Below are 55,416 nucleotides of genomic sequence, written 5' to 3'. Positions count from 1 at the left end.
CCATTGCGGTGGTGTATCTGGCGGCTTAGTGTGATCCGGTCGTTGCCAAATCAGCGACCGGGCCTGCAAGCCCGATCAGACGCTCAGTACCGCTATCCGAGTTGCATGAAGGCAGCTTCGGTTAATGGTGGCTGCGTGCGGGAGATCTTCGGATCTGCCGGTTCTCGTCTGTCCGGTCTTGCAGACCCGCACGTAGCCGCCACCCATCAAATGCAAGTGATGTCGTGGTGGTCCCTTCTGATACAGACGAGATTACACCATGCTCAAAATTGTCCCCGACCCACCCCACAATATTCATTCCCTCGAAGACACTCTGATCCAGGCCACGGAGTACGCCCTATGCGCGACGACTGTGGTGCATCAGGCATTGCTGCTGCAGCCTAACCGGCATCGATCCTGATGATGGCCTCGATGCATGAGATTGAAGCGCTGCGGGCTTTGCTCGAATCAGCGTTGATCCAGGTGCAGATGCCCACAGGGCCTCGCACCTTGCACTAAGCCTCAGTTGATGTACCGGCTGCTCGGCGCTCATGGTGGGCACGCCCGGTTCCACAGCTACAGCGCAGGCCTTCGGTCTGAGGCGATCTCTGTGGGGGCGGCCTTGCCCGCGAAGAGGCCAGATCAGGCAAGAGAGATTTAAGGGATATTGAACAGTGACTACAGACACCGCCCCATGCACTCCCGGCAAGACCATCTTTTACCAAGGTGAGAACCAGACCCACCCATTGTTCCGTATAGAGCCCGGCATCCCGTGCCGCGATGCCCGCGAGCAAGCCTCGGAACTGATGGGCTATGTGCGCGAGCTGACCATCCTTGGTCTGATGGAAGACAAACCGATGATGATCTGGGCCTCGCACTACCTGAGTGCGATGGCAAAGGCGCTGATGGATGATGCGGAACTGGGGATGAGGGACTGAGCGTCGGGCATTAAAAAGCCGGCTTGTGGCCGGCTTTGATGATGTGCACTAGCATTGCCAACCTCCGCTATCTCCTTAGCTTACGGAGCATTGGCGGTAGTATCTGTCCATATGCGTTCGTTGGGATTTGGGTGAATCCAGCGACATGGCTCAAGGGAGTTATGCGATGTCGAAGTTGACAGCGGCAGGGGTCAAGAACGCTTCCGCGTTCACCCATGGCTGATAGATAGAATCTTATGGGAGGTCAGCATATTACGAAGAAGCTTCGACACTGGTGGTCAGGTCAAGCACTTTTGCTGCGTCTACCACCAACGAACAAACGATTGTCTTGGTTTTCCAGGGGGCCTTCTGTAGCTTCCTCCAGAATAATCTCAAGAAAGCTTTCTCCCTCACGCTGTGCACGTTCTACGAAGTGAGCAACGATTGCAGCGGCCATAGTATCCACCCGATATCCGCCCCTGGTGGCAACGGTAGTGAACGCAGAGTTGTAGAGACCGAGCATCAACTCGGGTCCCACAACCGTTTGTGTCAAACAGTTGAACGATGCTTTTCCTACCAGCACCACTACGCCGGGTGCGGCACGTTCCACCCCAGCCTTGGATCTATGTCCGCGTAGAGTATTCCCGATCAGCGCATGGTAGAAAATTTCACCTCCATACAAAGTTCTCAAGCGATCAAGTTGCTCGCCAAGCCTTCGGCCGTCTCCGCCCTTTGCCGAACCCGTTTTACTTTTTATCTGATGGAATTTGAACGATTCGCCTTCCTGGAAAGGAGGCTGTAGAACGTCGGCGCCGGGGAAGGGGTTAAGCTCCGGGCTCAACGTCTCCTGGTCGACACCTCTCGGTTCAGGAACCCTTACATTGCCACGCATGTGGCCAATTACATCCTCATGAAGGTGTCCCATCAAGCCTTCAATCATCATAAGTGCTTTATGGGCAACCGTCGCCTCTACGGTTTTTTCTATATCGCCGCCAAACATTAAAGTTTGAGTGGCAGCAAGAATAAAGGGGTCTAGTACATCTCCAGGGTTTCGCCCGCAGAGTATGTCGCTAGCCTGCCTTGGAAAGTTATCTACAATTTCTCCAATCTTCTGAACCACACTTTCGACTACATGGTCTGGTGTATCAAATGCTGTGAGTAGCCGGATTCGCTCTACGATTCCTGGGACATTATGATTTACCATCTGCTCAGGTACCCCACCATGAAGCAGATATGATCGTACAAAGTCTATTAGATCGCGCGACCGAAAGTTGATGATATGGCTCGCGGGGAGATCAATAAACTCACGGGGAGGTAGGATATTCAGTCGTGCATCTGCAAGCACTTGAGCAAGGAACTCATAGGCATTTGCAAATCGGAGATGAATCAGATTGTTTTGCGCCGCCTCGATCTGACGCTGCAAAACTTGGCTGATCCTATGAGCAGGATGATCTGTTGCAATAAACTGAATCATGCGTCCTCGAAGAGTGATAGCGTCTTGTTGGTTTTTGTAACTTTGTTTCGTGCGCTAGCTTTCAAACGATCCTGAGCTAACGTCAACTGAGACGTTGCGCATGGGACTGAAAAAAAGTGAGATTCATCAAGGGTGGACTGATCAACTTTCAAGATCGATTCACCCAGAGCTCTACCCAAATGGACCGGTACCGCATTACCAATCTGCTTGTATCGAGCTGCCATCGAACCAGTCAACTCCCAATCGTCCGGAAAGCCCTGGATTCGAGCGCACTCTCGGGTCGACAGAGGCCGAGTTTGTGATGGATGACAGAGTGCTGATGCTTTCCGATTCGCAGCGCCTGTAATTGTTGGAGCAGGCGATTCCCAGCCTAACCTTCGATAAAATCCGGTTTTACCGCCCCCGGCTTCAAATGAAGATCCCATTGCTTCCTTCTGTAGGAGCAAGGGAAGGCTGCGCCAGTTTTTTCCCTCAGGAACAAGCCTAAAATACTTCGCTACATCCTCTGTGTAGACCGAATGATCTCCAGGGTCACTTTCAAGGTCGGCAATCGCATCGCGTAACGTTCGAAAAGGCTTCAGCGGGCTTGGACCATATTTCGGCGCTGGGATTGTCGGTGGAATAAAATTATCACGAGCTCCCAGCATCACGAAGCGCAGCCGTCTTTGTGGCGCTCCATAGTCTGCAGCATCTACAACCGCAAAATGGATGTGGTATCCAATAGCCAGATAGTCGTTAAGAATCTGCCTAATCGCTGAACCGGCCATTTCGTCTTTATCTAGCGGGCGGGCACCATCAACATTTCTTTCATTATTCGACTGATAGGAACTGAGGTTCCACTTTTTCCCAGGCCGTTCAGAGATAGGTCTATGCCTAAGTGCAGCCGTCACTATATTTGCGACGTTCTCGAAGACAAAATATCTGGGGCGCACCTCGTTGATCAGGCGCATGTACTCATATATCAAATTGCCCCGTGGATCGGTCAGCCCGGAACGATTTCCTCCAGACGAAAAGCTTTGACAGGGAGGGCCACCGACCATTAAGAACACCTCCCCAGTATAGCCGCCGCGGGCTAAACGCAGATCTTCTGCGGTTAGCTCTGATACCGACCTCTCAATGACAGTCAAACTAGGACGATTTTTACGAATCGTATTACAGCAATTTTTATCGTTTTCAACAGCGAGTGTAGTATGCAACCCTGACAATTCGAGGCCTAGGTCAAGCCCCATAGCTCCACTAAAAAATGACCAGATTTCCCGGGTGTCGGGAGCGCTAGCTAATTCGTTCGATTGAAGTTTCATTAGTGATTGTCATTCATAAGTGGTGGTAGACGCCCCTCGTCCTCGTGGTTATTGGCCGTCATCGTTAGCGGTACATGCGGGCAAAAGCATGGCTACTGATCGGACGTTTGTCGGCGTTATTGGGCATTTCCACTTTGCTTGAAGAGGTCGCGAGTGTACCAGAATGGGGCTTCTCGTTGTGGCCATGGCGCGTCCGCTCGTCCCTGGCGTTGTTTAGTGGCACACCATGGGCATGCCGACAAAAGAGTCCAGTTGGTAGGGCAAGGTAAAGGGGAATTTTGCTCCTCAATCTCAGCATCTGGACAGTCGCTCGATACCGGACGGTGTGGCCCTACCTATGGACCTTGCGATACGGCCCATACAGGCAGCCAAGGCCAAGATAATCATCTCGGGTGGCTTTTGCTCGGATTAACGATTATGGGTCTAATGGTGGGTCCATTCGTGTAGCGGGGGGCTAGCATTCTTGAGAGATTGAGGCATTAAAAAGCCGGCTTGTGGCCGGCTTCTCGGGGACGCTTCCGACTAATTTATGGTAAGCCGCAACCGCCTTAACTGGATGGCCATCAAGGGCCTGAAAGAGAGGGCAAACGATCGTGTGGAGCGTTGCCAAGCCCTCTGGAACACGGCTTGCACCGGCCGGGGCTGAATGTGCCGCGTAGCATACAAGGGCCGGCGCGGTATGCCCAGCAAAAATTGGCCCAGTGGCGGTCATTCGGGGCGGCGTTGGCGGTAATGGGACCAATGGAAAACCCAGCCCAGGACTGCGAGCTTCTGCGCTTCACGCTCCAGCGGTGTGTAACGTTCCACCGCGTCACGGGGGTTATGGCTATGCAGGCACAAGCTGTTACGTACGCCGACGCTAAGGCAATTCACTCTGAGCCTGCCATTGTGCAGCAGGGCATAGATCTCGCCATCCACCACCTGTTTGTAGCTCAGGTCGATCGCGAGAATGGCGTCGCGTGGTATCCATGGCGCCATGTTGGCGGCTGGCATGGTCATGCAGATGGCGTTATCCACAGGTACCGCCAATGCGAGCAGGGCTGATGCAGGCATTGCCAGGTAGTGATTGTCCAACGCTGCCAATTGGCCACCGCGCAGCTCATGAAGTGGCAGTTGCACCAATGGGGCCGATGGTTCCGGCATCAGGCCGGGTGTGGTGGTTGGGGTTGTCTGGGGGGAGTAAAGGCGTAGCAGCGAAGGCGGATGCTTGGGGCCTTCGCCAGTCTGCAACCAGCGGCGTTGTACGCAGAACAGTTCGGCGATTTCATCGAGGCGGGCAATGGGGATGCCGCGGATGAACCAGTTATTGATGTGCTGCGACGTCACGCGGCGTTGAGCAGCGAAATCTGCGGGAGTCAGGCCACATTCTCTGAGAAGGGCTTTCAGGCGGTCACCGGATCTGTTCATGGCTCAGAGTGTAGCGGCCTGTTGCCAGTAGCGAAATGAACGCGATGTTGACGCGATAAGTCGGAAAAATCTCCGATGCAGGCCAAAAGCGTAGGATCGTGTAGGATTTTTTACCCACTTGCCAACGGGCAAAAAAAACCTCGCCTGAGCGAGGTTTTTTCAGCACTACGGTATCAGCCTTTGTAGGCGGCGACCGATTTGGTGATCGCAGCGCGGGCGGCGTCGGCGCCTTCCCAGCCTTCGATCTTGACCCACTTGCCCTTCTCCAGGTCTTTGTAGTTCGCGAAGAAGTGCTCGATCTGCTGGATCAGCAGGGCCGGCAGGTCGGTGTATTCCTTGACGTCTACGTACAGCTGGCTCAGCTTGTCGTGAGGCACAGCGATGACCTTGGCGTCGCCGCCGCCGTCGTCGGTCATGTTCAGCACGCCGACCGGGCGGGCGCGGATGACCGAGCCTGGGGCTACTGGGTAAGGAGTGACGACCAGCACGTCCAGCGGATCACCGTCATCGGCCAGGGTGTTCGGAATGAACCCGTAGTTGGCTGGGTAGAACATCGGGGTGGCCATGAAACGGTCGACGAACAGGGTATCGCTGTCCTTGTCGATTTCGTATTTGATCGGCGCGTGGTTGGCCGGGATTTCGATGGCGACGTAGATGTCGTTCGGCAGGTCTTTACCAGCCGGAATCTTGCTGTAGCTCATTGGGCAGTGCCCCCGTGTTTGCTCAAAAAGTGGCGGCGATTATAGGCATATTCCACACCGCCATGCCACGCCTGGCCTGATGTGCGGGCCCATCACCCGTGGTGTTCGCGGTACTCAGGGTGCTCGGCTTGCAACCGGGTCAGGCGGGCCAGTGGATCCTGCCGGTAGAATTGCGACAGTTGCCGATACACCTGTGGATAAGCCTGATGCAACAGGTCGGGTGCAGTGAAGAAGTATTCGCTGGTAACGGCAAAGAATTCTGCGGGGTTTTCTGCTGCATAAGGGTCGATGGCCGTTTGTGCATCGGGGTCAGCGTCCAGCTGGCGATTGAGGTCGTCATAGGCCTGCTGCATGGCGGCTGCCCAGTCCTGTACGTGCATATCAGGGTGCAGTGGCGGCAGGCCGTTGGCATCGCCATTGAGCATGTCGAGCTTGTGCGCCAGCTCGTGGATCACCAAGTTGTAGGCTTCCCAGCCACCACTGGCCAGCACACCGGCCCAGGCCAGGATGATTGGCCCCTGCTGCCAGGCTTCACCACTGTGCTCGGCATCCCACACATGCTCCACGCCACTGGCGTCCCGGTGGCGCTGCGGGCTTTTGAAGTCATAGAGGTACAGTACGATTTCGTGAAAGCCCTGATACCAGTTCAGCTCACCCAGATGCAGCAGCGGCAACTGGGCTTGGGCGGCAAGAAACAGGCGTTGTTCATCGTCGAGCTCGACCCCAGGCAGGGTGGTCAAATGCTTGTCGAGCAGGAACAGGATGCAGGCCTCGCGCAGCCACTGGTCTTCGGCCTCGCTGATGCCATCGAGGATCGGCAAGCGATCGCGGATCGCCTGCCATTGCCGTGGTTCGATCGGATAGCGTGCCAGGGTGCGCTTACGCCGCCAGGCGCTGAAAGACCACATGGTTGCTATCAGTGAGCCTTGGCGGTGCGACCCAGGCGGCCACGCAGCAACCCGAGGATCATCGGTACCAGCGAAAGCACGATGATGCCAACCACCATCAGCGACAGGTGCTGTTTGATGAACGGCACATTGCCGAAGAAGTAGCCCAGGGTTACCAGGCCGCCGACCCACAGTAGCGAGCCAGCCACGCTGAAGCCCAGGAAACGCGGGTAGTGCATATGCGCGATACCGGCCACGAACGGGGCGAAGGTGCGCAGGATGGGCAGGAAGCGCGCCATGGTCACGGTCTTGCCGCCGTGGCGTTCATAGAAGTCGTGGGTGCGCTGCAGGTAGTCGCGGCGGAAGATCTTCGAATTGGGGTTGCTGAACAGTTTTTCGCCCGTGGTACGGCCGATGATGTAATTGGTGCTGTCGCCCAGAATGGCTGCGGCCATCAGCAGCCCCGCCAGCAGTACCGGGTCCATGCCCCCGCCGGCGGCGACGGCGCCAGCGATGAACAGTAGCGAGTCGCCCGGCAGGAATGGCATCACTACCAGGCCAGTTTCGCAGAAGATGACGGCGAACAGGATGGCGTAGATCCAAGGGCCGTAGTTGGTGACCAGCAGATCGAGGTAGGCATCGAGATGCAGGATTAAGTCCAGCGGGTTGAATTCCATGTACAACACCTGTGTTCTTGACCCGCTTGACGGGCATGCGATGACGGACAATGCCCTGGGCGACGGCATGATGACCTGTCGGCAGGTAATATTTCATACACGACAGGTCGGGGCATTATACGGCGAAGTTGCAAATCTGCCTGTTGAGTTTGTAGCGGGGGGTTACTGCGCCAACCCGCTGCGGTCCTTTCGCGGGTGACCCCGCGAGCAGCTCGGTTACAGGTCAATCCTGACTGATCGGCAACACGTAGCTCTCGAACTCGGTGTCCTTGCGAAAGCCAATGGACTCATAGGTCTTGCGAGCCGCCTCGTTGTTGGCACTGGTCGAGACCCGCATGCGCACAGCCTGAGTATCTTTGGCCATTTTCTTGGCCTCGCGCATCAGGTGGTCGGCGACCAGCATGCGCCGAGAGTCCTCGGCAACGAAGATATCGTTGAGGATCCACACGCGTTTGAGCGACAGCGATGAGTAACTCGGGTACAGCTGGCAGAAGCCAAGCAACTTGTTGTCGTCGTCATCCGCCAGCGCAAGATAAATGACCGACTCGTCGCGTTTGATGCGTTTTTCCAGGAACGCACGTGAGCTATCAGGATACGGAAGCTGCCCATAGAACTCGCGGTACCTGACGAACAGTGGAGTCAGCAGATCGAGGTGTTGCAGGGTTGCCTTGATGATGCGCATGTGCGGCCCTCAGAGTCCATTTGGGGAAACAGCGGAATGCCCGCAGCGTTCATGGGGATGCTGCCCCATTGCTGGCCGTCAGTGCAATCGGCCTTGCGTGACAGATCCGTTAACGCTCACCGAGCAGGAAGTTACCCCGCGCCGTAGTTGCGTGTTCGCTGTCGATGCTATGGACCTCGGCTTCATCCTTCAGATTCACTCCGGAAAGCTGGCGCCGGCACGCTTCGCGCATCAGGTATAGCAAGCGGTGGGCTGCCATGCCGTAACTCAGGCCCTCCAGGCGGATATTGGAGATGCAGTTGCGGTAGGCATCTGTCAGGCCGACTTTAGGCCCATAGGTGAAGTAAAGCCCGAGGCTGTCAGGCGAACTGAGCCCTGGGCGCTCGCCAATGAGCATCACCGTCATGCGTGCGCCGAGCAATTGACCGACTTCGTCGGCCACCGCAACCCGCCCTTGCTGCACCAGCACCACAGGGGCGCTGCTCCAGCCATCGGCTGCGGCCTGCTCCTCGAAACGCGTTAGAAAGGGCAGGGTGTGGCGGTGTACGGCCAGCGCCGAGAGGCCATCGGCAACCACGATTGCCAAGTCGACGCCGCCTGAATGGGCCATGGCGTGTTGGCGCAGGCGTTCGGCCGATTCATCGTTCAGTCGCCGCCCCAGGTCTGGCCGTTGCAGGTACTGGTGGCGATCGGCGGCGGCGCTGTGCAGCACCAGGCTGTCGCGGCCTCGGTCTTTGAGCTGTTCGCTCAGGGCGGCGTGGTCGAACGGCAGGTGTACTGCGTCGCGGGCTTGAGCGTGGGCAAACTGGAAGTCCAGTTGTGCCCCTGTAGGCAGGCTGGTGCCGCTGCGGCCCAGGGCGATGCGTGCGGGCGTCAGCTCGCGCAGGGCCAGCCAGAGGCTTGGTGTGGTCGTGGATGGAGTCGGGTCTGCCATGGTTAAGCTCCTATGCCAGCTGTGCCAAGGCCTGGCGGAATGCCGGCGGCAGGTTGTCGCCAAACCGCACGCGGCCATCGGCCTGGGTGAAGATACCGGTGCGTTGCAGCCAGGCTTCGAATTCTGGCCCAGGCTTCAGGCCCAAGGTCTGGCGCGCGTACAGCGCGTCGTGAAATGAGGTGGTCTGGTAGTTGAGCATGATGTCGTCGGAGCCGGGGATGCCCATGATGAAGTTGATCCCAGCCACGCCCAGCAGGGTCAGCAGGGTATCCATGTCGTCCTGGTCGGCTTCGGCGTGGTTGGTGTAGCAGATGTCGCAGCCCATCGGCACGCCCAGCAGCTTGCCGCAGAAATGGTCTTCGAGCCCGGCGCGGATGATCTGCTTACCGTTGTAAAGGTATTCGGGCCCGATGAAGCCGACCACGGTGTTGACCAAAAACGGCTTGAAGTGGCGGGCCACGGCGTAGGCGCGGGTTTCGCAGGTCTGTTGGTCGACCCCGTGGTGAGCGTTGGCCGACAGGGCGCTGCCCTGGCCGGTTTCGAAGTACATGAGGTTCTGCCCCAGGGTGCCGCGTTTGAGCGACAACCCCGCTTCGTACCCTTCCTGCAATACGTTGAGGTTGATGCCAAAGCCGGCGTTGGCCGCCTCGGTGCCGGCAATCGACTGGAACACCAAATCCAGCGGCACCCCTCGGTTGATTGCCTCGATCGAAGTGGTGACGTGGGTGAGCACGCAGGCCTGGGTGGGGATGTCGTAGCGCTGGATGATGGCGTCGAGCATTTCCAACAGGGCGCAGATCGAGGCAATGCTGTCGGTAGCCGGGTTGATGCCGATCATGGCATCGCCGTTGCCGTAGAGCAGGCCGTCAAGGATGCTGGCGGCAATACCTGCCGGCTCGTCGGTCGGGTGGTTGGGCTGCAGGCGGGTCGACAGGCGCCCGCGCAGGCCCATGGTGCCGCGGAACTGGGTGACCACGCGGATTTTCTGCGCTACCAGCACCAGGTCCTGTACGCGCATGATCTTCGATACCGCTGCAGCCATTTCTGGGGTCAGGCCTGGCGCCAACGCACGTAGGCTTTGCTCGTTGGCTTCATCGCTGAGCAGCCAGTCACGTAGGCCGCCCACGGTGAGGTGGCTGACGGGGGCAAAAGCCTGGGCGTCGTGGGTGTCGAGTATCAGCCGGGTGATCTCGTCCTGTTCGTAGGGGATCAGCGCCTCGTTGAGAAAATGCGTCAGTGGAATGTTCGCCAAGGCCATTTGCGCGGCCACCCGCTCGCCGTCGTTGGTAGCGGCGACGCCAGCCAGAAAGTCGCCCGAGCGAGCCGGGCTGGCCTTGGCCATCACGTCCTTGAGGCTATCGAAGCGGTAGACCAGGTTGCCTACCGTGTGTACGAAACTTGCCATACAGAATCTCCAGAGCCGCGGGCTTGCCCGCGGCAGGTAGCAGCGATCAGTGCAGTGCCTCTTCGGCCTTTTGGATCGCTGCGAATTCCTCTTCCGGTGTGCCCGCAACCAGGTGGTGGCGGCTGTAGAACGCAAAATAGGCAATCAGTACTGCATAGATCACCGCCGCGCCAATCACCACCCGTGGGTCCACCAGGAAGCCCGCGACCACAGCGATGCAGGCCAGCACCAAGGCCAGGCCCGAGGTGAAGATGCCGCCGGGGGTGCGATAGGGACGTTCCATTTTCGGCCGGCGGATGCGCAGGGTGATGTGCGCAGCCATCATCAGTACATAGGACAGTGTGGCACCGAATACCGCCACCAGGATCAGCAGATCACCCTGGCCGGTTAGCGACAGCGCAAAGCCGATGATGCCCGGAATCACCAGCGCCAGTACCGGGGCCTTGCTCTTGTTGGTTTCCGACAGTTTGCGAGGCAGATAGCCGGCACGTGACAAAGCGAAGATCTGCCGAGAGTACGCATAGATGATCGAGAAGAAGCTGGCGATCAAGCCGGCCAGGCCGACCAGGTTGACGAAGCTGCCCATCCAGGTGGAGCCGCCATAGGCTTTGGCCAGCGCTTCGACCAGCGGGTTGCCGGAGGCCTTGAGGGCTTCGGAGCCTGCCGCGCCTGGGCCGATCACCAGGATCAGCAGGGCAAAGGCCAGCAACACCAGCATGGCGCCAATCAAGCCTCGAGGCAGGTCGCGCTTGGGGTTTTTGGTTTCTTCGGCAGCCAGTGGCACACCCTCGACGGCAAGGAAGAACCAGATGGCATAGGGGATGGCCGCCCATACGCCGACATAACCAAACGGCAGGAAGCTGCTGGCGCCCACAGCGCCCGTCTGGGCGATGTCGAACAGGTTGGCTGCATCAAAATGGGGCACCATGCTGATCAGGAACACTGCCAGTGCAATGGCGGCAACGGCGGTGATGATGAACATCAGCTTCAGAGCTTCGCCCACGCCGAAGATGTGGATGCCGATGAACACGATGTAAAACGCCAAGTAGATCATCCAACCGCCGATGCCGAACAGCGATTGGCAGTAAGCGCCGATGAACACGGCGATGGCAGCGGGTGCGATGGCGTATTCGATGAGGATCGCCGTGCCGGTCAGAAAGCCACCCCAAGGGCCGAATGCGCTGCGGGCAAAGCCATAGCCACCGCCTGCGGTGGGGATCATCGAGGACAGTTCGGCCAACGAGAAACACATGCACAGGTACATGGTGGCCATCAGCAATGTGGCGAGGAACATACCGCCCCAACCGCCCTGGGCGAGGCCGAAGTTCCAGCCGGCATAGTCGCCGGAAATCACATAGGCAACGCCCAGGCCTACCAGCAGTACCCAGCCGGCGGCGCCTTTTTTCAGTTCACGTTGCTGGAAATAGTCTGACCCGACCTTCTCGAAGTCGACGGAAGACCCTGCCGGCACACCGGCGGATTGATCGCTTGGCATAGTTTCACCTGTTTTTTTTCTTGGTGGCCCGAAGGTGTCCGAGCCAATGGTGATGGGTACTGCAGGAAGCGAGCCAGAGCGGTCGAGGCCGCCATTTCGGCGGCCCCTCTGCTCGATTTTAGAAGAAGCCCAGCGGGTTGATGTCGTAGCTCACCAGCAGGTTCTTGGTCTGCTGGTAGTGGTCGAGCATCATCTTGTGGGTTTCACGGCCGACACCGGATTTTTTGTAACCACCGAACGCGGCGTGCGCCGGGTACAGGTGATAGCAGTTGGTCCATACGCGGCCAGCCTTGATGCCGCGGCCCATGCGGTAGGCCCGGTTGATGTCGCGGGTCCATACGCCAGCACCGAGGCCGAATTCGGTGTCGTTGGCAATTGCCAGGGCTTCGGCTTCGTCTTTGAAGGTGGTGACGCTGACCACCGGGCCGAAGATTTCTTCCTGGAACACGCGCATCCGGTTGTTGCCTTTGAGCAAGGTCGGCTGGATGTAGTAACCGGTGGCCAGCGAGCCTTCGAGTTTTTCCACCTTGCCGCCAGTGAGCAGCTCGGCGCCTTCCTGCTGGGCGATGTCGAGGTACGAGAGGATTTTCTCGAACTGCTGCTGCGAAGCCTGGGCGCCGACCATGGTGTCGGTGTCCAGTGGGTCGCCGCGCTTGATCTGCAGCACCTTTTTCATCACCACTTCCATGAACTGCGGGTAGATCGACTCCTGCACCAGCGCCCGCGATGGGCAGGTGCACACCTCGCCTTGGTTGAAGAACGCCAGCACCATGCCCTCGGCGGCTTTGTCGATGAAGCTGGGTTCGGCCTGCATGATGTCTTCGAAATACACGTTGGGCGATTTGCCGCCCAGTTCGACGGTGGATGGGATGATGTTTTCGGCAGCGCATTTCATGATGTGCGAGCCGACCGGCGTGGAGCCTGTGAATGCGATCTTGGCAATGCGTTTGCTGGTGGCCAGCGCTTCACCGGCCTCGCGGCCATAGCCCTGCACCACATTGAGCACGCCCTTGGGCAGCAGGTCACCGATCAGCTCGACCAGTACGGTGATGCCCAGCGGCGTCTGCTCGGCCGGTTTGAGCACCACGCAGTTGCCGGCGGCCAGTGCCGGCGCAAGTTTCCAGGCGGCCATCAGGATCGGGAAGTTCCACGGGATGATCTGCCCGACCACGCCCAGTGGCTCGTGAATATGGTAGGCCACGGTGCTTTCGTTGATTTCGGCAGCGCCGCCTTCCTGGGCACGGATGCAGCCGGCGAAGTAGCGGAAGTGGTCCACCGCCAGCGGGATATCGGCATTGAGGGTTTCGCGGATGGGCTTGCCGTTGTCCCAGGTTTCGGTAATGGCCAGGGCTTCCAGGTTCTGTTCGATACGGTCGGCGATTTTCAGCAGAACATTGGAGCGGTCCTGCACCGACGTGCGGCCCCAGGCGTCGGCGGCGGCATGGGCGGCATCCAGCGCTTTATCGATGTCTTCGGCAGTGGAGCGAGGGAATTCTGCGATTGGCTGGCCATTGACCGGGGAAGTATTGGTGAAGTACTCACCCTTTACTGGAGGAACGAACTCACCACCGATGAAGTTGCCGTAGCGGCTCTTGAAGGAAATCTTCGCGCCTTCGGTACCGGGATGTGCGTAACGCATGGTGTGTCTCCTGGCTGTTATGTTTGTTGAGGAGTTGAAAAGCGTAGAGCAAAGGTTGGGCCATTGTGGTGCGTGTTTGTGTAATCAATGACTTGGATCATGCTCTGGCCCTGCGCCGCAGTACGCTGTACCAGGCTTGGCACGCCCTGGCGTGACACTTTGTGCCGTTTGCGACACGTTGTGGGCAGGCACGTTGCAAAGCCTGCGCGGGTGGAGGATGCTGGGGTGAGTCTCTATCTGCGGAGAACAACAACAAATGCAGAGCAATGCATTCAGCCTTCATGCCCAGCAGGTGCATACCGTTGCCCGTGGCGAAGCAGGCAGTGACCCCTCCATTGCGCGCTCATGGCTGCGTTGCCTGGAGGACTATCACCTCGACCCGTCGGTGATCGAGGCGCCGGTGGTGCTCGAACATGGCCGCCTGCTCGAGAGCCGCGAACGCATGCGTCAGGTACTGAGCATCGCCGGCAGCGAGATGAACAGCCTGCATCAGCAGCTCTCCGGCGCCGGCCACGCGGTGTTGTTGACCGATGCCCGCGGGGTGATCCTCAACTGTGTCACAGCGCCTGGCGAACGCCGCGATTTCGAACGCGCAGGGCTGTGGCTTGGCGCAGATTGGAGCGAGGCGCGCGAAGGCACCAACGGCATCGGCACCTGCCTGGTCGAGCGCCAGGCCTTGACCATTCACCAGAATGAACACTTTCGCGGCCGCCACACCGGGCTGACCTGTTCGGCGAGCCCGGTCTTCGACCCTCACGGCGAGTTGCTGGCGGTGCTCGATGTGTCTTCGGCGCGGCCGGATGTATCGCGCCAAAGCCAATTTCACACCATGGCGCTGGTCAACCTTTCGGCGAAGATGATCGAGAGCTGTTACTTCCTGCGCCATTTCGAGCAGCAGTGGTTGCTGCGTTTTCACCTGCAGGCCGAGTCGGTCGGCCAGTTCAGCGAAGGGCTGCTGGCATTGGACGGTGATGGTCGCATCTGCGCGGCCAATCAAAGTGCCTTGAATTTGCTGGGCAGCGTGCGCGGCGGTTTACTGGGCAAAGGGCTGGACAAGTTTTTCGCATGCAGCCACGACGAGCTGTTCAGCCGTGCCACACCCGGTGCCAGTACCGTCTGGCCGTTGCAGACCCGTGACGGGCGGCAGGTGTTCGCGAGCTTGCGCGGTCAACCCCGTGCGCCGCAGTGGACGGTGCCGGCCAGCCTGCCCGAGCCCAGGCCTGCCGCGCAGCCGGCTATCTGCCTGCTGGACCCGGCCTTGCAAAACGACTTTCAGCGCGCAGTACGGGTGTTCGAGCGCGATGTGCCGCTGCTGCTGCGCGGCGAAACCGGTTGCGGTAAGGAGGCTTTCGCCCAGGCGGTGCACCAGGCCAGTCAGCGTCGTAGCAAGCCGTTCGTGGCGGTTAACTGTGCGTCCATCCCTGAGAGCTTGATCGAGAGTGAGCTGTTCGGTTATCGCGGTGGCAGCTTCACTGGGGCGCGCAAGGAGGGTATGCGTGGCAAGTTGTTGCAGGCCGATGGCGGCACGTTGTTGCTGGACGAAATCGGCGACATGCCCCTTGCCTTGCAAACCCGCTTGTTACGGGTGCTGGAAGAACGCCAGGTGGTACCGATCGGCGGCGAGCCGCACGCTGTGGATGTGCGCATCATCAGCGCCACCCACCGTGATTTGCTGGAGCGGGTAGCGCAGGGCAGTTTTCGCGAAGACCTTTATTACCGGCTCAATGGGCTGGAATTAACCTTGCCTGCAGTGCGTGAGCGTACTGACAAGGAGGCGTTGCTGGATGTGCTGCTACGCCAGGAGGCGCACGGGCAGGTAGTGAACCTGGCAGCTGATGCGCGTCGGGCCCTGCTGGACTTCGCTTGGCCGGGGAATGTGCGGCAGTTGCGCAATGTACTGCGAACCTTGGTCGCGCTGTGTGACGGCAGCTGTGTCAGGTTTTCGGACCTGCCTGCCATCATTCGTGCCAATCAGGCCACTGAAAAAGCGGCCTTGACTTGCGAAACGCCACGGTCGGGCTATCGATCCGCAGGTAGTGGCACCGAGGTGCTGCAGGACGCTGAGCGTGAAGCCCTTATAGCTACCTTGGAGGCAAAGCACTGGCACCTGACCCGGGTCGCCGAGCACCTGGGCATCAGCCGCAACACCTTGTATCGAAAACTGCGCAAGCACGGTATCAACCGGGGCGCCTGAGCAAAACACCGGGTGCGAATTCTCGCGCCCTGGGCTACCCTGCCTCGATGTTTTGCGAGGTCGATCATGCATATTCACATTCTCGGTATTTGCGGCACTTTCATGGGTTCGCTGGCGGTGCTGGCCAAAGAGCTCGGCCACCGTGTCACCGGCTCTGACGCCAACGTCTATCCGCCCATGAGCACCCAGCTCCAGGCCCAGGGGATCGAGCTGACCCAGGGCTATGACCCCGCTCAGCTGGACCCGGCGCCAGATCTGGTGGTCATTGGCAACGCCATGTCCCGGGGCAACCCGGCAGTTGAGTATGTACTGAACAAGGGCTTGCCCTATGTGTCCGGCCCGCAGTGGCTGGCCGACCATGTGCTGCAGGGCCGCTGGGTGCTGGCTGTAGCGGGCACTCACGGCAAGACCACCACCAGCAGCATGCTGGCCTGGGTGTTGGAGCATGCCGGCATGAGCCCAGGCTTTTTGATCGGCGGTGTACCGCAAAACTTCTCGGTATCGGCGCGCCTGGGCGACACGCCATTTTTCGTGGTCGAAGCCGATGAATACGACAGTGCCTTCTTCGACAAGCGCTCGAAGTTCGTGCACTACCACCCGCGTACCGCAATCCTCAACAACCTTGAGTTCGATCACGCCGATATCTTCCCGGATCTTGCGTCCATCGAGCGACAGTTCCACCATCTGGTGCGTACCATTCCCAGCGAAGGTCTGGTCATTCACCCCACCACCGAGCAGGCCCTGGAGCGGGTGATCGGCATGGGCTGCTGGACGCCTGTGCAAACCACCGGGGAAGGGGGGCAATGGCAGGCTCGCCTGCTCAGTGCAGACGGTTCGCGTTTCGAGGTGCTGTTCGACGGTCAAGTCCAGGGTGTAGTGGACTGGGCGCTGACCGGCCAGCACAACGTCGCCAACGCCCTGGCCACGCTGGCCGCCGCTCGCCACGTAGGGGTCGCGCCAGCGCTGGGCATCGACGGGCTGAGTGCCTTCAAAAGCGTCAAGCGGCGCATGGAGATGGTTGCGCAAGTGCAGGGCGTGACCATCTACGACGATTTCGCCCATCACCCAACTGCCATTGCCACCACCCTCGACGGCCTGCGCAAGCGCGTTGGCGAGGCACCGGTTATCGCCATCATCGAGCCGCGCTCCAACTCCATGAAACTGGGCGCGCACCGTGACGGCCTGCCAGAGAGTGTCAACGATGCCGACCAGGTGATTTGGTACGCGCCGGCCAATCTGGGTTGGGACCTGGCCGGCACCGCAGCGCAGTGCAAGGTGCCAAGTGTGGTCGCCGACAGCCTCGAAGCGATCATCGAGCGGGTCAAGGGCCAGGCCCGCCCAGGCACCCATGTAGTAATCATGAGCAATGGCGGTTTCGGTGGTCTGCACGGCAAACTGGCCGAGGCGCTGAAGTGAGCGGGCCGGAACGCATCACCTTGGCCATGACCGGGGCCTCGGGGGCGCAGTATGGTCTGCGCCTGCTCGATTGCCTGGTGCGCGAAGACCGGGAGGTGCACTTTCTCATCTCCAAAGCCGCGCAACTGGTAATGGCCACCGAAACCGACGTTTTGCTGCCAGCCAAGCCACAGGCCATGCAGGCGTTTCTGACCGAGTACACGGGTGCTGCCGATGGGCAGATCCGCGTTTACGGCAAGGAGGACTGGATGGCGCCGGTGGCTTCGGGTTCGGGCGCGCCGGCAGCGATGGTGGTGGTGCCGTGCTCTACCGGCACGTTGTCGGCAATCGCCACCGGGGCCTGCAACAACCTGATCGAACGTGCCGCGGACGTTACGCTCAAGGAGCGTCGACAGTTGATCCTCGTGCCGCGCGAGGCGCCGTTCTCGACCATTCACTTGGAAAACATGCTCAAGTTGTCACAGATGGGCGCTGTTATTTTGCCGGCAGCGCCGGGTTTCTATCACCAGCCGCAGACCATCGATGACCTGGTCGACTTTGTGGTGGCGCGCATTCTCAACTTGCTGAGCATCCCGCAGGACATGCTGCCGCGCTGGGGTGAGCATCATTTCGGGGCTGATGATTGAGGCGCTTGGTAGTGGCGGCGTTGGCGATCGGTTTGCTTGGGGGCTGCGCCACGGTGCGCACGCTCAATGCCAACAAGCCTGGAGCTCCGTTGGTTTATGCCGGCACCCGGCTGGACCTGTATGTCATCAACGGCGGTTGCTGCCCCAAGGACCGCTTCGGGGCCGATGCTCCAGCTTATCCACAGCTCGATCTGCCCGGCAGCATGTTGCTGGACACACTGTTCCTGCCGCTGTCATTGCTGACAGCGGCAGGGGTGGGGGTTCAGGCTACAGGGGGGTTGTAGTCTATTGCTTGCCTAGCTTGCGCAGTTCGTCGGACTCCACAATCCGGATACCGTCTTCTTCTTCCAGCGCCAGGCGCCAGAGGGCTCGCGCCAACGTGCAGGCTTCGATGCCGCGATATTTACCTGGCATCAGCCTGGCGAAGGGTGACGCCAGTCGCTCGCCCAGCCGAGGTTGTATCCGTTCGCCCAACAACAGCGACGGCCGCGCGATGGTCAATTGGGGCCAGTCCTGCGCTTTGAGCGCTTCTTCCATTTCGCCCTTGACCCTGTTGTAGAACACAGAGGATTTAGGGTCGGCTCCAAGCGCACTGACCACCAGCAGATGCCGCGCGCCCATCTCACGGGCGCGCTTGCTGAACGCCACCACCATGTCCAGGTCCACCGCGCGAAATGCCTGTTCTGAGCCTGCCTGCTTCAGGGTGGTGCCCAGGCAGCAATAAGCAATATCGACACGGCCGCCCAGTTGTGGAAGGAAAACCGCTGGGTCACCTACTGGGTTTTCAAGGTGCGGGTGCTCGGCCAACGGCCGGCGGGTCGGGGCCAAAACGCGGCTGATGGTGGGCTCGTTGAGCAGGCGGTCGAGCAGATGCTCACCGGTGAGGCCGGTGGCTCCGGCAAGCAGGACATGCTGAGGCGTCAAATACATGATGTCTCTCCCTTGTTACACACAAGCTTAGCGCCTGGCAGGTTTTTTTCCTGTGGCGGCGCTTTGGCCTGTGCTGCATTACGCAACGCTTCCTCGGCCTGGTGCTGACGAAGTTGCTGCCAGTGCGCCAGTACTGCGGGCGGTGCCCATATCTGAGGTTCGGAGGCTTCGAAACCTTCTCGTCTTTCCCGTTCGGCAACACTGGTGCGCGCGAGTTCGAACGCTTGTTTGAGGTCGTCGGTCTGGTTCAGCGCCTGGGCGAACAAGGCATCGCCGAAGTAGGTGAAATCAGCCTCTTCCGAGCAGCCGAACGAAACCCGATCAGCACGAGCGGCGGTCATGATCAGGGTGCGCTCATCCTTCAACGGGGTGATATAGCCACCTGAATAGCAGGCGGAGATGACGATTATCTTGTCGCGGTCTTTAAGCGGAGCTAGGGCACTGGCCAATTCGTCAGCGGACAGGTCAGCCAGTTGCAGACGCGGCTGGTCGAGCACCAGCTGGTGGTCCTGGCTGCCGTGGCTGGTCAGGTAGATGAAGATCAGGTCTTGCGGGCTGCTGCGCTCGGCCAAGGTACGGGCAGCACGGGTCAGGTTCTCACGGGTCGCCATGGGGCGAGTAGCCATCTGGTCGCGATGATTGACCAGGGTGATCTGCCCGCGAGCACCGAAACGCACTTTGAGCAGGTTGCTGACATAGTCGGCTTCGCGCAGGAACACGCTTTGCTGGCCATCGCCAGCCAGCACCAGGCTGTACAACTGCACTGGGGGTGCCGAGCGCGGCACCTGGGCCATCGCTTCATTCAGTAGGCGGCCCTGGTTGAGCAGGGCCAAGTCCAGCGGGTCGGGCAGCAGGTTGCCGTTTTGATCACGTACACGCACGCCATTGACCCAGAAGCCGCTCTGGACCTGGCCATTGGGCAGGGTCAGCTTGCCATGGCCCTGGTAGGCGTCGCTGTCGAAACCCCCGACATACTGGCTGCCGTCGGGCATCTGCAGGCTGCCTTGGCCAGACAGGCGCCAGTCGACGAAGCTGCCTTTGTAGTGGCTGCCGTCGCTGCCGAGTAATTCGCCTTCGCCGACCAGGGATCCATCCTTGAAGTCACCAATCCATACGTCGCCGTCAGCGTTCTCGTAGCGGCCTCGACCTTCGAGGCGGTTGTCCTTGAATTCACCGATGTACTGCTCGCCTTCGACACTGTCGTAGGTGCCACTGCCTTGCAATTGGCCATCGACGAAGCGGCCGCTGAACCGGTTGCCGCTGGCATCGCTGCGCACGCCCGCGCCATTGGGCTTGCCTCGGGCGAACAGGCCTTGGTAGCGGCTGCCGTCGGCCAGTTCCAACTCGCCTGCGCCATCGTACTGGTCGTCCTTGAACTGGCCGCGGTAGCTCTGATCCACCTGTTTGAGAGTACCTTCACCGTCACGCCGACCGTGGCTGAAGGTACCCGCATAATGGCTGCCGGGGGTGGTGAGTTCACCCAAGCCGTGGAACAGCCCTTTGTCGAACTGGCCCCGGTAGACCTCACCATTGCTGCCGTGCCACTCGCCCTGGCCATGCCACTGGCCATCCTTGAAATTGCCCGCGTACCAACTGCCGTTGGGGTAGTCGATTCGCCCAGCCCCCTGGAGCAAGCCATCGATCACCTGGCCCCGATACCGCCCGCCATCGGGCAGGCGGGCGTCAGGCGGGGTCAACGACTCTCCATCGCCACAGGCAGTGAGCATCAAGGTCAGGGCGATGGGGAGCAAGGGACGCATGGCGTAATCCGGGCAAAAGATCTGCCGAGTATGCCGCAGATTTTGGGGCGCAGGTATCGGTGACTGGCCTTGGGTCAGACGAAACAGAGCGAGAGCGGTTCAGCGATGTAGGCGGGCTTGTCATCGCCTTCGATCTCCAGGGTAGCGGTGGCTTTGAGCAGCCATTGCCCTGGTTTTTTTTCGGTCACTTGCCCCAGGTCGACCTTCAGCCGCACCTTACTGTTGACCTTAACTGGCTGGATGAACCGCACGCTGTCGAGCCCGTAGTTGACCACCATCTTCAGCCCCTCAGGAAGCACCAAGATGTCTTCCATCAACTTGGGGATCAGCGACAACGTCAGGAAACCGTGGGCAATAGTTGTGCCGAACGGGGTGTTTGCGGCCTTCTGCGGATCGACATGGATGAACTGGAAATCACCAGTGGCCTCAGCGAAAAGATTGATGCGCTGCTGGTCGATGATCAACCAGTCGGAGCGTCCCAGCTCTTTTCCAACGTACTTTGCAAGTTCGGTTACCGGTACATAGGGCATCGCGACTCTCCAGGTTGTCATTTGGTACGCGCGTACAAGATGAGCACGGCGAATCGTTTCAGTCAAGGAACCCCAATTTGGCGAATGTCGGCTTACAGGCAGTGCGTGCTTATAATGGCCGGCATGCTTGAAGGAGATGGTTATGCTGTTGCGTGGTTTGACCTGGCTGGTGTTTTTTCAATTGCTGGGTACTGCACTCAATCATTTGTGCGTGCCGATTCTGCCTGGCCCGATCATCGGCCTGTTGCTGCTGCTGGTATTTCTCATGGCCCGCGGCGAGGTCGGCAAGCCCCTCAACGAAGCTGCCGGTAGCCTGCTGCGCTATTTGCCGCTGCTGCTGGTGCCGCCGGCGGTGGGGGTGATGGTGTATGCCAAGGACATCGCCGCAGACTTTTGGGCGATCGCCGGTGCGCTGTTGATTTCCTGCCTTGCGACGTTGGCGTTCGTCGGCCTGCTGATGCAGAAACTCATCAATCGCCAGCATGGCAGGCATAAGGAGCAGTCATGATGCTCGACTGGCAGGGCGCGGTTAACGCCGTCATCCACCATCCCTTGTTCGGTATCGGTATCACCCTGGGCGCCTATCAGATCGTGCTGGCGGCGTTCGAGAAAACCCGTTGGATCTTTCTGCAGCCGGTGCTGGTTTCAATGTTGCTGGTGATTGGCGTGCTGTTGAGCTGCGGCATCAGCTACGCCGAGTACCGCAAGAGCACCGAGATCATGAATATCCTGCTCGGGCCTGCGACAGTAGCTTTGGCGGTGCCGCTGTACCTGAACCTGAAACGCATCCGGCAGCTGTTCTGGCCGACATTTACTACGCTGGTAATCGGAGGCCTGTTCGCCACGCTCTGTTGCCTGCTGCTGGGCTGGTGGTTCGGTGCCGAGCACATGATCCTGATGACCATGGCACCCAAGTCGGTCACTTCGCCGATCGCCATGTTGGTGGCCGAACAAATTGGTGGTGTGGCGGCGCTGGCAGCTGTGTTCGTGTTGATCACCGGTGTAATCGGGGCGATCTTCGGCCCGGCGCTACTGACCCGATTGGGCGTGCACAGCCCGGAGGCGCGCGGCATGTCGCTGGGCGTGACGGCCCATGCCGTAGGCACCTCGGTGGCCTTGCAGGAAAGTGATGAGTGCGGCGCCTTTGCCGCGTTGGCGATGAGCCTGATGGGGGTGGCCACGGCGGTGTTCCTGCCGTTGGCAGTCAGCCTGGTGGCTTGAGGAGTTGTGATGACGCTACCGCTGTTTCCGCTCAATACCGTGTTGTTTCCAGGTTGCCTGCTGGACCTGCAGATCTTCGAGGCGCGCTATCTGGACATGATCGGCCGCTGCATGAAGCAAGGTACCGGCTTTGGCGTGGTCTGCATCGTCGAAGGCGAGCAGGTCGGTAAAGCCCCACCGGTGGTGGCTTCGATTGGCTGCGAGGCATTGATCCGCGATTTCGTCCAGCAGGAAAACGGCCTGCTTGGCATCCGTGTGGAAGGTGTGCGGCGTTTCGAACTGAGCCAGACCGAGGTGCAGAAAGACCAGTTGCTGGTCGGCGAGGTGAACTGGCTGACAGAGCACCCAGACAGTCCGCTCACTGAGCATGACGATGACTTGCTGGCGCTGTTGGTGGCGCTGGGTGAGCACCCGATGGTCGAGTCGCTGGACATGCCGCGGGACGTCGATGGTCGCCAAGCCTTGGCCAACCAGCTGGCGTACTTGCTGCCGTTCGTTGAAGAAGACAAGCTCGACCTGTTGGCGATCGGCTCGCCTGGGCAGCGACTGGAAGAAATCCAGAAGCTGCTTGAGCGGATCCAGGGTGAACTGTTCGCCTGAATGGGTGCGGTGCGCTGCACTGGCCTCAATATTGGTAACGGAGTAAGGCGTGAGGCAGCGAATGCATGGCGAAAAACGCCAGCAACGCGATGCACGCCGGCAGCACTAACCACCACACCCGCAAAGGCATTGCCGTCAGTGGTTGGCGGTTTTGCACCAGCGTCAGGCTCAACGCACACACGCAGCAAGCCAGCAAAGCCCCTGCCAGGATGTCGGTTGGCCAATGCACCCCCAGGTAGACCCGCGACAAGGCAATCGCCAGTGCCGGGATGCAGCCCATCATTACCCAGGTCAGGCGCAGACGCGCAGGCATGCCGCGCCCTGCCAGCACCGCCAGGGTCAGGAAGAATGCGAACGACGCCGAACTGTGGCCGCTGGGCATGCTGTAAGTGGTCAGCGGCTCGCTCAGCACTTCTGGCCTGGCCCGGGCGAACAACCATTTCAGCGAGCCATTGGCCAATGCCGTGCCGATCAGCGTGCCCCCTGCGAAAAGGGCATGGCGCCACTGCCGCGCCAGTAACAGCAGACCCGTCAGCAGGCCGCCCAGGAAGAATTGAGTCTTGAAGTCGCCCAGGCGGGTCACGATGACCACCGCGCCGTCGATGGCCTTGCTGCGATGCTCTTGCACCAGGGTCATTACACCTTGGTCAAATTCGTGCAGATAAGGCCAGCCAAGGAAAACCCCGGTCAGCGCAATGAAACTAAGCCCCGCGATCAGCCGAGTACCGTGGCGCTGATCGCGCATGCTGCTGTTGAGGCTCAGCCCGATCAAGGCCGCCAAGGTCCCCGCGATGATACCGGCATCCAGCCAGAAGCCTTCTGGCAGTGGCAGGCGCATGGCCGCGCCGGTCGCCCAGCCTGGCAGCAGGTAAGCGACCGACCAGCCAGCGCCGGCCACCAGGCTGACCGCGATGAAGCGCGGCAGCGGCATGTCGAACATCCCGGCGACCATCGGCAGCATTGGCCGCAGCGGGCCGATGAAGCGGCCTACCAGTAGGCTTGCGATGCCATAGCGCTGAAAGTAGCTCTCGGCACTGCCGATCCACTCTGGGTGATGGCGCAGCACCGGTAGGCGGCGGATGTTCTGATGAAAGCACTTGCCGATGGTGTAAGACAGCGCATCACCCAGCAGGCCGCCGAGGAACCCCAATAGTAAGGTTTCCCCCAGGCTGAGTGCGCCACTGCCTGCCAGCACGGCCACCGCGAACAGCAGCACCGTGCCCGGCACGATGATGCCGGCGATGGCCAGGCATTCCACGCACGCCACCAGAAAGATCGCCAGACCGAGCCACTGAGGGTTGGCGCTGAGCCAGCCAGTGATGCTGTCGAGCCATTGGCCCATGTTTCAGCTTCCTTGTTCGAGGATGAAAAAGTCTTGCCCTTCGAGCTGGCCCCGGCGCAGCGGGTTCCGCGTGCAGAAGCGGGCGAAAGCGGCGTCGATGAAGCGATACGGCAGGTGCTCGTCGCGCCCCTGGGGGATGCCCAGGCGCGGCGCCTGGATGATCTGCGGCACTGGGAGCGCGCAGTCTTCGACGTAAAGGCGTTGAGGGTCAAAGCGTTGTCCGTCCCAGTGCGGGACTTTCAGGCCCAAGGCCTTGCACAGCAGGGTCTGCCCGTTGCAAAGGCGCTCGGCTGGGCGCAGGTTGCCGCTGGCATCGGGGTTGTTCAGTTGCATCTGCGCCAGGCTGTCGGCGCCTGAGATGGCATCGACCCAGGGGTAGGCAGATTTGATCAGTACCGCGTTGCCTGGGCCGTGGGCGCTGAAGTTGAGCGAGTCGCCGCCGCGGGCGTAATACATGTAGATGTGCCCGCCATCGAGGAATAGCGCCTTGCGCTTTTCGGTGTAACCCAGCGACGCGTGGCTGCCTTTGTCGGTCAGGTAATAAGCTTCGGTTTCGATGATGCGTGCAGCCAGCCACAGGTTGCCGTGGCGATGACGGATGACTTTGCCCAGCAACGCCTTGGCCAAGGTCTGGGCGTCGCGGTCGAAGAAACTGTCCGGTAAGGCGCGGGCAGGGCAGGGGGCTGGTGCTGACATGCTGGCGAGTCGTGACTATGAAGGCTGTGATGATAGCAATGATTGGCTTAATCGAGGCTGAACCGAGACGGTTCGAGACGTGCAGTTACATCTTTCCTATGGAAACTTACACGCCATTTTCTACCATCCGCCACCCGCCGCTGGGCGTATACCTGCGCGGCAGTTATAATCAGCCGATTTCCCCTTCGCCAAGACACCGAACCGATGACTGAGTCCGTTCTTGACTACATGACCCGCCTGGGTCGCGCCGCCCGCCAGGCCTCTCGCGTTATCGCACGTGCCAGCACCGCGCAGAAGAACCGCGCTTTGCAAGCTGCCGCCGATGCGTTGGACGCCGCGCGCGCCGAGCTCGCTGAAGCCAACGAACGGGACCTGGCCGCAGGCCGTGCCAATGGCCTGGAGCCTGCGCTGCTGGACCGTCTTGCGCTGACTTCGGCTCGGATCGACGGCATGATCACCGGCCTGCGCCAGGTGGCCAGCTTGCCAGACCCGGTGGGTGCCATCCGCGATATGAGCTACCGCCCGTCGGGCATCCAGGTTGGCAAGATGCGTGTACCGCTGGGGGTGATCGGGATCATCTACGAGTCGCGCCCCAACGTCACAATCGATGCAGCCAGTCTGTGCCTGAAGTCCGGCAATGCCACCATCCTGCGTGGCGGCTCCGAGGCCATCCACTCCAACCGCGCCATCGCAGTGTGTATCCAGCGTGGCTTGGCTGCTGCAGGCCTGCCTGCTGCCGTGGTGCAAGTGGTCGAGACTACCGACCGCGAGGCGGTTGGCGCGCTGATCAGCATGCCCGAGTTCGTCGATGTGATCGTGCCGCGTGGTGGCAGGGGCCTGATCGAGCGCATCAGCCGCGATGCTCGCGTGCCGGTCATCAAACACCTGGACGGCATCTGCCACGTCTATGTGGCTGAGCACGCCGAGCTGGACAAGGCGTGGCGCGTGGCATTCAACGCCAAGACCTACCGCTACGGCATCTGTGGTGCGATGGAGACCCTGCTGGTCGACCAGCGCGTGGCCGAAGCCTTCCTGCCGGAAATGGCTCGCCGCTTCCAGGACAAAGGTGTCGAGTTGCGTGGCTGCAAGCTGACCTGCGCATTGATCGACGCCAAGCCAGCCAGCGAAGACGACTGGCACACCGAATACCTCGACGCGATCCTCTCGATCCGTGTCGTCGAGGGTTTGGACCAGGCCATCGAACATATCAACCACTACGGCTCTCACCACACCGATTCGATCATCACCGAGCACCAGGGCCAGGCCCGTCAGTTCATGGCTGAGGTCGACTCGGCATCGGTGATGCTCAACACGCCGACCTGCTTTGCCGATGGCTTCGAATATGGCCTGGGCGCAGAAATCGGCATTTCCACCGACAAGCTGCACGCCCGCGGCCCTGTCGGCCTGGAAGGCTTGACCTGCGAGAAGTATGTGGTGATCGGCGACGGCCAATTGCGCGGCCAGGAGTCCTGCTGAGTTGAGCAAGGCCCAGGCAGTCCGGCGCATCGGCATTCTTGGCGGTACTTTCGACCCCGTGCACATCGGCCACCTGCGCAGCGCGCTGGAAGTGGCCGAGTTCATGGCGCTCGATGAGCTGCGCCTGTTGCCCAACGCCCGCCCGCCGCACCGTGATACCCCCCAGGTAGCGGCACAAGACCGCCTGGCCATGGTTCGCGAAGCGGTGCAGGGCGTCAGCTGCCTGAGTGTCGATGCTCGTGAACTTGAACGCGACAAGCCGTCGTACACCATCGACACGCTGGAGTCGGTGCGCCTGGAGCTCGGTCCCGACGACCAACTGTTTTTGCTGTTGGGCTGGGATGCCTTCTGCGGCCTGCCCACCTGGCACCGCTGGGACGAATTGCTGCAACACTGTCATATCCTGGTGCTGCAACGCCCGGATGCCGACGTTGAACCCCCTGACGAGTTGCGCAACCTGCTGGCTGCGCGCTCGGAGAGCGATCCCACCGCCATGTCCGGCCCGGCGGGGAATATTTCGTTCATCTGGCAGACGCCGCTCGCGGTGTCCGCTACACAGATCCGACAGCTGCTGGCCAGCGGCAAATCGGTGAGGTTCCTGGTGCCGGACGCCGTACTGGCCTACATCGAGGCGCACGAACTGTATCGTGCCCCTAACTGACGGTGCCCGAGGGCGCCTCATCCAAACGAGTTGAAGAGTTTTTTATGAGCAAGCAGAAAATCAATGGCGAAGAACTGGTCAAGCTGACCATCAGCGCCCTGGAAGACGTCAAGGCCCAGGACATCCAGGTCATCGACGTGCGCGAAAAGCACAGCCTGACCGATTACATGATCATTGCCACCGGTACCTCCAACCGCCAGATCAACGCGATGCTGGAAAAGGTCCGTGAGTCGGTCAAAAAACAGGGCGCGCAGCCTCTGGGTGAAGAAGGCAAGGGCGACAGTGATTGGGTACTGCTGGACCTGAACGACGTCATCGTTCACATGATGACCGCTGCAGCTCGCCAGTTCTATGATCTGGAGCGCCTGTGGATGGGTGCCGAGCAAAGCCGTGCCGCCGATGCCAAGCACCACAGCCCGGAAAACGCGAGCGACTATTTCACCGACAAGCTCAAAGACCGGGAATAAGGAAGCGTCGTGCGTCTTCGCCTGATCGCGGTCGGCTCGCGCATGCCCAAATGGGTCGAGGAAGGCTGGCATGAATATGCCAAGCGCCTGCCCCAGGAGCTGTCGTTGGAGCTGGTGGAAATCCCGCTCAATACCCGTGGCAAGAATGCCGATGTCGCCCGCCTGATCCGTCAGGAGGGCGAGGCCATGCTGAGCAAGGTTCAGCCAGGGGAACGCATCGTAACCCTCGAGGTCCATGGCAAGCCCTGGAGTACCGAGCAGTTGGCGAGCGAGCTGGACCGCTGGCGCCTGGACTCACGCACGGTGAATTTGATGGTGGGCGGCCCGGAGGGGCTGGCGCCTGAGGTCTGTGCACGCGCCGAGCAGCGCTGGTCGCTATCGCCGCTGACCCTACCGCACCCGTTGGTAAGGATACTGATCGGCGAGCAGATCTACCGCGCCTGGACAGTCTTGTCCGGGCACCCTTACCACAAATGAGCCTGTAAGCAGTCCGATGTCGCAGCCGATCCGTCTCAAGGACCACGAGAAAGACGCCCGCCTGGTGCGTAACCGCGTCGTGGTCGGCGCGGTGGCGGTGATGCTGCTCATCTGCGTGCTGATTGCGCGGTTGTATTACCTGCAGATCATCCAGTACGACTATCACTCCACGCTGTCGGAAAACAATCGGGTGCATGTGCAGCCCATTCCGCCTACCCGTGGGCTGATCTTCGACCGCAATGGTGTGATCATCGCTGACAACCGGCCAAGTTTCAGCCTGTCGATGACGCGCGAACGTGCAGGCAACTGGCAGGAAGTGCTGGACACCATCGTCCAGGTGCTGGAGCTGACCCCAGATGACCGAGCGCTGTTCGAGAAGCGCATGAAGCAGGGGCGTCGGCCATTCGAGCCTGTGCCTATCCTGTTCGAGCTCAACGAAGAGCAGATCGCTCGGGTGGCGGTCAACCAGTTTCGCCTCCCAGGGGTAGAAGTGGTCGCCCAACTGGTGCGTCATTATCCTCAGGGTGCGCATTTCGCCCATTCGGTGGGTTACGTCGGGCGGATCAACGAAAAAGAGCTCAAATCGCTCGACCCTGTGAATTACAGCGGCACCCACCATATCGGCAAGACCGGCATCGAGCGCTTCTACGAGCCAGAGTTGCACGGCCAGGTGGGTTACGAGGAAGTCGAAACCAATGCCCGCGGCCGTGTGCTGCGCGTGCTCAAGCGTACCGACCCTAAGCCTGGCAAGGACATCGTGCTGAGCCTGGACATCAAGCTGCAGGAAGCCGCCGAGGCCGCCCTGGGTGGTCGGCGTGGCGCCGTGGTGGCGCTCGACCCGCGCACCGGCGAAGTACTGGCCATGGTCAGCCAGCCCAGCTTCGACCCCAACCTGTTCGTCACGGGCATCAGTTTCAAAGCCTACGCCGAGCTGCGCGACTCGATCGACCGGCCGCTGTTCAACCGTGTGTTGCGCGGGCTTTACCCCCCAGGCTCGACCATCAAGCCTGCGGTGGCCATCGCCGGGCTCGACAGTGGCGTGGTCAACGCCAGCAGCCGGGTATTCGACCCTGGTTATTACCAGCTGCCCAACTACGATCACAAATACCGTAACTGGAACCGTACCGGTGACGGCTGGGTAGACCTGGATACCGCAATCATGCGCTCCAACGACACCTACTTCTATGACCTTGCCCACAAGATGGGTATCGACCGGCTCTCCAGCTACATGAACAAATTCGGCATCGGCCAGAAGGTTGCCCTGGATATGTTCGAGGAGTCGCCGGGCCTGATGCCATCGCGTGAGTGGAAGCGGGCAACGCGCCGTCAGGCCTGGTTCCCTGGTGAAACCTTGATCCTCGGGATCGGCCAGGGCTACATGCAGGCAACCCCACTGCAACTGGCCCAAGCCACCGCGTTGATCGCCAACAAAGGCGTGTGGAACCGCCCACACCTGGCCAAGACCATCGAAGGCCAGGCGCCGCTGGACCCCAACCCTATGCAGGACATCGTCCTGCGTGACAAGTCCGACTGGGCCAAGGTCACCCACGGTATGGAACAGGTCATGCACAACGCCCGCGGTACTGCGCGCAAGGCTGCGGTCGGCGCCCAGTACCGCATTGCCGGCAAAAGCGGCACCGCCCAGGTGGTGGCGATCAAGCAGGGCGAGAAGTATGACCGTAACAAACTCCAGGAACGCCACCGCGACCACGCGCTGTTCGTGGCCTTCGCCCCGGCTGATGATCCGAAGATCGTGGTCTCGGTGATGGTTGAGAACGGCGAGTCGGGCTCTGGCGTTGCCGCCCCTGTGGTGCGGCAGATCATGGATGCCTGGCTGCTCGATGAAAGCGGCCGGCTCAAGAGCGAATTCGCGCCTGCCACCGTCGCCCAGGAAACGGCCCAGTGAAGAACAATTTCGATCGCATGCTCTCAAGCGAGGACGTGATGCGTCGACGCGCCAGCTTCCTGCAGCGCATCCACATCGACGGCCCCTTGCTCATCATCCTGCTGACCCTCGCGGCCGGCAGCCTGTTCGTGCTCTATTCAGCCAGTGGCAAGAACTGGGACCTGCTGCTCAAGCAGGCGACTTCGTTCGGCATCGGGCTGGTTTCGATGTTCGTCATCGCCCAGTTGGAACCGCGCTTCATGGCGCGCTGGGTGCCGTTGGCTTACCTGGTGGGGGTGTTCCTGCTGGTGGTGGTGGATGTCATGGGCCACAACGCCATGGGTGCCACGCGCTGGATCAACATCCCCGGGGTGATCCGCTTCCAGCCTTCGGAATTTCTCAAGATCATCATGCCGGCGACCATCGCCTGGTACCTCTCCAAACGTACCTTGCCGCCGCACCTGAAACACGTGGCAATAAGCCTGGTGTTGATCGGAGTGCCATTCATTCTTATCGTCCGCCAACCTGACCTGGGCACGGCGCTGCTGATTCTCGCCTCCGGCGCTTTCGTGCTGTTCATGGGTGGCCTGCGCTGGCGCTGGATTCTCAGCGTGTTGGCAGCAACGGTGCCTGTAGCGGTGGCGATGTGGTTCTTCGTGATGCACGACTACCAGAAACAGCGCGTTCTGACCTTCCTGGACCCCGAGAGCGACCCCCTGGGTACCGGCTGGAACATCATCCAGTCGAAGGCTGCGATTGGCTCCGGTGGCGTGTTTGGCAAGGGGTGGCTGCTGGGCACCCAGTCACACCTGGACTTTCTTCCCGAAAGCCACACCGACTTCATCATCGCGGTGCTCGGTGAAGAGTTCGGTCTGGTGGGTATCTGTCTGCTGTTGATCGTCTACCTGCTGCTGATCGGCCGTGGGCTGATGATCACTGCCCAGGCGCAAACGCTGTTCGGTAAGTTGCTGGCTGGCAGCTTGACCATGACTTTCTTCGTTTATGTGTTCGTCAATATCGGCATGGTCAGTGGCCTGCTGCCCGTGGTGGGCGTGCCGCTGCCCTTCATTAGCTATGGCGGAACTTCGTTGGTGACGCTGCTGTCAGCGTTTGGCGTTTTGATGTCGATCCACACGCACCGCAAATGGATCGCCCAGGTTTGAAAAAGGTGAAGAATTTGATGCAAACAGTGCGTAACTGGGCTGCCCGTTGTGTGCCGTGGTTCGGTGCGGTGGGCCTGTTCGGCGCTGTACAACTGGCCCATGCCGGCGACTACGACAACTCGCCGCAGGTGGCCGAGTTCGTGGGCCAGATGAGCCGTGACTACGGTTTTGCCCCCGAGCAATTGATGGGCGTGTTCAGGGAAGTGCAGCGCAAGCAGTCGATCCTCGATGCCATCTCCCGCCCTGCCGAGCGGGTCAAGCCGTGGAAGGACTACCGGCCCATGTTCATCACCGACGCCCGCATCGCCCGCGGTGTCGACTTCTGGCGCCAGCATGAGGCAGTTCTTGCCCGCGCCGAGCAGGAATATGGCGTACCTGCGCAATACATCGTCGCCATCATTGGTGTCGAAACCTTCTTCGGCCGCAACACCGGCAACTTCCGCGTGATCGATGCCCTGTCGACCCTGGGCTTCGACTACCCGCCCCGTGCCGAATTCTTCCGCAAGGAACTGCGCGAGTACCTGCTATTGGCTCGCGACGAGCAACTCGACCCGCTGACGCTCAAAGGTTCCTACGCCGGCGCCATGGGCCTGCCGCAGTTCATGCCCAGCAGCTTTCGCAACTACGCTGTGGACTTCGACGGCGATGGCCACATCAATATCTGGAACAACCCCGACGATGCCATCGGCAGCGTAGCCAACTACTTCAAGCGCCATGGCTGGGTGGCAGGCGAGGGTGTGGTCAGCCGTGCCCAGGTCAGTGGCTCGCAGGCAGACCTTGGCCTGACTACCGGCATCGAACCTGTTAAAACCGTCGGGCAGTTGCAGGCGCTGGGCTGGTCGAGCCATGATGCGTTGCGCGATGATCTGCCGGTAACCGCGTTCCGCCTGGATGGCGAGAACGGCCCTGAATACTGGATGGGCCTGAAAAACTTCTACGCGATCACTCGCTACAACCGCAGCGTGATGTATGCCATGGCGGTGCATCAGCTAGCTCAACAGCTGGTCCAAGTACGGGGCGTCAAGTAATGCGCGCAATCTTCTCAGCCAACACCTTCAAGCTGCTGACCTGCATGGCCGTCGGCATGCTGCTGGTCAGTTGCTCCTCTAGCCGGCCGACTTCCCAGAGCAAGGGCAACGTCGTCCGTGCCCAGCCTGGCCTGGACATCAACCGAGCCCACAAAGACGGTGCACCCTGGTGGGATGTGGATGTCAACAAGATCCCCGATGCCACACCAACCGTTCACACGGGGGCCTACAAGGCCAACCCTTACACGGTACTGGGCAAGACCTATTACCCGATGCAGGACGCGCGCAACTACCGCGCCGAAGGTACAGCTTCCTGGTATGGCACCAAGTTCCACGGCCAGAACACCGCCAACGGCGAACTCTACGACCTGTACGGCATGAGTGCGGCGCACAAGACTCTGCCCTTGCCGGCCTATGTGCGGGTCACCAACCTGGCCAATGGCCGCAGTGTGATCCTGCGGGTCAATGACCGTGGGCCGTTCTACTCGGATCGCATCATCGACCTGTCCTATGCCGCGGCGAAGAAGCTCGGCTATGCCGAGATCGGCACCGCCCATGTGCGAGTCGAGGGTATCGACCCGCAGCAGTGGTGGGCGCAGAAGGGGCAGCAGCCGCCACTGATGCTCAAAGAGCCACAGGTCGCGCAAACCCAGGCCATTGCCGCCAGCACCGGCCGGGTCGAGCAATGGACCCCGCCACCCCAGCAGCACGCGGCGCCAGTAGTCCCTGTGCAGGTGGGCGGTAACAGCATCCCGGCGGGCAGCGGCAACGTCCTTCAGGTAGGGGCCTTCGCCAACCCCGATGCCGCCGAACTGTTGCGCTCCAAGCTGAGCACCATGGTCAGTGCTCCGGTGTTCATCAGCTCTATCGTGCGTAATCAGCAAACCCTGCACCGTGTGCGCCTTGGGCCATTCAGCAGCCCGGGCGAGATCCAACAGGCACAGAACAGCATTCGCATGGCGAACCTTGGCCAGGCCAAGCTGGTCACAGCTGACTGACCGGGCGGGTCGCGCGGCTGCTGGGGTGTAAATCCTAGTGGGCATGTACCCTGCGCGGAAAACAAACGCCAACGTGTAATGCCAGTCAGTTGAGCCGATCGGGGCTGCTTTGCAGCCCTCGGCGGCGCCAACGAATGAGTCTGAAACCTTGACTGGCTGGCATCACACCAAACTGTCGGTTTTGTCATGAATTGCCGGGCCTGGGCATGTACAATGTCGGCTTTTGCCCGCAGCGGCATAAAGCCGCACTTTGTGGGCCGGCCCGATGGCCATCAAAACTAGACTGACTGGCGCTGGGCACACGATGTGGCCCAGGGAACATCAGACCATTAGCGATTTACGAGAGACGGATGAACATCACCAACCTTGCCAAACGACTTTGCCTGCCCGTACTGCTGATGCTCACGCCTGCTGCCTTCGCAGCAGAGCAGATGATGCCTGCCCCACCGCAGTTGGCTGCCAAGTCCTACGTACTCATGGACGCGTCCAGCGGCAACGTGCTGGTCGAGAACAACGGTGACGAGCGCCTGCCACCGGCCAGCCTGACCAAACTGATGACCGCCTACATCGCCACCGTCGATATCCGTCGTGGCCAGATCGGCGAAAACGACCCGGTCACCGTCAGCGAGAACGCCTGGCGCACTGGTGGTTCGCGTATGTTCATCAAGGTCGGCAGCCAGGTCACCGTCAGCGACCTGCTGCACGGCATCATCATCCAGTCCGGCAACGATGCCTCGGTCGCTTTGTCCGAGCACATCGCTGGCAGCGAAGACGCTTTCGCCGACATGATGAACAAGACCGCTGCCGAACTGGGCATGTCCAACAGCCACTTCATGAACCCCACCGGCCTGCCGAACCCGGAGCACTACTCCTCGGCGCACGACATGGCCGTGTTGGCCCGCGCGATCATCAACATCGACCCGGCTCACTACGCGATCTACTCGCAGAAAGAGTTCTTCTGGAACAACATCAAGCAGCCTAATCGCAACCTGCTGCTGTGGCGTGACAAGACCGTCGATGGTCTGAAAACCGGCCACACCGAAGAAGCCGGCTACTGCATGGTGGCATCGGCCGTGCGTGACGGTCAGCGTCTGATCGCCGTGGTGTTCGGCACCAACAGCGAACAAGCCCGCGCCGCCGAAACCCAGAAGCTGCTGACTTACGGCTTCCGCTTCTTCGAAACCCAGACCTTCTACCAGAAGGGCACCGAGCTGACCAAAGCACCGGTGTGGAAGGGCGCCACCAGCGAAGTCAAAGCCGGCCTGGCCGAAGACCTGACCATGACCATGCCTAAAGGGCAGCTCAAGCGCCTGCAGGCTTCGATGACCATGAACCCGCAGCTCACCGCACCGATCGCCAAAGGTGACGTGATCGGTAAAGTGGAAGTCAAACTGGACGAGAACGTGGTTCACAGCGCCGACCTGATCGCCCTCGATGGCGTCGAGGAAGGTGGTTTCTTCCGCCGTATGTGGGATAGCATCCGTCTATTCTTCTACGGGTTGTTCAACTGATACGTGACCTGCAAGCCCCCGCGCATCTGCGGGGGCGTTGTTGTTGCCACGGCTTACGAGGCCGTTTCCGCCATGAGCGAACCTGACGTCAAGTCGCACAAAATCGAATTCCCCTGCGCCGATTACCCGATCAAGGTCATCGGCGACACCGTTGTCGGCTTCCGGGACACGGTGATCGAGATCCTGAGCAAGCATGCTAAGGTCGACCTTTCCACTTTGGCCGAACGCCAGAGCAAAGAAGGCAAGTACACCACCGTGCAGCTGCACATCGTCGCTGAAAGCGAAAACCAGCTGCATGACATCAACAGTGCCTTGCGTGCCACCGGCATCGTGAAAATGGTGCTCTGATGCCGCTTTGCCTCGGGGTGCGCGAGCTTGGCCTGCAACCGTATGAACCGGTACTGGAGGCTATGCGCCGCTTCACCGAGCAGCGCGGCCCGCACAGCCAGGACGAAATCTGGCTGGTCGAGCATCCCGCAGTCTTCACCCAGGGGCAGGCCGGCAAGGCCGAGCACCTGCTGGTGCCGGGCGATATTCCGGTGGTGCAGACTGACCGCGGCGGCCAGGTGACCTACCATGGCCCCGGGCAGCTCGTGGCTTACCTGCTGCTGGACGTGCGTCGCCTGGGTTTTGGCGTGCGCGACCTGGTCAGCCGTATCGAGCAGACCCTGATCGACCTGCTGGCCAGCTACGGCGTCAGCGCCATGGCCAAGCCCGATGCGCCAGGTGTCTATGTCGACGGAGCGAAAATCGCCTCCCTCGGCCTGCGAATCCGCAATGGCCGTTCCTTTCACGGCCTTGCCCTGAACGTGGACATGGACCTCGCGCCATTCCGCCGAATCAACCCCTGCGGGTATGCGGGGCTGGCAATGACCCAGCTGCGCGACCTGGCAGGCCCGATCGAACTCGACGAGGTCAGGACAAGGCTGCGCGGACAGCTGGTCAAGCACCTCGACTACGCTGAGCAGACGACCCTGACGGGCGGAATCGACTGAATATGACAACTGTGCAAGAAGCCGTGCCTAACCTGACCCCCACCCAGGATGCCACCGCGCGCCCAGCGCCGAAGAAAGTGGAAGCTGGAGTTAAGCTGCGTGGTGCTGAGAAAGTCGCACGCATCCCGGTGAAGATCATTCCCACCGACGAGCTGCCGAAAAAGCCTGACTGGATCCGCGTGCGCATCCCGGTTTCGCCAGAGGTCGACCGTATCAAGCAACTGTTGCGCAAGCACAAGCTGCACAGTGTGTGTGAAGAGGCGTCCTGCCCGAACTTGGGCGAGTGCTTCTCCGGTGGTACTGCGACCTTCATGATCATGGGTGATATCTGCACCCGTCGTTGCCCGTTCTGTGACGTCGGCCACGGCCGGCCGAAGCCGCTGGACCTGGACGAGCCAAAGAACCTGGCCGTAGCCATCGCCGATCTGCGCCTCAAATATGTGGTGATCACTTCGGTTGACCGCGACGACCTGCGTGACGGTGGTGCGCAGCACTTTGCCGACTGCATTCGCGAGATCCGCGCCTTGTCGCCGGGCGTACAGCTGGAAACCCTGGTGCCGGACTACCGTGGCCGCATGGACGTCGCCCTGGAAATCACCGCGCAAACACCGCCAGATGTGTTCAACCACAACCTGGAAACAGTGCCGCGCCTTTACAAAGCTGCACGCCCTGGTTCGGACTACGACTGGTCCTTGGACCTGCTGCAGAAATTCAAGCAGATGGTGCCGCACGTGCCGACCAAATCGGGCCTGATGCTTGGTTTGGGCGAAACCGACGAGGAAGTGATCGAGGTGATGCACCGTATGCGTGAGCATGACATCGACATGCTGACCCTCGGCCAGTACCTGCAGCCTTCGCGCAGCCACTTGCCAGTGCAGCGTTTCGTTCACCCGGACACCTTTGCCTGGTTCGCCGAAGAAGGCTACAAGATGGGCTTCAAGAACGTAGCGTCCGGCCCGTTGGTGCGTTCGTCGTACCATGCCGACCAGCAGGCGCACGAAGCCAAGATCAAGCTCTGATCCGAGCCTGTGCTGAACATGCCGATGTGCGCTGAAAGGCGGCATCGGCATTTTTGTTTTTGCCTAAGGAGCTGCGATGCATCGCGCTGAATCCCCCGAATCTCGTTTGCCCAAAGCGCTGGGTGCCGACGCCTGTTTCGCCATCGTTGCCCCCGCCGGGCCAGCTCGCCTGGATACGCAAAAGGCTACCCAGTGGTTTGCCGAGCGTGGCCTGCGTTGCCGGATCTACCCAGGGGCTATGCAGGCCGCAGGTTATCTGGCAGGTAGCGATGAGCAGCGCCTGGCCGATTTGCATGAGGCTTTTGCCGACCCGGATATCCACGCCATCCTGTGCATGCGTGGCGGGTATGGCAGCATGCGGCTGCTCGACCGGCTGGATTTCCAGCTGATTGGCCGCAACCCTAAACCTCTGGTGGGCTACAGCGACATCACCGCGCTGCACACGGCCATCTATCGGCACACAGGGCTGCTCACCTTCCACGGCGCGATGCTCAATGCCGACCTGTTGGGCGCCAAGCTGCAGCCGACCGAGTCGTCGCTATTGGCGCAATTGGGTGGTTTGCTGGGCAAGGGCGATGCGATCGTTCATCCAGCCGAGATCGCCTTGCATAGCGTGACCCCTGGCGTTGCCAGTGGGCGATTGCTGGGTGGGAATCTGTCGATGCTAGGTGCGACGCTGGGCACAACGGCCGAAATCGAAACCCAAGGCTGCATTTTGTTCATCGAAGATGTCAACGAGCCGCTGTACCGGGTGGACAGGCTGCTCACCCAGCTGCACCTTGCCGGTAAGCTGGCAGGCATCAAGGGCGTGTTGGTGGGGGATTTTGCCGGGATAACCGTTGCCGCGTTGACGCCGTTGCTTGAGCAGACGTTCGGGCCGCTGGGCGTGCCAGTGTTGGCAGGGTGGCGCAGCGGGCACTGCGACCCGAATGTCTGTTTGCCGCTGGGGGCGCAGGTGAGGCTGGACACCCAGCAGCAGAGCTTGGTGCTGGAGCAGGATCTGTTTCAGGCTTGAGAGGGAGGGGCCGCACTGCGGCCCCCGATGCATCAGCGTTGGCGCAAGCTATCGAGCAGTTTATGAGTTGGGTAGCCATCGGCAGGCCACCCCAGTTGCTGCTGGGCATTGCGGATTGCTTTGCGGGTATTGGCTCCGATGATGCCATCCGGATTGCCGGCTTCGTGCCCGCTGGCGTTGAGCAGATTCTGCAACTCCATCCGCTCGCTGCGGCTCAATGGCAGATCTTCCTTCGGCCAGCTCCCGCTGATGAAGCCCCAGCCCGAGAAACGATCCCCCAGCAGGCTGACGGCCAGGGCGTAGGCCGACGAATTGTTGTACTTGAGAATGGCGCGGAAGTTGTCCAGCACCAAAAACGCTGGCCCACGAGCGCCGGCTGGCAGCAGTAAAGCCGCCGACAACTGGTTGCTACCCGCTGGCAGCTGAGTACCGGCCGGCAGCCTGACACCCATCTGCAACCATTCGTATACGGGCTTGCGCAGGGCGCCGTCTGCCTGCCAGAAGTCGAACCCTGCCGGAACCTGCACTTCGAAGCCCCACGGCTGGCCCTGCTTCCAGCCAGAGCTCTGTAGGTAATGCGCCGTCGAGGCCAAGGCGTCTGGTGTGCTGTTCCAGATATCCCGGCGGCCATCGCCGTCGAAATCCACTGCATGGGTGTTATAGGTGGTGGGAATGAACTGGGTCTGGCCCATGGCGCCAGCCCACGAGCCACGCATGGTCTCAGGCTGGATATCGCCGTGTTGGATGATCTGCAGAGCGGCGATCAGTTGATCCTGGGCGAACTGTGGGCGGCGGCCTTCGTAGGCCAGGGTCGCCAGTGAGCGGATCACCGACTTATTGCCCTGGAACTGGCCGAAGTTGCTTTCCATGCCCCATACAGCGACCAGCACCTGGCGATCTACGCCATAACGTTGCTCGATACGGCCCAGCAATTCGGCATTCTGTTCCAGCAGCCTCTTACCGTTGCGCACGCGCAGCGGGGACAGTGCGCCCTCCAGGTATTCCCAGACCGGGCGGGTGAATTCGGGCTGGCTACGGTCGGCCTTGATCACGTCCATATCGGGGGTGATGCCGAGAAATGCTCGGTCGAAGGTGCTAGGCGCGATCCCGGCCTGCAGTGCCTGCTGGCGGAAGTTGGCCTGCCACTGGGCAAAGGTTTGCAGCGGCTGGACTTCGGTGCTGATGTCAGGCGTGGCGCTGGGCAGGGTGACTACCGGCGCTGGCTGAGCGGGGGCCAGCGGCAGGGCGTCTGCGGCGGTGGGTTTCTCCGCGCAGGCGACGAGCAGGATGAAGCTGGAGGCCGCGAGTAACTGGCGGGATTTCCAACGGGGCAGAGGACTCAAGAGCATGCACAGATCCAGAATTGCAGGTCAGGTGCCGACCATATCATGCCTGCGCGCTGGATGCTTTCATGCGGCCAAAAAGTAAGAAGCCTCCCAATCTCTCGATTGGAAGGCTTCGCGGCGGTAGCTGCCTTTGCCCTTGTCCGGTCGCTCCTGGCGGCAGCGAAACAGCGGCTGGGCGATAATCGACTTGGCCTTGTTGGGGCCGTGTTTTTTCGGTTTTTTGCTCATGATCGCGGTCCCGGTTGGTGGCTTTGCGGGGCGAACTTTAGGCCGCAGAGGGGGGCGGGGCCAATTGATTGTGTGTATGAGCTAACCCATCGATGGATGGCACGGGGGCGTCCATATTTGCGCGTGGTCCCGCCCACAACGCAGCCCTGTTATTGCGCAGGGAGTACCAAGCGCTGCCCGGCCATCAATAGCGTCAGGCGTGACAGCGTTGTCCAAGGCGAGCCTTCGGCTTGGCCTTTGATTTGTGCATCGATGTGCTGGGCATCCTGCAGTAATTGCGCCCAGCGCTGCGCCGAGAGCCGCTGCAGGGCCTTGCTGACCAGCGGGCGGCGCTTGTCCCACACAGGCGGGCGCGCCTGGCTGAAGGCTTTGTCCAGTGGCACGCCTTGGCTGAATTGTTGCGCCAGCCCCGCCAGAAGGCGCAGCTCACGGGCCAGTGCCCAGAGAATTACCGGTGGCTCGACACCCTCGCCGCGCAAGCCTTCGAGCATGCGCAGGGCATGAGCGGCTTCGCCATTGAGAATGGCATCAACCAGCCCGAAAACGTCGAAGCGTGCGCTGTCGGCGACCGCAGCCTGCACCGTCTCGACAGTGACTTGGTTGCCGTCTGCCAGCAGTTTGAGCTTTTCGATTTCCTGAGCGGCTGCCAGCAAGTTGCCTTCGACCCGCGCGGCGATAAGGTCGACGGCATCGCGCTGGGCCGACAGCCCGGCCTGCGCCAGGCGTTGGTTGATCCATTGCGGCAACTGCTGGGCATCTACCGGCCAGATCTGGATGAACTGACAGTGGGCACCTTCGATCAGCGCCTTGCCCCACTTGGTCTTTTGCGCACTGCCATCGAGCTTGGGCAGGCTGACCAGCAGCAACGTATCCTCGGCCGGTTTGGCGCAGTACTCGATCAGCGCCGCAGCCCCTTTGTCACCTGGCTTGCCCGAGGGCAGGCGCAGCTCCAGCAGGCGGCGTTGGGCGAACAGCGACAAGCTGGCCCCTGCTTGCAGCAGAGTGCCCCAGTCGAAGTTGGCGTCGGCGCTGAACACCTGGCGCTCGTCAAAACCTTGCGCGCGCGCGGCGCTACGGATGGCGTCGGCAGCCTCCTGGCACAGCAGCGGGTCATCGCCACTGACCACGTAAACCGGTGCCAGGCTACCTTGCAAGTGTTTGCCGAGTTGGGCGGGGGAGAGCTTCATGGGAGCAGGAGGGGCGCCGAAGCGCCCCGCGCGGGCTTATTTGCCCGGGATTTCCATCGGCGACTGCTGCGGCGTTTCCGCCTGCTGCCGGCGTGCTGCTTCGAGCGCCTCGGCCTCAGCCTTGGCACGGGCATCGGCCTTGGCCTGCAGTTCGTCAAGCTGCGAAGGCGTCAGCATCTGCAGACGCGAGACCATCGCTTGCACCAGATTGCGGCGCATTTCTTCGCGTGCACGCTGGGCTTCCTGATCGGAGCCGGTAATGTTGCCACCGTCACGAACATAGGTCTTGCGTACTTCCACCTTGTCGCTCAGCAATTCAAGGTTGTTCAGGCCCTGGATGCTGTAGTTGAGGGTGGTGGTGAGCTCGTACTCGGCCGTGGCGTTGCCGCCGGCGTAGCTTGCCGAGCGCGAGTTTTCCTGTTCGTTGGTCAGTACCAGGCGATAAGGCGCGCCGGTATGCACATTGACGCCGCTGCGCTGGAGTACTTCGCGCAGTTGCACCAGCGTCGGGCCGTAGGCGTTCCGTGCGCTCACGTCCATTTCCTTGACACTCAGCTCGTTGGTGCCAGTGCCGCGCAGCTGGAAACCGCAGGCGCTGAGCAGTACGGCCAGGCCCATTACCAGCAGATTGCGTTTGATCATGTTGTTGCTCCCTTGTGGGCCGATACCGCTCACCCGCACGTGGTACGGGTGAGCGTTGCCATCAGTTGGCTACGATGTTGACCAGTTTGCCCGGTACCACGATGACCTTGCGGATGGTCAGGCCATCGATGAAGCGCAGGACATTTTCATTGCTGCGGGCAGCGGCTTCGACTTCTTCGCGGCTTGCCGCAGCAGGCATCTCTACCTGGCCACGCAGCTTGCCGTTGACCTGCACCACCAGGGTGATGCTGTCCTGAACCAGGGCGCTTTCGTCCACCGCAGGCCAGTTGGCGTCGATCACAGCCTGATCGTGGCCCAGTTGCTTCCACAGCTCATGGGAGATGTGCGGGGTGATCGGTGCCAGCAGCAGGGTCACCGCTTCCAGGCCTTCTTGCAGCAAGGCGCGGTCTTGTTCGGTGGCCTGCGGAGCCTTTTCCAGCACGTTCATCACGGTCATCACCTGGGCGATGGCGGTGTTGAACTTGTGGAACTGACCCACGTCGGTGCTGGCCTGCTTGATCGCCGCGTGGATGGCGCGGCGGATGACCTTCTGCGCATCGTCCAGGGCAGCGACATCCAGCTTGCCCGGCAGGCCTTGGGCCACGTGTGCCTGGGCCAGGCGCCATACGCGGCGCAGGAAGCGGCTTGCGCCTTCAACGCCGGAGTCGGACCACTCCAAGCTTGCGTCAGGCGGCGAGGCGAACATCATGAACAGGCGGCAGGTGTCGGCGCCGTACTGGTCGATCATCGACTGGGGGTCGACGCCGTTGTTCTTGGACTTGGACATCTTCTCGGTGCCACCGATTTCCACCGGCAGGCCGTCGGTCTTCAGGCGTGCGCCGATGATCTTGGCTTTGGCATCACGCTCGATCTCGACGTCAGCCGGGTTGAACCAGTCCTTGCCGCCGTTGGCAGCCACACGGTAGTAGGTCTCGGCCACTACCATGCCTTGGGTCAGGAGGTTCTTGAACGGCTCGTTGGAAGTGACCAGGCCCTCGTCGCGCATCAGCTTGTGGAAGAACCGCGCGTACAGCAGGTGCAGGATCGCATGCTCGATACCACCGATGTACTGATCGACCGGCAACCAGTGGTTGGCCGCTTTCGGGTCGACCATGCCACCTTCGTAGTTAGGCGACGCGTAGCGGGCGAAGTACCAGGACGATTCCACGAAGGTGTCCATGGTGTCGGTTTCGCGTTTGGCCGCAGCGCCGCATTTCGGGCAGGTGCACTCGTAGAATTCGGGCATGCGCGCCAGTGGCGAACCAGCGCCGTCCGGCACCACGTTTTCTGGCAGGGTGACCGGCAGTTGCTCTTGCGGCACTGGCACATCACCGCACGACGGGCAGTGGATGATCGGAATCGGGCAGCCCCAGTAACGCTGGCGGCTGATGCCCCAGTCACGCAGGCGGAACTGGGTGCGCGACTTGCCCAGGTCCTTGCGGATGAGCGCGGCTTCGATGGCGTCGAAGGCGCCGGCGAAGTCCAGGCCGTCGAATTCGGCGGAGTTGATCAGTTGGCCATGCTCGCCATAGGCGGCCTGCCACTCCTGGCCCACTTCATCGCCCGCACTGGTGCGCACTACGGCCTTGACCGGCAGGTCGTACTTGCGAGCGAACTCGAAGTCGCGCTCATCGTGGGCCGGCACAGCCATCACCGCGCCGTCGCCGTAGTGCATCAGCACATAGTTGGCGACCCACACCGGCAGCTTCTGGCCAGTGAGTGGATGCTGGACGAACAGGGAAGTGGGCATGCCCTTCTTCTCCTGGGTGGCCATGTCGGCCTCGGCCACGCTGCCGCTCTTGCATTCGTCGATGAATGCCTGCAGCGCCGGGTTGCCCTGGGCGGCCTGAGTGGCCAGTGGGTGCTCGGCAGCCACGGCGACGTAGGTTGCACCCATCAGGGTGTCAGGCCGGGTGGTGAACACCTTCAGGGTGCCTTCGTGGCCAATGCTGGCCTGGTCGTACGGGAACTGCACTTCCATCCCGCGCGACTTGCCGATCCAGTTGCGCTGCATGGTCTTGACCTGCTCAGGCCAGCCCGGCAGTTCGTCGAGGCTTTCCAGCAGCTCGTCGGCGTAGTCGGTGATGCGGAAATAATACATCGGGATTTCGCGCTTTTCGATCAGCGCGCCCGAGCGCCAGCCGCGGCCATCGATGACCTGCTCGTTGGCCAGGACGGTCTGGTCGGCCGGGTCCCAGTTCACGGTCCCGTTCTTGCGATAGATGATGCCTTTTTCGAACAGGCGGGTGAACAGCCACTGCTCCCAGCGGTAGTAGTCCGGCTTGCAGGTGGTGACTTCACGCGCCCAATCGATGGCCAGGCCCAGGCTCTTGAGCTGGGTCTTCATGTACTCGATGTTTTCGTACGTCCACTTGGCCGGGGCGACATTGTTCTTCATTGCCGCGTTTTCTGCCGGCATGCCAAAAGCGTCCCAGCCCATCGGTTGCAGGACGTTCTTGCCCAGCATGCGCTGGTAGCGGGCAATCACGTCACCGATGGTGTAGTTGCGCACGTGGCCCATGTGTAGCTTGCCGCTCGGGTACGGGAACATCGACAGGCAGTAGTAGGTGTCCTTGCCAGGCTGTTCGGTAACAGCGAACGATTGTTGCTCGTCCCAGAAGTTCTGGGCGGCGGCTTCGATATCACGGGGCGTGTATTGTTCGTGCATGGCTACTTTTTGCTGAGAGGGAAGAGACCTTGTTCCAGGCAGCGGAACCTCGCTGCGTCCGGCACTCCGGTGTCGTATTAGAGTGAACGCCGTAGCATACAGCAGCGCCGCGCATCGTGGGAAACCTTGATTGCGAATGCCCGCTGGTCGCGGCATCCAGCTGCTTTTCGCAGCAACGCTAAGCTCAGGTGTGGGGGGAGATGTTATTTATCTTCAATGAGGTGAACGGATGGGAGAGACGCAGCTACCCGCAGTCAAACCGGAGCTTTACGAACGCCTGATCGACCGCCTTGGCCTGGCATTGGAAACCGCCAGAACATCGGTGCGATTGCGCGACGAGATGCCAGCCGAGCTGGAGTTGCGTGGCCTGAGCCATGCAGAGTTCGAAGTGATCAAGGCCTACCTGGAACGCCTCCCGGAACGCCGCAATGCCTGCGCCGGTACATTCCCGCAAGCGGAACCGACAACGGCAAAGATTATCTGGCTCAAGGACAAGAGACGCCCGCCTAGAGCGGCAGACACCAGGACGCTGCTCAATCGCTAGTGGTTCTGGCGCCAGGCGCAGACATGGCGCGGCGCGTTTACAACACACTTCTCGAATCGGCGCCGGTTCAGGCTTGTTGACCGGCGCCGTTCCTTTATAGGCTGCACGCCTTCCACGGAGGTGTGTCGATGCCAATTCGGTTTTTCATCAAGCAATGGCTTATGCCGCCTGGCGTGCTGTTCGTACTGCTGCTCGCTGCCTGGTGGTTGCGCAGGCGACGGCCTCGTCTGGCGGCACTGTGCTTTGCCGCAGGCTTGGGCGGGCTCTGGCTGATGAGTTTGCCGCTGGTGGTGCAGCAGGCTGCCCGCCTGTTGGAAACCGAACCGCCGTTAGCTACCGCAGATTGGGCCGGGCTGGCGAGCAAGGCTGACGCCATCGTGGTGCTCGGTGCTGGGCGCGAACGTGGCGACCCTGCCTGGGGTGGGGGTGACCAGCCCACTGCCACGGCGTTCGAACGCATACGTTTTGCGGCGCAACTGGCAAAGGCATCGGGCTTACCGGTGTTGACCAGCGGCGGCCTGCACTACGGCACGCCGCCCAGTGAAGCGCGGCTGATGGCTGATCGGCTGCGTGAGGATTTCGCGGTGCCGGTGAAGTGGCAGGAGCAGGCCAGCCGTACCACGTGGGAGAATGCCCAGTTCAGCGCAAAGCTGTTGCAACCGCTCGGCATCCGCCGGGTGGTGGTGGTGACCCAGGCCTGGCACATGCAGCGCTCGCGCTGGTGCTTCGAGCGTGCCGGCTTCGAGGTGGTCCCGGCGCCGGTCGGGTTCCTGGGGCGCGATCATGCCCGGCCGTTTGCCGGGTTGCTGCCAGAAAGCCGGGCCATGTGGCAGAGCGGGCAGTTGCTCAACGAAGCGGCAGGGTTGGTGGGGTATCGGTTGTTCTATTGAAACCTGCGCGGCCTTTTCGCGGGTAAACCCGCTGTGGACCGCGCACCCTTCGGTATGAACTCTCACCCGCAGGAGCGGCTTTGGCCGCGAAGATTCCGGCGCGGGCCATTCAGACGGTCTTGGCGATACGGCCTGCCAGCAGCGCCCAGCCCAGCAACAGTACGCACAAGATCGCCAGCGGCCAGGAGCGCCATTGCAGGTAGGGCGTCAGTTGCTGCATCGGCACCACGTCTCCATACAATACCGCCCGCTGGAACTGCGGCACTTGCGCGGTGATCTTGCCAAACGGGTCGATCAGCGCGGTTACGCCGTTGTTGGTGGCTCGGATCATCCAACGGCCAGCCTCCAGTGCGCGCATCTGTGCCATCTGCAAGTGTTGCAGCGGGCCGATCGAAGTGCCGAACCAGGTATCGTTGCTGATGGTCAGCAGCAGATCGCTGCGCGCCGCCAGGCCCGCTGCGAATTCTGGGTAGACCACTTCGTAGCAGATGAATGGTGCAACCTGGTAACCCTTGGCTTGCAGCAAGGGCTGGTCTTCAGGGCCACGGGCAAAGTCGGACATCGGCAGGTTGAAGAACTCGATCGCCCCGCGCAGCATGTCCTGCAGCGGTACATACTCGCCGAAAGGCACCAGCTTTTGCTTGAGGTAGGTGCCGTCGCCTTCGCCGGTCACCGTTACGCCGTTGTAGAAGCGGCGCTGGCGATGCACGATCTCACGTACGGGCACGCCGGTGATCAGCGCCGAATGCCGGTCGGCGGCAAAACGCCCCATCACGTCGATATAGCCCTGGGCCTGGTCCTTGAGTACCGGCACGGCGGTTTCCGGCCACACCAGCAGGTCGACCGGCTTTGACCTGAAGCTCATGTCGCGGTACAGCGCCAGTTGCGCATCGATGTGGGCTGGGTCCCATTTCAGATCCTGCTCGACATTGCCCTGCAGGGCCGCGACCTTCAAGGGGTCGCCCGCAGGCGTGGTCCAGGCGTGGCCCTTAAGGGCCATGCCGATCACCCAAGGCGCTAACAGCAGCACCACACCCACAGCCAGGAACGACGGGCGTTGGCGCAGACGGTGCAGGTTGCACAGCAGCGCAGCGGTCAATGCCAAGGTGAAGGACACCAGCCACACCCCGCCCAACGGTGCCAGGCCGGCAAGGGGGCCATCGAGCTGGCTGTAGCCGGCGTAGAGCCAGGGGAAACCGGTGAGGAACCAGCCCCGGAACGCCTCCTGCAACAGCCACAGCGCGGCAAAGCACAAGGCATCTGCCAGCGGCGCCTCGTTGCGCCGCAACCAGCGCGCCCATAACCAAGTGGGCAAGGCGAAGAACCAGGCGAGGGCGGCGAAGAATGCCAACAGCAGTGCGATCGCCAACAAAGGCGAAGCGCCGCCGTAGGTGTTCATGCTGACATAGATCCACCAGGTGCCGGCACCATACAGGCCGAAACCGAACCACCACCCGCGCCACATGGCCTGGCGTGGGTTGAGTTCTCGTAGGCCCAGGTACAGCAGGGCAATGGACAACAAAGCCACCGGCCAGATATCGAACGGTGCCAGGGCCAGGAGCGTCGATGCGCCGGCCGCCAAGGCCAGCAGGTTACCGGGCCAGCCGGGGCGGGTGATCCAACGCATGTGAGTCCTTAACGGGTGATCGGGGTCAGTCGCAGCAAGTGTATCCGCCGGCTGTCGGCGTTGAGAATACGGAACTTGTAGGCGCCAATCTCGGTGGTTTCATTACGCTTGGGCAGGTGGCCGAAGGCGCTCATCACCAAGCCGCCAACGGTGTCGAACTCGTCATCGGAGAACCCGCTGTCGAAGAACTCATTGAAGTTGTCGATCGGGGTCAACGCCTTGACCAGGAAGTCGCCACTTGGCAGCGGCTTGATGTAGCTGTCTTCTTCGACGTCATGCTCGTCTTCGATATCGCCGACGATCTGCTCCAGCACGTCCTCGATGGTCACCAGCCCGGCCACGCCGCCGTATTCGTCGATGACGATGGCCATGTGGTTGTGGTTGGCGCGAAATTCGCGCAGCAGCACGTTCAGGCGTTTGGACTCCGGCACGAAGGTGGCCGGGCGCAGCAAGTCCTTGATGTTGAAGCTGTCGCCGTTCTCCTTGAGGATCAGCGGCAGCAGGTCCTTGGCCAGCAGGATCCCGAGCACATCGTCATGGCTTTCGCCGATCACCGGGTAGCGCGAGTGGGCGGCGTCGATGACCGCCGGCAGGAATTCGCGCGGCGATTGGGTCGCCTTGATGCTGATCATTTGCGAACGCGGAACCATGATGTCGCGAACCTGCAGGTCTGCAACCTGGATGGCACCCTCGACGATGGTCAGCGCTTCGCTGTCGAGCAGCTTGTTCTGATGGGCTTCGCGCAGCAGCTCAAGGAGCTCCTGGCGGTTTTTCGGCTCATGGGCAAAAGCCTGGGTCAGTTTACCCAGCCAGGACTTTTGCCCGTTGCTCGATCGATCTTCGCTCATGGCGTTTCTCGTGATCCTTGGTGTATCAGTGTGTGAGAGGTTCGTTTTCATCGTCGGCATAGGGGTCGGGGTGACCCAGTTCTGCCAGCAATTCCCGTTCCAGCGCTTCCATTTCCTCGGCCTCATCGTCCTCGATGTGGTCGTAGCCGAGTAGGTGCAGGCAGCCGTGAATTACCAGGTGTGCCCAGTGGGCTTGCAAGGCTTTGCCCTGTTCGGCAGCCTCGCGCTCGACCACTGGCACGCAAATCACCAGATCCCCCAACAGTGGGATATCCAGCAGATCGTCGGGTACGTCCGCCGGGAACGACAGGACGTTGGTCGCGTAATCTTTGTGCCGATAGGTGTGATTTAGTTCGCGGCCTTCGGCTTCGTCGACCAGACGAATGGTCATCTCGGAATCGGCGCTGCGCTGGCGCAAGGCCAGCTCGCACCAGCGGCGGAAAGCAGCGTCATCCGGGGCGGCAGCGTCCGTAGCCCTTTGCAAATCGAGCTCAAGCATCTTTGCCGGGCGCCTCGGGCTTGGCCTGACGGGCATCGAAGCGGTCATAGGCTTCGACGATACGCTGTACCAGTGGGTGACGAACCACATCCTTGGGTTGGAAGTGGGTGAAGCTGATGCCCGGCACGTCCTTGAGCACCTCGATCACATGGGCCAGGCCCGACTTGGTGCCACGCGGCAGGTCGACCTGGGTGATGTCACCGGTGATCACCGCCGTGGAGCCGAAGCCGATGCGGGTGAGGAACATCTTCATCTGCTCGAGGGTGGTGTTCTGGCTCTCGTCAAGGATGATGAAGCTGTTGTTCAGCGTGCGGCCGCGCATGTAGGCCAGCGGGGCGATCTCGATCACCTGGCGCTCGATCAGCTTGGCCACGTGCTCGAAGCCGAGCATCTCGTACAGCGCGTCGTACAGCGGGCGCAGATACGGGTCGATCTTCTGAGCCAGGTCGCCGGGCAGGAAGCCGAGCTTTTCACCCGCTTCAACAGCTGGGCGCACCAGCAGGATGCGGCGCACCTGCTCGCGTTCCAGGGCATCGACGGCGCAGGCCACGGCGAGATACGTCTTGCCGGTACCCGCAGGGCCAATGCCGAAGTTGATGTCGTTGCCCAGGATTTCCTTGACGTAACGCTGCTGGTTGACGCCGCGCGGGCGGATGTTGCCCTTGCGCGTGCGCAACGAAACGCTCACTTCATTCACCGCCGGGTTGTCGATGTTCTCGACCGTCGACTCCTGCAGGTACAGGTGCACGGTTTCCGGCGACAACTCGGTGGCCTTGGCCTCACGGTAGAGACGGCGCAGCAGTTGCTCGGCAGCGGAGGTGGTCTTGGGTTCGCCGATCAGCTCGAATTGGTTGCCGCGGTTGCGGATTTCGATAGCCAGGCGTTGTTCGATCAGGCGCAGGTGCTCGTCGAACTGGCCGCACAAATTGGCGAAACGGTGGGCCTCGAAAGGTTCGAGGATGAAACGATGAGGTTGTATGGGTGCGTTCAAGGTCGTTTTTAGCCGCTCGTCGGCGATGGAATTGAACTCAAGAATAACCCTTGAGCGGCAGTGGCGAAAGCACTGAAACGATCAAGGGTAGGTATGGGCCGCCAGGCTGCGTTTGCCGGAGGCTGCTCTGCTATGATGCGCGCCTTTTCTTACGCATGTGCTATCGCGCCGATCATGAGCAAACGTGAACCTGCCATCTATAAAGTGATCTTCCTCAATCAGGGGCAGGTCTTCGAAATGTATGCCAAACAGATCTATCAGAGCGACCTGTGGGGCTTTCTGGAAATCGAGGAGTTCGTGTTCGGCGAGCGCACCCAAGTGGTGGTCGACCCCAGCGAAGAGAAGCTCAAGAACCAGTTCGAAGGGGTGATTCGCAGCTTCGTACCCATGCACTCGATCGTGCGTATCGACGAAGTGGAGCGGCTTGGCACTGCCAAGATCAGCGAAGCCAAGGCCGGCGGCAACGTCATGCCATTCCCGATGCCCATGCCGGAGCGCTGAGCCTCAGGGAAGTGGCGAGAACGGTGTGCGCCCTTCGGCGTTCTGCAGTTCCAACAGGTATTTGCGGAAGATCTGCCCAAGTACCTGGGTAGCGTGCTCCAGCTCGTCGCGCGGCATCTGCTCGGTCACTTCGTCGGCCATGTCCAGGGCGTCTTCTGCGCCGTTGACCGCAGCCATTTTCAGCAGGATGTAGGCCTGCACGTTGTTGGCCTTGACCCCTTCGCCATGGAAGAACATGGCGCCAAGGCGGTACTGCGCTTGGGCATGGCCTTGCAAAGATGCCTTTTGGTACCAGTCCAGGGCCTTTTTGAGGTTTTGGGGCGTTAGCGTGTAGTAATACTCGCCAAGCTCGAACTGCGCCTGGGCGTCCCCGGTCGCCGCTGCCTGCTCGCAGGTTTTGAGCGCGTTCTGCAGGTCTTCTGGCTGAACATTGAGCGTGCAGCGCCCCGTTGCCGGAATCAGCAACGAGTTACCGCCCTCCGCCAAGGCCAGCAGGGGCTGAAGAAGCAACAGGCAGCCCAGGGTCAGGGCGCGGCCGGTGCGGTTCATGGGGATCGACTTACCTCTGCAAAGCTGCGGCCAATGTCTCTGGTGGCACATTATGGGATAAGCAGCGCCAACCTTACAAAGTTTTACGCGAATTTCTCTATTGATAAAGCTTTGCTGATTCGACAGCGCATTTATTCCGTGCACGGGCCTCTTGCCAGCCAGTCCACTCCCATCAGTAAACGCATCACTGTAGGAGCGGGTACACCGGCGAAGAGGCCCCTGCAGGCCAACCTTTACTTCAGCGCGGCAAAGGCTTTTTCAGCAGCGTCCAGGGTAATTTGCAGCTCTTTTTCCCCATGAACGATCGAGGTGAAGCCTGCTTCGAACGCACTCGGCGCCAGGTAAACGCCGCCGTCGAGCATCAGGTGGAAGAAGCGCTTGAACCGCTCGGCGTCGCTGGCCATCACATCGTCGAAGGTGACGATGTCGTCGGCGCCACTGAAGTACAGGCCGAACATGGCGCCTGCCTGGGTGGTCACGAACGGTACGCCAGCAGCGTCGGCGCGTTGTTGCAGGCCGTCGAGCATGCGGCTGGTGAATGCGCTGAGTTCGTCGTGGAAGCCAGGGCGGCTGATCAGTTTCAAGGTTGTCAGGCCGGCAGCCATGGCCAGGGGGTTACCCGACAGCGTACCGGCTTGGTAGACCGGCCCCAGCGGCGCGATGCAGCCCATGATCTCGCGCTTGCCACCGAAGCAGCCCACCGGCATGCCACCGCCGACGATCTTGCCGAAGGTCGACAGGTCCGGCTTGATCCCGTAGTGACCTTGGGCGCCGCCCAGCGAAACGCGAAAACCGGTCATCACTTCGTCGAAGATCAGCACCACGCCGTGCTTGTCGCACTGCTCGCGCAGCCCTTCGAGGAAGCCAGGTGCTGGTGGTACGCAGTTCATGTTGCCGGCGACCGGTTCAACGATGATGCAGGCGACGGTCTGGCCCACTTCGGCCAGGGTCTTTTCCACGGCTGCAATGTCGTTGAACGGCAGGGTCAGGGTGTGCTTGGCGAAGTCCGCTGGGACGCCTGCCGAGCTTGGCACGCCTTGGGTCAGCAGGCCGGAACCTGCCTTGACCAGCAAGCTGTCGGAGTGGCCGTGGTAGCAGCCTTCGAACTTGATGATGGCGTCACGGCCGGTGTAGCCACGGGCCAGGCGTATGGCGCTCATGGTCGCCTCGGTGCCGGAGCTGACCATGCGCACCATTTCCATCGACGGCACCAGCGAGCAGACCAGGTCGGCCATCTCGGTTTCCATGGCGGTCGGCGCCCCGTAGGACAGGCCGTGTTCGAGCTGGCGGCGCACTGCGTCGAGCACGTCTGGGTGGCCGTGGCCAAGGATCATCGGGCCCCAGGAGCCGACGTAGTCGACATAGCGCTTGTCATCTTCATCGACGACATAAGCGCCCTCAGCGTGCTTGAAGAACAGTGGGGTGCCTCCGACGCTCTTGAAGGCGCGGACTGGCGAGTTTACGCCGCCAGGGATGTGCTTCTGGGCTTGGGCGAACAGGGCTTCGGAACGGGACATAGGGGTCTTCTCTCGAAATCAGGAAGCGAACAGGGCGTTGAAGGCGCGGGCGCGGCGGGTGACTTCCTGCGCGCTGTCGGCGCCGAACAGGCCGTGGATCACCGCCAGTAGATCGGCACCGTGGGCGATCAGCGGGGCGGCATTGTCAAGGGTGACACCACCGATCACGGCGATCGGCAGTTTCACCTGGGCGCGGGCCTGCTCCAGCAGTTCAAGGTTGGCAGCCGGCGCGCCGGGCTTGGTGACGGAATTGAAGAAACGGCCGAAGGCGACATAGCTGGCGCCTTCCTGGGCCGCTTGTGCGGCCAGCTCGAGGCTGGCGTGGCAGGTGGACCCGATGATGGCCTGGCGGCCTAGCAAGGCACGGGCCGGGGTCAGTGGGCCGTCGGTCTGGCCCAGGTGCACACCGACGCCCAGGCGCGCGGCCAGCTCGGCATCGTCGTTGATCACAAGCCCAGTGCCGTAGCGCTCGCACAGCTTCATCAGTGCCTCGGCCTCGCGCAAGCGGCGCGCGGCGTCGTCACTCTTGTCGCGGTACTGCAGCAGGCACACGCCGCCTTCCAGCGCGGCTTCGACATGAGACAGGAAACGGCCGGCGAGCAGCTGGCTGTCGGTGATGGCGTACAGGCCGCGTAGTTTCATTGATAGCCTCTTTTCAGCTGCAGAAATCCAGGGGCAGGCGGCGCGGTACGTACTGGCCCCTGCCCAATTGCTCGGCGTCGCGCAGGGTGCGCCAGGTGTAATCCAGCGAGCTTTTCACTGCGCTTTGCAGGTGCTCGCCAAGGGCCAGGCGACCGGCCAAGGCGCTGGCCAGGGTGCAGCCAGAGCCATGGTAACTGCCAGGCAAGCGTTGGCAGGTCCAGGTGTGGCTTTGGCCGTCGCGGCTGTACAGGCGGTTATGGATTTCGTCTTCGTCGCCGTGGCCGCCGGTGATCAGCAGGTGCTTGCAAAACGGCAACAGCTTTTCGGCGCATTCGTCGGCAGTGCCCTCGGGCAGTTCGGCCAGGATGCGAGCTTCAGGCAGGTTTGGCGTGGCGATGGTCGCAAGCGGCAGCAAACGCTCGCGCAGGGCATAGCCGACTTCGTCCTTACCTAGGCGGCCACCACCACCGGCACGCAGCACCGGGTCACAGACCATCGGCAGGTGCGGGTGAGCACTGAGCAGTTCGGCGACAGTGTCGACCATGCCGATCGAGCCGAGCATGCCCAGCTTGACGGCGGCCACCGTGGAGTCGACCAGCACGGCGTTGGCCTGGGCCAGCACCCATTCACGGTCGAGCACACGGAAGTCGGAAACGTTGACGGTATCCTGCACGGTCAGGGCGGTCACGGTAGGTGCTGCGTGACAGCCTTGAGCGATCAGGGCTTCGATATCTGCCTGCAAGCCGGCGCCGCCACTTGGGTCGTGGCCGGAGAGACAGAGGACAACGGGGCGGGAGCTGTAGGTATTCATGGTCGGCGAGCTTACCACCAAACCCATTTGTGCGAATCGCCCGCCCAGTCAGATTTGCTGACCATGCAGTCAAATTATCTCGTCGAATGCCCCTCAAAGCCTTGATTTAGAGCCTTTTTAGTGAAAATTCGTACGGTCGGTTGCCTGGGTTGAAAGCTATGCTAGAGTGCTCGGATAACTCGATAAACGGGCTCTGCCGGATTTCGTCGTCTCAAAGGGATCGGAGGCCACCGCGACGCGACCGTGCAGGCGAAGCTGGGGCTGTATGCGCTATTTGCTGATTATGCTGCTGGGCTTGTTGCCCGCTCTGGCCGCAGGCGTCGAATTCGACGAAGCGACTCGTTACCTCCCGTTGGGCAAGGTCATGCAGGTCTACGAAGACCCTGATGGCAGCGCCAGCATCGCCCAGGTCAGCGCCCCCCTGTTCGCCAGCCGTTTTCGCACCCACCACCAGGACGTGCTGAACGCCGGCTATTCGACTTCGGTGTTCTGGCTCAAGGTCGACCTGCATTACCGGGCCTCTGCCACTGCCCAGCCGCGGCAATGGCTGCTGGAGCTGGCCTATCCCCCCATGGACCACATCGAGCTGTATCTGCCTGACAGCGATGGTCAGTTCCGCCTGGCCCAGCACACTGGCGATGCCTTGCCCTACGCCAGCCGACAGATACGCCAGAACAACTACCTGTTCGAGCTTCCACTGCAGCCAGGGCAGTCGACCACAGCCTACTTGCGTGTGTATAGCCAGGGCTCGGTACAGGTACCCTTGGCATTATGGTCCGCCGAAGCCTACATGGAAGACCAGCCGACGCGGTTCTATGTGCTTGGCATGATCTACGGCGTGTTGCTGGTGATGGCGGTGTACAACCTGTTCATCTACCTCAGCGTGCGCGACGTCAGTTACCTGTATTACATCCTCTACATTGCCGCGTTCGGCTTGTATCAAGTGTCGGTCAACGGTGCAGGGGTTGCCTATCTGTGGCCAGACAGCCCTTGGTGGGCGAATGCCGCAACACCCATGTTCATTGGTGCTGCAGGGCTGTTCGGTTGCCAGTTTGCGCGTCACTTCCTGCAGCTGGGCAAGGTTAGCCGCAGCCTGGACCGGTGGCTGCAAGTGTTGATGCTCGGTGGGGTGCTGGTGATGGTGCTGTCGGTGAGCATGCCGTACGGCATCGCCCTGCGAATGGCCACGGTGCTGGCGCTGCTGTTCACCGTGAGTATCTTCGCTGCCGGTTTATACGCCTGGCTGCGCGGCATGCGCGTTGCACGCTGGTTCATCATCGCCTGGACGGCGTTTCTGATCGGTGGGCTAGTCAACACCCTCATGGTGCTGGGATATCTGCCAAACCTGTTCATTACCATGTACGCCAGCCAGTTGGGTTCAGCGCTGGAAGTGGCACTGCTGTCGCTGGCCCTGGCCGACCGTATTAACAGCATGCGTGAGCAGCAGGCGCAGAACTTGCGTGACGCCGGCCAGGCCCTGGAGCACTTGAACCAGCAACTGGCCAGAAGCAACCACATCAAGGACGAGTTCCTCGCCACCATCACCCATGAACTGCGCACGCCGATGAATGGGGTAATTGGCTCGCTGGAGCTGATGCAGACATTGCCGATGAGTGCCGAGATGGCTCAGTACCAGCGTACGGCGGTCGGTTCTGCCCAGGACATGATGGACATGGTCGATGACATTCTCACCTTGAGCGAGCTACAGGCTGGCCGCATGCGCCCACAAACCCAGCCGTTCAGCCTGCGGCATACGCTGCATGAGCTGCGCGCTGGCTATGCCGGTACGGCCTTGGGCAAGGGCTTGTATCTGAGCCTGGATATTCCCGCCGATCTGCCGGACGAGCTCCTGGGCGATGCCCAGAAAATAGCCCGCTGCCTGGGTTGTCTGGTGGACAACGGTCTGAAATTCACCCATCAGGGGGGCGTGATGGTGCAGGTCCGCGGCCGTCGCCTTGGCCCGGACAGCCTGGTACTGACCTTTGCGGTCAGCGACAGTGGAATTGGGTTCGACGACCTGGACCAAGCCATTCTCTACCAGCGTTTCTACCAAGTTGATGGCTCCATGACCCGGCGTTACGGCGGCCTGGGGATTGGCTTGTCGATCTGTCGGCAGTTGACCGAGTTGCTGGGCGCCAAGCTGTCCCATGAATCGACGCGGGGCGTGGGCAGCCGCTTCGAGCTAGCCTTGAATGTGGCCATCGCCCAGGTGCAGGTGCCGCCGGGCAGGGCTTTTTCGGGGGCTACGCGGCTGTAGGTGCATGCCTTGAGAAGTTTGGCGCCTGTGAGACCGAGCGCCGCCCGCGCGGCGCATCGCGAGCTTTGCTCGCTCCTACGTTTGTTTCGGGCCAGTAACGCCTGTGACAGGCGCGCGCGACCGCCTGGTTCATACAACGCGATATCGCGCCAGGCCCCAAA

Annotated in this window: 54 protein-coding genes and 1 pseudogene; 26 read left to right on the top strand and 29 right to left on the bottom strand. The window is 61.1% G+C overall.

The annotated features are described in order from the left end of the window. The first annotated feature begins 259 nt into the window (after positions 1-259). Positions 260-498, top strand: a pseudogene (locus J5M56_RS26795) (hypothetical protein). 155 nt (positions 499-653) lie between these two features. Beyond that, entirely contained in the window at positions 654-917 is a 264-nt protein-coding gene (locus tag J5M56_RS20210; protein ID WP_207937622.1) for a DUF3077 domain-containing protein, read from the top strand. Positions 918-1,200: 283 nt separating this feature from the next. On the opposite strand, the gene J5M56_RS20205 is transcribed toward J5M56_RS20210, so the two are convergent. The 11 genes from J5M56_RS20205 to J5M56_RS20155 form a co-directional block, all read right to left on the bottom strand. After that, positions 1,201-2,370 (bottom strand): hypothetical protein, encoded by a 1,170-nt coding sequence (locus J5M56_RS20205; RefSeq protein ID WP_207937621.1) that lies wholly within the window; start codon positions 2,368-2,370, stop codon positions 1,201-1,203. Beyond that, a complete protein-coding gene (locus tag J5M56_RS20200) occupies positions 2,367-3,671 on the bottom strand; it encodes a DNA cytosine methyltransferase (RefSeq protein WP_207937620.1) in 1,305 nt (434 codons plus the stop codon). The genes J5M56_RS20205 and J5M56_RS20200 overlap by 4 nt, the downstream gene beginning before the upstream one ends. Before the next feature lie 708 nt (positions 3,672-4,379). Next, positions 4,380-5,078: a LexA family transcriptional regulator gene (locus tag J5M56_RS20195; RefSeq protein ID WP_186478749.1), complete on the bottom strand. Its 699-nt coding sequence runs from the start codon at positions 5,076-5,078 to the stop codon at positions 4,380-4,382. A gap of 173 nt (positions 5,079-5,251) precedes the next feature. Further along, complete coding sequence (gene ppa / locus J5M56_RS20190; protein ID WP_003255365.1) at positions 5,252-5,779, bottom strand: inorganic diphosphatase; 528 nt, start codon at positions 5,777-5,779, stop codon at positions 5,252-5,254. A 92-nt stretch (positions 5,780-5,871) separates the two neighbouring features. After that, on the bottom strand, positions 5,872-6,687 hold the full coding sequence (locus J5M56_RS20185; protein WP_207937619.1) for a zinc-dependent peptidase: 816 nt from the start codon (positions 6,685-6,687) through the stop codon (positions 5,872-5,874). A gap of 8 nt (positions 6,688-6,695) precedes the next feature. Further along, positions 6,696-7,343, bottom strand: coding sequence for a DedA family protein (locus J5M56_RS20180; protein ID WP_060479237.1), 648 nt, complete (start codon positions 7,341-7,343; stop codon positions 6,696-6,698). A 223-nt stretch (positions 7,344-7,566) separates the two neighbouring features. Beyond that, entirely contained in the window at positions 7,567-8,025 is a 459-nt protein-coding gene (locus J5M56_RS20175) for a GNAT family N-acetyltransferase (protein WP_186478751.1), read from the bottom strand. 109 nt (positions 8,026-8,134) lie between these two features. After that, positions 8,135-8,959 carry an ethanolamine ammonia-lyase subunit EutC gene (gene eutC / locus J5M56_RS20170; RefSeq protein ID WP_207937618.1) on the bottom strand — a complete coding sequence of 275 codons (825 nt, stop codon included), beginning with the start codon at positions 8,957-8,959 and terminating at the stop codon, positions 8,135-8,137. 10 nt (positions 8,960-8,969) lie between these two features. Then, positions 8,970-10,364 (bottom strand): ethanolamine ammonia-lyase subunit EutB, encoded by a 1,395-nt coding sequence (locus J5M56_RS20165; RefSeq protein ID WP_060479233.1) that lies wholly within the window; start codon positions 10,362-10,364, stop codon positions 8,970-8,972. Positions 10,365-10,410: 46 nt separating this feature from the next. After that, positions 10,411-11,859 (bottom strand): ethanolamine permease, encoded by a 1,449-nt coding sequence (gene eat / locus J5M56_RS20160; RefSeq protein ID WP_207937617.1) that lies wholly within the window; start codon positions 11,857-11,859, stop codon positions 10,411-10,413. 118 nt (positions 11,860-11,977) lie between these two features. Next, entirely contained in the window at positions 11,978-13,498 is a 1,521-nt protein-coding gene (locus J5M56_RS20155; protein WP_186478754.1) for an aldehyde dehydrogenase family protein, read from the bottom strand. Between the two features lie 256 nt (positions 13,499-13,754). On the opposite strand from J5M56_RS20155, the gene J5M56_RS20150 reads away from it, so the two are divergent. From J5M56_RS20150 to J5M56_RS20135, 4 genes are all read left to right on the top strand, one after another. Then, the gene (locus tag J5M56_RS20150; protein ID WP_207937616.1) at positions 13,755-15,692 is read left to right on the top strand and encodes a sigma-54-dependent Fis family transcriptional regulator; all 1,938 of its coding nucleotides are present in this window, start codon (positions 13,755-13,757) and stop codon (positions 15,690-15,692) included. A 66-nt stretch (positions 15,693-15,758) separates the two neighbouring features. After that, positions 15,759-17,108 (top strand): UDP-N-acetylmuramate:L-alanyl-gamma-D-glutamyl-meso-diaminopimelate ligase, encoded by a 1,350-nt coding sequence (mpl, locus tag J5M56_RS20145; protein WP_207937615.1) that lies wholly within the window; start codon positions 15,759-15,761, stop codon positions 17,106-17,108. Then, complete coding sequence (ubiX, locus tag J5M56_RS20140; RefSeq protein WP_060479228.1) at positions 17,105-17,734, top strand: flavin prenyltransferase UbiX; 630 nt, start codon at positions 17,105-17,107, stop codon at positions 17,732-17,734. The genes mpl and ubiX overlap by 4 nt, the downstream gene beginning before the upstream one ends. Next, positions 17,731-18,018, top strand: a complete 288-nt coding sequence (locus J5M56_RS20135) for a YceK/YidQ family lipoprotein (RefSeq protein WP_207937614.1) — start codon at positions 17,731-17,733, stop codon at positions 18,016-18,018. The genes ubiX and J5M56_RS20135 overlap by 4 nt, the downstream gene beginning before the upstream one ends. 1 nt (position 18,019) lies before the next feature. On the opposite strand, the gene J5M56_RS20130 is transcribed toward J5M56_RS20135, so the two are convergent. The 3 genes from J5M56_RS20130 to J5M56_RS20120 form a co-directional block, all read right to left on the bottom strand. Next, positions 18,020-18,664, bottom strand: coding sequence for an oxidoreductase (locus J5M56_RS20130; RefSeq protein WP_186478757.1), 645 nt, complete (start codon positions 18,662-18,664; stop codon positions 18,020-18,022). Continuing rightward, positions 18,655-20,424 carry a C13 family peptidase gene (locus J5M56_RS20125; RefSeq protein WP_207937613.1) on the bottom strand — a complete coding sequence of 590 codons (1,770 nt, stop codon included), beginning with the start codon at positions 20,422-20,424 and terminating at the stop codon, positions 18,655-18,657. The genes J5M56_RS20130 and J5M56_RS20125 overlap by 10 nt, the downstream gene beginning before the upstream one ends. 74 nt (positions 20,425-20,498) lie before the next feature. Continuing rightward, complete coding sequence (locus J5M56_RS20120) at positions 20,499-20,954, bottom strand: MaoC family dehydratase (protein ID WP_207937612.1); 456 nt, start codon at positions 20,952-20,954, stop codon at positions 20,499-20,501. Between the two features lie 142 nt (positions 20,955-21,096). Between J5M56_RS20120 and J5M56_RS20115 the strand changes: the two genes are divergently transcribed. From J5M56_RS20115 to J5M56_RS20105, 3 genes are read left to right on the top strand one after another with little or no spacing between them, the layout of a single operon-like run. Further along, positions 21,097-21,462, top strand: a complete 366-nt coding sequence (locus tag J5M56_RS20115) for a CidA/LrgA family protein (protein ID WP_186478759.1) — start codon at positions 21,097-21,099, stop codon at positions 21,460-21,462. Further along, positions 21,459-22,175 carry an LrgB family protein gene (locus J5M56_RS20110; protein ID WP_207937611.1) on the top strand — a complete coding sequence of 239 codons (717 nt, stop codon included), beginning with the start codon at positions 21,459-21,461 and terminating at the stop codon, positions 22,173-22,175. The genes J5M56_RS20115 and J5M56_RS20110 overlap by 4 nt, the downstream gene beginning before the upstream one ends. Before the next feature lie 9 nt (positions 22,176-22,184). Further along, positions 22,185-22,775 (top strand): LON peptidase substrate-binding domain-containing protein, encoded by a 591-nt coding sequence (locus J5M56_RS20105; protein WP_060479221.1) that lies wholly within the window; start codon positions 22,185-22,187, stop codon positions 22,773-22,775. Between the two features lie 25 nt (positions 22,776-22,800). Here the strand turns inward: J5M56_RS20105 and J5M56_RS20100 are convergent, their stop codons facing one another. Next, the gene (locus tag J5M56_RS20100; protein ID WP_186478762.1) at positions 22,801-24,117 is read right to left on the bottom strand and encodes a bifunctional DedA family/phosphatase PAP2 family protein; all 1,317 of its coding nucleotides are present in this window, start codon (positions 24,115-24,117) and stop codon (positions 22,801-22,803) included. A gap of 3 nt (positions 24,118-24,120) precedes the next feature. Next, positions 24,121-24,813, bottom strand: a complete 693-nt coding sequence (locus J5M56_RS20095; protein WP_207937610.1) for a DNA-3-methyladenine glycosylase — start codon at positions 24,811-24,813, stop codon at positions 24,121-24,123. A 204-nt stretch (positions 24,814-25,017) separates the two neighbouring features. Between J5M56_RS20095 and J5M56_RS20090 the strand changes: the two genes are divergently transcribed. The 13 genes from J5M56_RS20090 (at position 25,018) to J5M56_RS20030 (ending at position 37,508) form a co-directional block, all read left to right on the top strand. Continuing rightward, positions 25,018-26,289: a glutamate-5-semialdehyde dehydrogenase gene (locus tag J5M56_RS20090; RefSeq protein WP_186478763.1), complete on the top strand. Its 1,272-nt coding sequence runs from the start codon at positions 25,018-25,020 to the stop codon at positions 26,287-26,289. Position 26,290: 1 nt separating this feature from the next. Then, the gene (nadD, locus tag J5M56_RS20085) at positions 26,291-26,950 is read left to right on the top strand and encodes a nicotinate-nucleotide adenylyltransferase (protein WP_060479217.1); all 660 of its coding nucleotides are present in this window, start codon (positions 26,291-26,293) and stop codon (positions 26,948-26,950) included. A 44-nt stretch (positions 26,951-26,994) separates the two neighbouring features. Next, positions 26,995-27,417: a ribosome silencing factor gene (rsfS, locus tag J5M56_RS20080; protein WP_060479216.1), complete on the top strand. Its 423-nt coding sequence runs from the start codon at positions 26,995-26,997 to the stop codon at positions 27,415-27,417. A gap of 9 nt (positions 27,418-27,426) precedes the next feature. Next, on the top strand, positions 27,427-27,894 hold the full coding sequence (gene rlmH, locus J5M56_RS20075) for a 23S rRNA (pseudouridine(1915)-N(3))-methyltransferase RlmH (RefSeq protein WP_060479215.1): 468 nt from the start codon (positions 27,427-27,429) through the stop codon (positions 27,892-27,894). Between the two features lie 16 nt (positions 27,895-27,910). Next, a complete protein-coding gene (mrdA, locus tag J5M56_RS20070; protein ID WP_186478764.1) occupies positions 27,911-29,800 on the top strand; it encodes a penicillin-binding protein 2 in 1,890 nt (629 codons plus the stop codon). Positions 29,801-29,838: 38 nt separating this feature from the next. Then, positions 29,839-30,942 carry a rod shape-determining protein RodA gene (gene rodA / locus J5M56_RS20065; RefSeq protein ID WP_050437190.1) on the top strand — a complete coding sequence of 368 codons (1,104 nt, stop codon included), beginning with the start codon at positions 29,839-29,841 and terminating at the stop codon, positions 30,940-30,942. A gap of 17 nt (positions 30,943-30,959) precedes the next feature. Next, entirely contained in the window at positions 30,960-31,970 is a 1,011-nt protein-coding gene (mltB, locus tag J5M56_RS20060; RefSeq protein ID WP_207937609.1) for a lytic murein transglycosylase B, read from the top strand. Then, the gene (locus J5M56_RS20055) at positions 31,970-32,968 is read left to right on the top strand and encodes a septal ring lytic transglycosylase RlpA family protein (protein ID WP_060479213.1); all 999 of its coding nucleotides are present in this window, start codon (positions 31,970-31,972) and stop codon (positions 32,966-32,968) included. Before mltB ends, J5M56_RS20055 begins: the two co-directional genes overlap by 1 nt. A gap of 350 nt (positions 32,969-33,318) precedes the next feature. Beyond that, entirely contained in the window at positions 33,319-34,479 is a 1,161-nt protein-coding gene (locus tag J5M56_RS20050; RefSeq protein ID WP_060479212.1) for a D-alanyl-D-alanine carboxypeptidase family protein, read from the top strand. A gap of 72 nt (positions 34,480-34,551) precedes the next feature. Continuing rightward, positions 34,552-34,827, top strand: a complete 276-nt coding sequence (locus tag J5M56_RS20045) for a DUF493 domain-containing protein (RefSeq protein WP_060479211.1) — start codon at positions 34,552-34,554, stop codon at positions 34,825-34,827. After that, complete coding sequence (lipB, locus tag J5M56_RS20040; protein WP_060479210.1) at positions 34,827-35,474, top strand: lipoyl(octanoyl) transferase LipB; 648 nt, start codon at positions 34,827-34,829, stop codon at positions 35,472-35,474. The genes J5M56_RS20045 and lipB overlap by 1 nt, the downstream gene beginning before the upstream one ends. 2 nt (positions 35,475-35,476) lie before the next feature. Further along, entirely contained in the window at positions 35,477-36,493 is a 1,017-nt protein-coding gene (lipA, locus tag J5M56_RS20035; protein ID WP_060479209.1) for a lipoyl synthase, read from the top strand. Positions 36,494-36,569: 76 nt separating this feature from the next. Further along, entirely contained in the window at positions 36,570-37,508 is a 939-nt protein-coding gene (locus J5M56_RS20030; protein WP_186478765.1) for an LD-carboxypeptidase, read from the top strand. A gap of 32 nt (positions 37,509-37,540) precedes the next feature. On the opposite strand, the gene J5M56_RS20025 is transcribed toward J5M56_RS20030, so the two are convergent. The 5 genes from J5M56_RS20025 to leuS all read right to left on the bottom strand — a co-directional run bounded on the left by J5M56_RS20025 (position 37,541) and on the right by leuS (position 43,579). Next, a complete protein-coding gene (locus J5M56_RS20025) occupies positions 37,541-38,857 on the bottom strand; it encodes a lytic murein transglycosylase (protein ID WP_186478766.1) in 1,317 nt (438 codons plus the stop codon). A gap of 60 nt (positions 38,858-38,917) precedes the next feature. Then, positions 38,918-39,082: an alternative ribosome rescue factor ArfA gene (gene arfA / locus J5M56_RS20020; RefSeq protein WP_027917766.1), complete on the bottom strand. Its 165-nt coding sequence runs from the start codon at positions 39,080-39,082 to the stop codon at positions 38,918-38,920. Between the two features lie 149 nt (positions 39,083-39,231). Further along, positions 39,232-40,269 carry a DNA polymerase III subunit delta gene (holA, locus tag J5M56_RS20015; protein ID WP_207937608.1) on the bottom strand — a complete coding sequence of 346 codons (1,038 nt, stop codon included), beginning with the start codon at positions 40,267-40,269 and terminating at the stop codon, positions 39,232-39,234. A gap of 36 nt (positions 40,270-40,305) precedes the next feature. Beyond that, a complete protein-coding gene (gene lptE, locus J5M56_RS20010; RefSeq protein ID WP_060479206.1) occupies positions 40,306-40,911 on the bottom strand; it encodes an LPS assembly lipoprotein LptE in 606 nt (201 codons plus the stop codon). A 61-nt stretch (positions 40,912-40,972) separates the two neighbouring features. After that, entirely contained in the window at positions 40,973-43,579 is a 2,607-nt protein-coding gene (gene leuS / locus J5M56_RS20005) for a leucine--tRNA ligase (protein WP_060479205.1), read from the bottom strand. A 229-nt stretch (positions 43,580-43,808) separates the two neighbouring features. On the opposite strand from leuS, the gene J5M56_RS20000 reads away from it, so the two are divergent. Next, positions 43,809-44,123, top strand: coding sequence for a hypothetical protein (locus J5M56_RS20000; protein WP_186478769.1), 315 nt, complete (start codon positions 43,809-43,811; stop codon positions 44,121-44,123). Between the two features lie 128 nt (positions 44,124-44,251). Continuing rightward, positions 44,252-45,013, top strand: a complete 762-nt coding sequence (locus tag J5M56_RS19995; RefSeq protein ID WP_207937607.1) for a YdcF family protein — start codon at positions 44,252-44,254, stop codon at positions 45,011-45,013. Positions 45,014-45,122: 109 nt separating this feature from the next. Here J5M56_RS19995 and lnt read toward each other — a convergent pair whose 3' ends face one another. The 4 genes from lnt to J5M56_RS19975 are packed head-to-tail and all read right to left on the bottom strand — an operon-like array spanning position 45,123 to position 48,978. Next, positions 45,123-46,640 carry an apolipoprotein N-acyltransferase gene (gene lnt / locus J5M56_RS19990; RefSeq protein ID WP_186478771.1) on the bottom strand — a complete coding sequence of 506 codons (1,518 nt, stop codon included), beginning with the start codon at positions 46,638-46,640 and terminating at the stop codon, positions 45,123-45,125. Between the two features lie 8 nt (positions 46,641-46,648). Further along, on the bottom strand, positions 46,649-47,488 hold the full coding sequence (locus tag J5M56_RS19985; RefSeq protein ID WP_060479201.1) for an HlyC/CorC family transporter: 840 nt from the start codon (positions 47,486-47,488) through the stop codon (positions 46,649-46,651). A 25-nt stretch (positions 47,489-47,513) separates the two neighbouring features. Continuing rightward, the gene (gene ybeY / locus J5M56_RS19980; protein WP_060479200.1) at positions 47,514-47,987 is read right to left on the bottom strand and encodes an rRNA maturation RNase YbeY; all 474 of its coding nucleotides are present in this window, start codon (positions 47,985-47,987) and stop codon (positions 47,514-47,516) included. Beyond that, complete coding sequence (locus J5M56_RS19975) at positions 47,980-48,978, bottom strand: PhoH family protein (RefSeq protein ID WP_060479199.1); 999 nt, start codon at positions 48,976-48,978, stop codon at positions 47,980-47,982. The genes ybeY and J5M56_RS19975 overlap by 8 nt, the downstream gene beginning before the upstream one ends. 174 nt (positions 48,979-49,152) lie before the next feature. Between J5M56_RS19975 and J5M56_RS19970 the strand changes: the two genes are divergently transcribed. Continuing rightward, complete coding sequence (locus J5M56_RS19970; RefSeq protein ID WP_060479241.1) at positions 49,153-49,479, top strand: DUF1820 family protein; 327 nt, start codon at positions 49,153-49,155, stop codon at positions 49,477-49,479. 3 nt (positions 49,480-49,482) lie between these two features. Here J5M56_RS19970 and J5M56_RS19965 read toward each other — a convergent pair whose 3' ends face one another. The 4 genes from J5M56_RS19965 to J5M56_RS19950 all read right to left on the bottom strand — a co-directional run bounded on the left by J5M56_RS19965 (position 49,483) and on the right by J5M56_RS19950 (position 52,998). Continuing rightward, positions 49,483-50,028 carry a tetratricopeptide repeat protein gene (locus tag J5M56_RS19965; RefSeq protein ID WP_060479198.1) on the bottom strand — a complete coding sequence of 182 codons (546 nt, stop codon included), beginning with the start codon at positions 50,026-50,028 and terminating at the stop codon, positions 49,483-49,485. Between the two features lie 233 nt (positions 50,029-50,261). After that, complete coding sequence (gene hemL, locus J5M56_RS19960; RefSeq protein ID WP_060479197.1) at positions 50,262-51,545, bottom strand: glutamate-1-semialdehyde 2,1-aminomutase; 1,284 nt, start codon at positions 51,543-51,545, stop codon at positions 50,262-50,264. Between the two features lie 18 nt (positions 51,546-51,563). Continuing rightward, on the bottom strand, positions 51,564-52,187 hold the full coding sequence (thiE, locus tag J5M56_RS19955; protein ID WP_060479196.1) for a thiamine phosphate synthase: 624 nt from the start codon (positions 52,185-52,187) through the stop codon (positions 51,564-51,566). 13 nt (positions 52,188-52,200) lie between these two features. Continuing rightward, positions 52,201-52,998 (bottom strand): hydroxymethylpyrimidine/phosphomethylpyrimidine kinase, encoded by a 798-nt coding sequence (locus tag J5M56_RS19950; protein ID WP_186478772.1) that lies wholly within the window; start codon positions 52,996-52,998, stop codon positions 52,201-52,203. A gap of 265 nt (positions 52,999-53,263) precedes the next feature. Between J5M56_RS19950 and J5M56_RS19945 the strand changes: the two genes are divergently transcribed. Beyond that, positions 53,264-55,255 (top strand): hybrid sensor histidine kinase/response regulator, encoded by a 1,992-nt coding sequence (locus tag J5M56_RS19945; protein WP_207937606.1) that lies wholly within the window; start codon positions 53,264-53,266, stop codon positions 55,253-55,255. The last annotated feature ends 161 nt before the right edge of the window (positions 55,256-55,416 follow it).

Source organism: Pseudomonas sp. 51_B, assembly GCF_017491595.1.
GTDB lineage: Bacteria > Pseudomonadota > Gammaproteobacteria > Pseudomonadales > Pseudomonadaceae > Aquipseudomonas > Aquipseudomonas promysalinigenes.
This window is presented reverse-complemented; position numbering and strand designations above follow the sequence as displayed.

What these genes read in the sequence shown, in the direction of transcription:
- J5M56_RS20045 (WP_060479211.1), top strand. Translation starts at nt 34,552, where the DNA reads ATGAGCGAACCTGACGTCAAGTCGCACAAAATCGAATTCCCCTGCGCC.
- lnt (WP_186478771.1), bottom strand. Translation starts at nt 46,640, where the DNA reads ATGCGTTGGATCACCCGCCCCGGCTGGCCCGGTAACCTGCTGGCCTTG.
- lipB (WP_060479210.1), top strand. Translation starts at nt 34,827, where the DNA reads ATGCCGCTTTGCCTCGGGGTGCGCGAGCTTGGCCTGCAACCGTATGAA.
- mrdA (WP_186478764.1), top strand. Translation starts at nt 27,911, where the DNA reads ATGTCGCAGCCGATCCGTCTCAAGGACCACGAGAAAGACGCCCGCCTG.
- ppa (WP_003255365.1), bottom strand. Translation starts at nt 5,779, where the DNA reads ATGAGCTACAGCAAGATTCCGGCTGGTAAAGACCTGCCGAACGACATC.
- J5M56_RS20110 (WP_207937611.1), top strand. Translation starts at nt 21,459, where the DNA reads ATGATGCTCGACTGGCAGGGCGCGGTTAACGCCGTCATCCACCATCCC.
- arfA (WP_027917766.1), bottom strand. Translation starts at nt 39,082, where the DNA reads ATGAGCAAAAAACCGAAAAAACACGGCCCCAACAAGGCCAAGTCGATT.
- J5M56_RS20115 (WP_186478759.1), top strand. Translation starts at nt 21,097, where the DNA reads ATGCTGTTGCGTGGTTTGACCTGGCTGGTGTTTTTTCAATTGCTGGGT.
- J5M56_RS20030 (WP_186478765.1), top strand. Translation starts at nt 36,570, where the DNA reads ATGCATCGCGCTGAATCCCCCGAATCTCGTTTGCCCAAAGCGCTGGGT.
- rsfS (WP_060479216.1), top strand. Translation starts at nt 26,995, where the DNA reads ATGAGCAAGCAGAAAATCAATGGCGAAGAACTGGTCAAGCTGACCATC.
- leuS (WP_060479205.1), bottom strand. Translation starts at nt 43,579, where the DNA reads ATGCACGAACAATACACGCCCCGTGATATCGAAGCCGCCGCCCAGAAC.
- J5M56_RS19995 (WP_207937607.1), top strand. Translation starts at nt 44,252, where the DNA reads ATGCCAATTCGGTTTTTCATCAAGCAATGGCTTATGCCGCCTGGCGTG.
- J5M56_RS20095 (WP_207937610.1), bottom strand. Translation starts at nt 24,813, where the DNA reads ATGTCAGCACCAGCCCCCTGCCCTGCCCGCGCCTTACCGGACAGTTTC.
- thiE (WP_060479196.1), bottom strand. Translation starts at nt 52,187, where the DNA reads ATGAAACTACGCGGCCTGTACGCCATCACCGACAGCCAGCTGCTCGCC.
- J5M56_RS20025 (WP_186478766.1), bottom strand. Translation starts at nt 38,857, where the DNA reads ATGCTCTTGAGTCCTCTGCCCCGTTGGAAATCCCGCCAGTTACTCGCG.
- lipA (WP_060479209.1), top strand. Translation starts at nt 35,477, where the DNA reads ATGACAACTGTGCAAGAAGCCGTGCCTAACCTGACCCCCACCCAGGAT.
- lptE (WP_060479206.1), bottom strand. Translation starts at nt 40,911, where the DNA reads ATGATCAAACGCAATCTGCTGGTAATGGGCCTGGCCGTACTGCTCAGC.
- J5M56_RS20185 (WP_207937619.1), bottom strand. Translation starts at nt 6,687, where the DNA reads ATGTGGTCTTTCAGCGCCTGGCGGCGTAAGCGCACCCTGGCACGCTAT.
- J5M56_RS20090 (WP_186478763.1), top strand. Translation starts at nt 25,018, where the DNA reads ATGACTGAGTCCGTTCTTGACTACATGACCCGCCTGGGTCGCGCCGCC.
- J5M56_RS19965 (WP_060479198.1), bottom strand. Translation starts at nt 50,028, where the DNA reads ATGAACCGCACCGGCCGCGCCCTGACCCTGGGCTGCCTGTTGCTTCTT.
- mltB (WP_207937609.1), top strand. Translation starts at nt 30,960, where the DNA reads ATGCAAACAGTGCGTAACTGGGCTGCCCGTTGTGTGCCGTGGTTCGGT.
- J5M56_RS20175 (WP_186478751.1), bottom strand. Translation starts at nt 8,025, where the DNA reads ATGCGCATCATCAAGGCAACCCTGCAACACCTCGATCTGCTGACTCCA.
- eutC (WP_207937618.1), bottom strand. Translation starts at nt 8,959, where the DNA reads ATGGCAGACCCGACTCCATCCACGACCACACCAAGCCTCTGGCTGGCC.
- J5M56_RS20120 (WP_207937612.1), bottom strand. Translation starts at nt 20,954, where the DNA reads ATGCCCTATGTACCGGTAACCGAACTTGCAAAGTACGTTGGAAAAGAG.
- holA (WP_207937608.1), bottom strand. Translation starts at nt 40,269, where the DNA reads ATGAAGCTCTCCCCCGCCCAACTCGGCAAACACTTGCAAGGTAGCCTG.
- J5M56_RS20100 (WP_186478762.1), bottom strand. Translation starts at nt 24,117, where the DNA reads ATGGGCCAATGGCTCGACAGCATCACTGGCTGGCTCAGCGCCAACCCT.
- hemL (WP_060479197.1), bottom strand. Translation starts at nt 51,545, where the DNA reads ATGTCCCGTTCCGAAGCCCTGTTCGCCCAAGCCCAGAAGCACATCCCT.
- J5M56_RS19945 (WP_207937606.1), top strand. Translation starts at nt 53,264, where the DNA reads ATGCGCTATTTGCTGATTATGCTGCTGGGCTTGTTGCCCGCTCTGGCC.
- J5M56_RS20050 (WP_060479212.1), top strand. Translation starts at nt 33,319, where the DNA reads ATGAACATCACCAACCTTGCCAAACGACTTTGCCTGCCCGTACTGCTG.
- J5M56_RS20155 (WP_186478754.1), bottom strand. Translation starts at nt 13,498, where the DNA reads ATGCGTTACGCACATCCCGGTACCGAAGGCGCGAAGATTTCCTTCAAG.
- ybeY (WP_060479200.1), bottom strand. Translation starts at nt 47,987, where the DNA reads ATGCTTGAGCTCGATTTGCAAAGGGCTACGGACGCTGCCGCCCCGGAT.
- J5M56_RS19970 (WP_060479241.1), top strand. Translation starts at nt 49,153, where the DNA reads ATGAGCAAACGTGAACCTGCCATCTATAAAGTGATCTTCCTCAATCAG.
- J5M56_RS20000 (WP_186478769.1), top strand. Translation starts at nt 43,809, where the DNA reads ATGGGAGAGACGCAGCTACCCGCAGTCAAACCGGAGCTTTACGAACGC.
- J5M56_RS20105 (WP_060479221.1), top strand. Translation starts at nt 22,185, where the DNA reads ATGACGCTACCGCTGTTTCCGCTCAATACCGTGTTGTTTCCAGGTTGC.
- J5M56_RS20165 (WP_060479233.1), bottom strand. Translation starts at nt 10,364, where the DNA reads ATGGCAAGTTTCGTACACACGGTAGGCAACCTGGTCTACCGCTTCGAT.
- J5M56_RS20130 (WP_186478757.1), bottom strand. Translation starts at nt 18,664, where the DNA reads ATGTATTTGACGCCTCAGCATGTCCTGCTTGCCGGAGCCACCGGCCTC.
- J5M56_RS19985 (WP_060479201.1), bottom strand. Translation starts at nt 47,488, where the DNA reads ATGAGCGAAGATCGATCGAGCAACGGGCAAAAGTCCTGGCTGGGTAAA.
- mpl (WP_207937615.1), top strand. Translation starts at nt 15,759, where the DNA reads ATGCATATTCACATTCTCGGTATTTGCGGCACTTTCATGGGTTCGCTG.
- J5M56_RS19950 (WP_186478772.1), bottom strand. Translation starts at nt 52,998, where the DNA reads ATGAATACCTACAGCTCCCGCCCCGTTGTCCTCTGTCTCTCCGGCCAC.
- J5M56_RS20055 (WP_060479213.1), top strand. Translation starts at nt 31,970, where the DNA reads ATGCGCGCAATCTTCTCAGCCAACACCTTCAAGCTGCTGACCTGCATG.
- J5M56_RS20205 (WP_207937621.1), bottom strand. Translation starts at nt 2,370, where the DNA reads ATGATTCAGTTTATTGCAACAGATCATCCTGCTCATAGGATCAGCCAA.
- J5M56_RS20150 (WP_207937616.1), top strand. Translation starts at nt 13,755, where the DNA reads ATGCAGAGCAATGCATTCAGCCTTCATGCCCAGCAGGTGCATACCGTT.
- J5M56_RS20195 (WP_186478749.1), bottom strand. Translation starts at nt 5,078, where the DNA reads ATGAACAGATCCGGTGACCGCCTGAAAGCCCTTCTCAGAGAATGTGGC.
- J5M56_RS20180 (WP_060479237.1), bottom strand. Translation starts at nt 7,343, where the DNA reads ATGGAATTCAACCCGCTGGACTTAATCCTGCATCTCGATGCCTACCTC.
- rodA (WP_050437190.1), top strand. Translation starts at nt 29,839, where the DNA reads ATGCGTCGACGCGCCAGCTTCCTGCAGCGCATCCACATCGACGGCCCC.
- J5M56_RS20125 (WP_207937613.1), bottom strand. Translation starts at nt 20,424, where the DNA reads ATGCGTCCCTTGCTCCCCATCGCCCTGACCTTGATGCTCACTGCCTGT.
- J5M56_RS20200 (WP_207937620.1), bottom strand. Translation starts at nt 3,671, where the DNA reads ATGAAACTTCAATCGAACGAATTAGCTAGCGCTCCCGACACCCGGGAA.
- eat (WP_207937617.1), bottom strand. Translation starts at nt 11,859, where the DNA reads ATGCCAAGCGATCAATCCGCCGGTGTGCCGGCAGGGTCTTCCGTCGAC.